Annotated in this window: 45 protein-coding genes and 1 pseudogene (1 of these 46 only partly in view); 30 read left to right on the forward strand and 16 right to left on the reverse strand. The window is 71.8% G+C overall.

Features of this window, described 5'->3' with window-relative positions; all coding sequences use genetic code 11:
* Positions 1–1,041, forward strand: partial view of an SWIM zinc finger family protein gene (locus CW359_RS29890; protein ID WP_198655435.1) — the 3' portion only. The gene continues 639 nt to the left of window position 1, outside the view; 1,041 of the gene's 1,680 nt are visible here — the last part of the coding sequence; its start codon lies beyond the left edge, outside the window; its stop codon occupies positions 1,039–1,041.
* A 48-nt stretch (positions 1,042–1,089) separates the two neighbouring features.
* Here the strand turns inward: CW359_RS29890 and CW359_RS29895 are convergent, their stop codons facing one another.
* Positions 1,090–3,030, reverse strand: coding sequence for a DUF2075 domain-containing protein (locus CW359_RS29895; RefSeq protein ID WP_232838667.1), 1,941 nt, complete (start codon positions 3,028–3,030; stop codon positions 1,090–1,092).
* Positions 3,031–3,492: 462 nt separating this feature from the next.
* On the opposite strand from CW359_RS29895, the gene CW359_RS29900 reads away from it, so the two are divergent.
* Complete coding sequence (locus CW359_RS29900; protein WP_105973304.1) at positions 3,493–4,338, forward strand: hypothetical protein; 846 nt, start codon at positions 3,493–3,495, stop codon at positions 4,336–4,338.
* A gap of 18 nt (positions 4,339–4,356) precedes the next feature.
* On the opposite strand, the gene CW359_RS29905 is transcribed toward CW359_RS29900, so the two are convergent.
* The gene (locus CW359_RS29905) at positions 4,357–4,995 is read right to left on the reverse strand and encodes a DUF6879 family protein (RefSeq protein WP_105973305.1); all 639 of its coding nucleotides are present in this window, start codon (positions 4,993–4,995) and stop codon (positions 4,357–4,359) included.
* The gene (locus tag CW359_RS29910) at positions 4,988–5,257 is read right to left on the reverse strand and encodes a hypothetical protein (protein ID WP_105973306.1); all 270 of its coding nucleotides are present in this window, start codon (positions 5,255–5,257) and stop codon (positions 4,988–4,990) included. Before CW359_RS29910 ends, CW359_RS29905 begins: the two co-directional genes overlap by 8 nt.
* A 228-nt stretch (positions 5,258–5,485) precedes the next feature.
* Between CW359_RS29910 and CW359_RS29915 the strand changes: the two genes are divergently transcribed.
* Together CW359_RS29915 and CW359_RS29920 are read left to right on the forward strand one after the other, a co-directional pair.
* Positions 5,486–5,899 (forward strand): hypothetical protein, encoded by a 414-nt coding sequence (locus CW359_RS29915; RefSeq protein WP_105973307.1) that lies wholly within the window; start codon positions 5,486–5,488, stop codon positions 5,897–5,899.
* Positions 5,896–6,831: pseudogene (locus CW359_RS29920) on the forward strand (NB-ARC domain-containing protein); the annotation flags it as partial. The gene CW359_RS29915 and the pseudogene CW359_RS29920, both read left to right, overlap by 4 nt.
* Before the next feature lie 339 nt (positions 6,832–7,170).
* Here CW359_RS29920 and CW359_RS47635 read toward each other — a convergent pair.
* Both CW359_RS47635 and CW359_RS29930 read right to left on the reverse strand, forming a co-directional pair.
* Positions 7,171–7,389: an acyl-CoA carboxylase epsilon subunit gene (locus tag CW359_RS47635; RefSeq protein WP_105973308.1), complete on the reverse strand. Its 219-nt coding sequence runs from the start codon at positions 7,387–7,389 to the stop codon at positions 7,171–7,173.
* Complete coding sequence (locus CW359_RS29930) at positions 7,386–9,014, reverse strand: acyl-CoA carboxylase subunit beta (RefSeq protein ID WP_105973309.1); 1,629 nt, start codon at positions 9,012–9,014, stop codon at positions 7,386–7,388. The genes CW359_RS47635 and CW359_RS29930 overlap by 4 nt, the downstream gene beginning before the upstream one ends.
* 96 nt (positions 9,015–9,110) lie before the next feature.
* Between CW359_RS29930 and CW359_RS29935 the strand changes: the two genes are divergently transcribed.
* A complete protein-coding gene (locus tag CW359_RS29935) occupies positions 9,111–10,142 on the forward strand; it encodes an acyltransferase domain-containing protein (protein WP_105973342.1) in 1,032 nt (343 codons plus the stop codon).
* On the opposite strand, the gene CW359_RS29940 is transcribed toward CW359_RS29935, so the two are convergent.
* The gene (locus CW359_RS29940; RefSeq protein WP_105973310.1) at positions 10,103–13,018 is read right to left on the reverse strand and encodes a multicopper oxidase family protein; all 2,916 of its coding nucleotides are present in this window, start codon (positions 13,016–13,018) and stop codon (positions 10,103–10,105) included. The two genes, CW359_RS29935 and CW359_RS29940, sit on opposite strands and share 40 nt — an antisense overlap.
* A 126-nt stretch (positions 13,019–13,144) precedes the next feature.
* Here CW359_RS29940 and fabG point away from each other — a divergent pair, with 126 nt between their 5' ends.
* The 10 genes from fabG (at position 13,145) to CW359_RS29990 (ending at position 20,448) form a co-directional block, all read left to right on the forward strand.
* Positions 13,145–13,888 carry a 3-oxoacyl-ACP reductase FabG gene (gene fabG / locus CW359_RS29945; RefSeq protein WP_105973311.1) on the forward strand — a complete coding sequence of 248 codons (744 nt, stop codon included), beginning with the start codon at positions 13,145–13,147 and terminating at the stop codon, positions 13,886–13,888.
* A gap of 10 nt (positions 13,889–13,898) precedes the next feature.
* Positions 13,899–15,410, forward strand: a complete 1,512-nt coding sequence (locus CW359_RS29950; protein WP_105973312.1) for a peptide MFS transporter — start codon at positions 13,899–13,901, stop codon at positions 15,408–15,410.
* Between the two features lie 133 nt (positions 15,411–15,543).
* Entirely contained in the window at positions 15,544–15,864 is a 321-nt protein-coding gene (locus CW359_RS29955; RefSeq protein ID WP_105973313.1) for a TcmI family type II polyketide cyclase, read from the forward strand.
* Between the two features lie 73 nt (positions 15,865–15,937).
* Positions 15,938–16,363, forward strand: coding sequence for a cupin domain-containing protein (locus tag CW359_RS29960; RefSeq protein ID WP_105973314.1), 426 nt, complete (start codon positions 15,938–15,940; stop codon positions 16,361–16,363).
* Positions 16,360–17,625, forward strand: coding sequence for a beta-ketoacyl-[acyl-carrier-protein] synthase family protein (locus CW359_RS29965; protein WP_105973315.1), 1,266 nt, complete (start codon positions 16,360–16,362; stop codon positions 17,623–17,625). The genes CW359_RS29960 and CW359_RS29965 overlap by 4 nt, the downstream gene beginning before the upstream one ends.
* Entirely contained in the window at positions 17,622–18,833 is a 1,212-nt protein-coding gene (locus CW359_RS29970) for a ketosynthase chain-length factor (RefSeq protein WP_105973316.1), read from the forward strand. Before CW359_RS29965 ends, CW359_RS29970 begins: the two co-directional genes overlap by 4 nt.
* Positions 18,834–18,940: 107 nt before the next feature.
* Entirely contained in the window at positions 18,941–19,192 is a 252-nt protein-coding gene (locus CW359_RS29975) for an acyl carrier protein (protein ID WP_105973317.1), read from the forward strand.
* Between the two features lies 1 nt (position 19,193).
* Complete coding sequence (locus CW359_RS29980) at positions 19,194–19,658, forward strand: SRPBCC family protein (RefSeq protein ID WP_105973318.1); 465 nt, start codon at positions 19,194–19,196, stop codon at positions 19,656–19,658.
* Entirely contained in the window at positions 19,655–20,017 is a 363-nt protein-coding gene (locus CW359_RS29985; protein ID WP_105973319.1) for an antibiotic biosynthesis monooxygenase family protein, read from the forward strand. The genes CW359_RS29980 and CW359_RS29985 overlap by 4 nt, the downstream gene beginning before the upstream one ends.
* Entirely contained in the window at positions 20,014–20,448 is a 435-nt protein-coding gene (locus CW359_RS29990) for an SCP2 sterol-binding domain-containing protein (RefSeq protein ID WP_105973320.1), read from the forward strand. Before CW359_RS29985 ends, CW359_RS29990 begins: the two co-directional genes overlap by 4 nt.
* Positions 20,449–20,553: 105 nt before the next feature.
* Here CW359_RS29990 and CW359_RS29995 read toward each other — a convergent pair whose 3' ends face one another.
* Together CW359_RS29995 and CW359_RS30000 are read right to left on the reverse strand one after the other, a co-directional pair.
* Positions 20,554–21,294 (reverse strand): SchA/CurD-like domain-containing protein, encoded by a 741-nt coding sequence (locus CW359_RS29995; protein ID WP_105973321.1) that lies wholly within the window; start codon positions 21,292–21,294, stop codon positions 20,554–20,556.
* 70 nt (positions 21,295–21,364) lie between these two features.
* Complete coding sequence (locus CW359_RS30000; RefSeq protein ID WP_105973322.1) at positions 21,365–21,811, reverse strand: anthrone oxygenase family protein; 447 nt, start codon at positions 21,809–21,811, stop codon at positions 21,365–21,367.
* Between the two features lie 201 nt (positions 21,812–22,012).
* Between CW359_RS30000 and CW359_RS30005 the strand changes: the two genes are divergently transcribed.
* The 5 genes from CW359_RS30005 (at position 22,013) to CW359_RS30025 (ending at position 25,005) form a co-directional block, all read left to right on the forward strand.
* Entirely contained in the window at positions 22,013–22,480 is a 468-nt protein-coding gene (locus CW359_RS30005; protein ID WP_232838668.1) for an anthrone oxygenase family protein, read from the forward strand.
* 22 nt (positions 22,481–22,502) lie between these two features.
* Entirely contained in the window at positions 22,503–23,555 is a 1,053-nt protein-coding gene (locus CW359_RS30010; protein WP_105973343.1) for a methyltransferase, read from the forward strand.
* 73 nt (positions 23,556–23,628) lie between these two features.
* Positions 23,629–24,378, forward strand: coding sequence for an SDR family NAD(P)-dependent oxidoreductase (locus tag CW359_RS30015; protein WP_105973324.1), 750 nt, complete (start codon positions 23,629–23,631; stop codon positions 24,376–24,378).
* 1 nt (position 24,379) lies between these two features.
* Positions 24,380–24,691: an antibiotic biosynthesis monooxygenase family protein gene (locus CW359_RS30020; protein ID WP_105973325.1), complete on the forward strand. Its 312-nt coding sequence runs from the start codon at positions 24,380–24,382 to the stop codon at positions 24,689–24,691.
* Positions 24,688–25,005, forward strand: coding sequence for an antibiotic biosynthesis monooxygenase family protein (locus CW359_RS30025; RefSeq protein WP_105973326.1), 318 nt, complete (start codon positions 24,688–24,690; stop codon positions 25,003–25,005). Before CW359_RS30020 ends, CW359_RS30025 begins: the two co-directional genes overlap by 4 nt.
* 172 nt (positions 25,006–25,177) lie before the next feature.
* On the opposite strand, the gene CW359_RS30030 is transcribed toward CW359_RS30025, so the two are convergent.
* The 3 genes from CW359_RS30030 to CW359_RS30040 all read right to left on the reverse strand — a co-directional run bounded on the left by CW359_RS30030 (position 25,178) and on the right by CW359_RS30040 (position 27,955).
* Positions 25,178–26,179 carry a beta-ketoacyl-ACP synthase 3 gene (locus tag CW359_RS30030; protein ID WP_105973327.1) on the reverse strand — a complete coding sequence of 334 codons (1,002 nt, stop codon included), beginning with the start codon at positions 26,177–26,179 and terminating at the stop codon, positions 25,178–25,180.
* Positions 26,176–27,243, reverse strand: coding sequence for a hypothetical protein (locus CW359_RS30035; RefSeq protein WP_198655436.1), 1,068 nt, complete (start codon positions 27,241–27,243; stop codon positions 26,176–26,178). Before CW359_RS30035 ends, CW359_RS30030 begins: the two co-directional genes overlap by 4 nt.
* Positions 27,244–27,415: 172 nt before the next feature.
* Positions 27,416–27,955, reverse strand: a complete 540-nt coding sequence (locus CW359_RS30040) for a MarR family winged helix-turn-helix transcriptional regulator (protein WP_105973328.1) — start codon at positions 27,953–27,955, stop codon at positions 27,416–27,418.
* 148 nt (positions 27,956–28,103) lie between these two features.
* Between CW359_RS30040 and CW359_RS30045 the strand changes: the two genes are divergently transcribed.
* Complete coding sequence (locus CW359_RS30045) at positions 28,104–28,535, forward strand: DUF6069 family protein (RefSeq protein ID WP_105973329.1); 432 nt, start codon at positions 28,104–28,106, stop codon at positions 28,533–28,535.
* A 110-nt stretch (positions 28,536–28,645) separates the two neighbouring features.
* Positions 28,646–30,547, forward strand: a complete 1,902-nt coding sequence (gene asnB, locus CW359_RS30050; protein ID WP_105973330.1) for an asparagine synthase (glutamine-hydrolyzing) — start codon at positions 28,646–28,648, stop codon at positions 30,545–30,547.
* An 81-nt stretch (positions 30,548–30,628) separates the two neighbouring features.
* Here the strand turns inward: asnB and CW359_RS30055 are convergent, their stop codons facing one another.
* Positions 30,629–32,434, reverse strand: coding sequence for an AfsR/SARP family transcriptional regulator (locus CW359_RS30055; protein WP_198655437.1), 1,806 nt, complete (start codon positions 32,432–32,434; stop codon positions 30,629–30,631).
* Between the two features lie 261 nt (positions 32,435–32,695).
* On the opposite strand from CW359_RS30055, the gene CW359_RS30060 reads away from it, so the two are divergent.
* Positions 32,696–34,360, forward strand: a complete 1,665-nt coding sequence (locus CW359_RS30060) for an MDR family MFS transporter (RefSeq protein WP_269805612.1) — start codon at positions 32,696–32,698, stop codon at positions 34,358–34,360.
* Between the two features lie 15 nt (positions 34,361–34,375).
* On the opposite strand, the gene CW359_RS30065 is transcribed toward CW359_RS30060, so the two are convergent.
* Both CW359_RS30065 and CW359_RS30070 read right to left on the reverse strand, forming a co-directional pair.
* Positions 34,376–34,657, reverse strand: coding sequence for a DUF6059 family protein (locus tag CW359_RS30065; RefSeq protein WP_105973332.1), 282 nt, complete (start codon positions 34,655–34,657; stop codon positions 34,376–34,378).
* A 391-nt stretch (positions 34,658–35,048) separates the two neighbouring features.
* On the reverse strand, positions 35,049–38,045 hold the full coding sequence (locus CW359_RS30070) for a helix-turn-helix transcriptional regulator (RefSeq protein ID WP_105973333.1): 2,997 nt from the start codon (positions 38,043–38,045) through the stop codon (positions 35,049–35,051).
* A 194-nt stretch (positions 38,046–38,239) separates the two neighbouring features.
* Between CW359_RS30070 and CW359_RS30075 the strand changes: the two genes are divergently transcribed.
* The 3 genes from CW359_RS30075 (at position 38,240) to CW359_RS30085 (ending at position 41,938) form a co-directional block, all read left to right on the forward strand.
* Complete coding sequence (locus CW359_RS30075) at positions 38,240–38,956, forward strand: helix-turn-helix transcriptional regulator (RefSeq protein WP_198655438.1); 717 nt, start codon at positions 38,240–38,242, stop codon at positions 38,954–38,956.
* Positions 38,957–39,191: 235 nt separating this feature from the next.
* Positions 39,192–39,881 carry a Pvc16 family protein gene (locus tag CW359_RS30080; protein WP_105973334.1) on the forward strand — a complete coding sequence of 230 codons (690 nt, stop codon included), beginning with the start codon at positions 39,192–39,194 and terminating at the stop codon, positions 39,879–39,881.
* A complete protein-coding gene (locus CW359_RS30085) occupies positions 39,878–41,938 on the forward strand; it encodes an ATP-binding protein (RefSeq protein ID WP_105973335.1) in 2,061 nt (686 codons plus the stop codon). Before CW359_RS30080 ends, CW359_RS30085 begins: the two co-directional genes overlap by 4 nt.
* Before the next feature lie 110 nt (positions 41,939–42,048).
* Here the strand turns inward: CW359_RS30085 and CW359_RS30090 are convergent, their stop codons facing one another.
* Positions 42,049–43,464 carry a ricin-type beta-trefoil lectin domain protein gene (locus CW359_RS30090; RefSeq protein ID WP_105973336.1) on the reverse strand — a complete coding sequence of 472 codons (1,416 nt, stop codon included), beginning with the start codon at positions 43,462–43,464 and terminating at the stop codon, positions 42,049–42,051.
* Between the two features lie 168 nt (positions 43,465–43,632).
* Positions 43,633–45,069: a COG1470 family protein gene (locus CW359_RS30095; protein WP_105973337.1), complete on the reverse strand. Its 1,437-nt coding sequence runs from the start codon at positions 45,067–45,069 to the stop codon at positions 43,633–43,635.
* 270 nt (positions 45,070–45,339) lie between these two features.
* Here CW359_RS30095 and CW359_RS30100 point away from each other — a divergent pair, with 270 nt between their 5' ends.
* From CW359_RS30100 to CW359_RS45990, 4 genes are all read left to right on the forward strand, one after another.
* The gene (locus CW359_RS30100) at positions 45,340–46,935 is read left to right on the forward strand and encodes a phage tail sheath subtilisin-like domain-containing protein (protein ID WP_105973338.1); all 1,596 of its coding nucleotides are present in this window, start codon (positions 45,340–45,342) and stop codon (positions 46,933–46,935) included.
* 96 nt (positions 46,936–47,031) lie between these two features.
* Positions 47,032–47,475: a phage tail protein gene (locus CW359_RS30105; RefSeq protein WP_006375239.1), complete on the forward strand. Its 444-nt coding sequence runs from the start codon at positions 47,032–47,034 to the stop codon at positions 47,473–47,475.
* Positions 47,475–47,963 (forward strand): hypothetical protein, encoded by a 489-nt coding sequence (locus CW359_RS30110; RefSeq protein WP_105973339.1) that lies wholly within the window; start codon positions 47,475–47,477, stop codon positions 47,961–47,963. The genes CW359_RS30105 and CW359_RS30110 overlap by 1 nt, the downstream gene beginning before the upstream one ends.
* Positions 47,960–48,118 carry a DUF6760 family protein gene (locus CW359_RS45990; RefSeq protein ID WP_198655439.1) on the forward strand — a complete coding sequence of 53 codons (159 nt, stop codon included), beginning with the start codon at positions 47,960–47,962 and terminating at the stop codon, positions 48,116–48,118. The genes CW359_RS30110 and CW359_RS45990 overlap by 4 nt, the downstream gene beginning before the upstream one ends.
* Positions 48,119–50,546: the final 2,428 nt, after the last annotated feature.

Genomic DNA, 50,546 nt, shown 5'->3' on the forward strand with positions numbered 1-50,546 from the left:
GCGTTGGAGAGCGTGGACGACTCCGACGGAGGGCTCGGGCAGGTCGGCGACGGCCTTGCCGACGCCCATCTCGACGCGTGCCGTGCGGCGCGTCTCGACCCGGACGAGCTCGCTCACTGGCTGGTCGGCCATGTGCTCGGCGACTTCGACGGCATCACTGACATCGATCCGCTCGACTACGAGGATGTCCTCGGCGAACGAGGGATGACCGTCCTGCGAGAGCTGGCGACCGAGGCGTGGCGGCGCAGGCGCACCGGTTGGGCCGAGAAGTCTCTCATGGAGCGGCTGGCCAAGGCTGGAGGCGACATCGAGACGGTGGTAGCCGTGCACGCGACCGACCTTGCCGCGAACGGCCACACGCACCTGGTCATCGCCCGCGACCTGGACACCGCCGGACGTGCCGGCGAGGCCCTGCACTGGGCGGAACGCGGCGTCCGGGAAGCACGGGACCTCGACACCGTCGACACAGCCCTCATCGACTATCTCCACGAGCGCTACGAGCAGGCGGCCCGGCTTCCCGACGCCGTCGTCCTGCGCCGGAACCACTTCGGCGCCCGCCGCACCCTGCTCGCGTATCAGCAACTTCGCGCCGCCGCGCGGGCCGCGGACTGCTGGCCGGCGGAACGCGAGGGAGCATTGGCCCTGCTGCACGCAGACGCGTCGGGACGGCAAGGGAGCTGGTACGGCGGCCCTGTGTTGATCGACGCCCTGCTCGACGACAAGGATGTCGAGGCAGCCTGGCAGGCCGCCGCAGAAGCCGGTGGGGCTACCCACGACCGACAGTGGCTTGCCCTCGCCGACCAGGCACGCGCAGCCCGTCCCGCCGACGCGCTCGGCGTCTACCTACGCCTGGCCGAGCCGCTCACCAAGCAGACCGGCAACGGCGTCTACGCACAGCTTGTGGGCCTCCTGCTGAGCATCCGGGACTGTCACCGACTGCTGGGCACACCAGGTGAGTTCGCCGCGTACGTCGCTACCCTGCGGGCCGCGCAGAAGCGCAAGCGGAACCTGCTGCGCCTCATGGAGGAGCACGGGCTGTGAGCGGGACAACGCCACGACTGCTCACACACAGCCCCTGCACACGGCGAACTACACGAGCGCGGGCGCCCCAACCCCAGACACCGGCTGCGTCAGCGACCGCAGTTTCTCCCGAGTCTCCGGGTCCGTCGAGTACACGATCGTGCCGATCATGCCCCGAGTCAGCAGCACCTTGTACGTGTTGCGGATGAGTCGGCTGATGTCATCGTCCGAGGTTGCCTTCGTGAAGGACGGGTCCTTCGATGCCGTCCGGTCCACGACCCAGTGGTCCGTTCGCCACACCAGGTCGGGGCCGATGATCACGCCCGACCAGTCGTACTCGAAGCCCTGCGCGGTGTAGACGCAGCCGACCTGGCCGAAGCCGGCCGGGTCAGTTGCCCAGAGAGGCGCGGGCGGTGCTCCCAGCAGGGACCGGTCGCCGTACACGTTCCAGGGGCGGGCCCACTCACCGATGACGACGTCGGTCGGTAGTGTCGCCATGTCTGGGGTGACCTTCGTGGTCCACTTCCAGCAGTAACCGGCGGACATGCGTGCGCCGTAGTCCTCCTCGCGGCGTGCGACTAGGAAGTCCTCCAACTCCTGGGGGCTTTCGGCGGTCAGCAGCTCGAACTTGCCGTCCGGTTGCCACTGGCCGGGCGTGCCGCCCTCCAGGCCGAGCAGGTCGACGACCCACTTCTCGTACGCGTCACTGCCGCCGCACCGGAACTGGCTGTCCAGCTCCACCACCGTGCATTCGAGGCCCTGTTCGGCGGCGGCCCGCTGGATCTCCTCCTTGGTTCCCATCTCGCCCGGTCGAACGACCTGGTGCTGGTCGAGGAGGAAAACCGGCACGCGGGCCGCGTCGATCAGTTCCGCCACCTGGGGGCGGCCGGTGCGGAGTTCTGCCTTGGTGTAGCGATTGGCCGAGGTCTTCCGGAGGCGGTGGGCCTCGTCGCAGATCAGTACGTCAAGGTCGTTCGGCTCCGCGTCCATGAAGCTGTTGAAGTACTTGAACAGCTGCTGGACTTCACGCTTTTTCGCCCCCGCGACCCTGCGCATCGTCTTCGTGAACGACTGCGACCCCGTCGCGTGCAGCGCGTGCACCCCGCGCCGGTACAACTCGCCCAGCAGCGACATCGCGATCACACTCTTGCCGGAGCCGGGACCGCCGGTCACCACGACCACCTGCTTGTGGTTCGACCGCTTGGCCTTGCGTACGGCCGACATCACCTGCTCGTAGGCGACCCGTTGTTCGGCGATGAGGACGAACTGCTCGCGGTCGCGGATCTCGGCCGCCGCGACCGACATCAGCTGCTTGGAAGGCCGGATCCTGCCGCCGAGCAGTACGTCCGCCGCCTCCGCGCCGGGCTTCGCGGCCAGCCGCGACCGAAGGAAGTCCAGGAAGGCGCCGCGCTGTTCACCCGTGTACATCCGGCCGTGCGTGTCCTCCGTGACTGCACGCAGACCTGCGACGCCGAACTCGGTGGCGTTGTGCAGGAACGCGACACCGGCCAACGACCTGGGCATCCGCTCCAGCGCGCCGTTGAACGACAGCAGGTACTCGCAGTAGCCCCGTACCTGCTCGATCGGGTTGAGGACGGGACGCGTGTACGCGTCGATCCGGCACAGCAGCGGCTCGTCCTCCTCCGGGTAGGCCGCGCTCCACTGCTTGAGCTCCACGACGACGTACGACGGCTCACCTGTGGTCGGGTGCACGCCTGCGAGTACGGCGTCCGCGCGCTTGCTGGTCAGGGGGAGGCTGTACTCGATGAGGACCTCGACGTCGTCCAAGCCGGCCTCGACGAGTGCGTTGACGAGCGCCGGGAGGCTCCGTTCCCAGGACCGAACCTCCGCCGGTGCGGGCCTCCGGCCGTGCTGGTGACGGAAGTTCTCGGTCAGATGCAGCGCCAGCGACCCTTCGAGGATACGGGCGGCCACGGACGCCGCGGACTCACGAAACAGCAAGAAAATGCCCCCAGGCAGCACGAAGAAGACTCGTGCGGGTGGGGGCATGTCCTGTGATGTCCGCACAGAAGGCGGATCAGGAAGCCCGTCGGGCCGCTGAGATGGTTCTCGTCATCCTAGGTCAGGGTGCGGATCACAAGGAGGGGACGGCGCCGACGGAATGCGGCTGAGGCACGCTCGGTGCGGTCGCCCAGCAAGCTGTCGAAAGAACTGCGACGGGAGTTGGGGGAGAATCCCAAGTCCGGAATCGGTCACTCCCGACGACGTGAGCAACGAGTGGCCGCACGACTGGCATTGCAGGCGGGGCCAGTTGAGCACATCCTGCCGGTCGTCGAAAGCGGAACGTGGCGGCACCGATGCAGGGCCCTCCGGTGGGCGTGTGCTCGTGGAGGGCCCTGCGCATGTCCGCCCCCGCAGCACCTTCGGCTGCACCGTCACTCATACAACGAGGCCCCAACGGAGCTGACGCAGTACGGCTCTTGGAGCGCGGAGTTGCTGTAGGTTCCTGCCATGAAACAGGGCAAAGGGATCGAGAACCCCGAGTCGCGCTTCTCCGCGGTGCTGCTGGCGGCAGCAAAGCTTCCGGGTGTGCGGATCGACAGGGAGGCGTACCTCCGAAGCGCGCTGGCTCGTCATTGCTCCGAGGACGACATCCGAAGGGCGATCGAAGAGACCCCCGCAGCGGCGGGCATCTCAGTCGAGGTTCTCGACAAGTTGGCCAACGACTCCATCCGCTACGAGACCGCCAAGGTCAGCGCCCTCTCCGCCGCTGCCGGGATACCCGGCATCCTCGCCCTTCCCGCCACCGTGCCTGCCGACCTGGCCCAGTACTTCGGCCACATGGTGCGTATCGCGCAGAAACTCGCGTACCTCTACAGCTGGCCCGATCTGTTCTCCGACGATGGTGACGATGGTCATGACGTCGATGACGCGACCATGGGGGTGCTCACGCTGTTCTTCGGCGTCATGTTCGGTACCCAGTCGGCGAACGCCGCTGTGGGGAAGGTCGCCGGGATGATGGCGGAGCAGGTCGCCAAGAAGCTGCCGCAGAAAGCGCTCACCAAGGGTGTCGTCTACCCGGTGGTGAAAAAGGTCGCGGCCTACCTCGGTGTCCAGATGACGAAGCAGTCCTTCGCGAAGAGCGTCTCGAAGGCCATCCCTGTCGTCGGGGCCGTTGTCTCAGGCGGGCTCACTTTCGCGACCTACCTTCCGATGGCCAAGAGGCTCAAGAAGCACCTCTCCGGCTTGGAGCTGACGAAACCGTCGCACCGAGCCGTGGATGACGAAGTCGTGGATGGGGAGGTCGTGGAGGACCACGAGTCCTTCGCCGTAGCAGACGCCGTAAGCGGCCCCTGAGGCATCCTGCCTCGGCGGTCACCGCGAACCGCGAGAGCCCGTCGACGCGCCGGACATCAGGGGCGGGTCCAGCGTGGCGATCTCCCGGTCGAAGAAAGTGTGGAACCCCTCGCCGCGCTCGTATAACGCATCGAATCCCGCGTTCGTTTCCCGGATCAGTGAGCGGTCGGTGTAACGGTTGGCGCCAGCCGCATTTCCGGCCTCGTCGTAAACGACCTCATACATGGCCACATCGCCGAGAATCACCACTTCCGGAACAGGGCGTCCTCGCTCGATGTTCGAAATATCGCCCGCGTCGAGGACCTTGATGTCGTCGCCCATGTCCACGCGTACCCGCAGCACGAACAACTCCCATTGCACATACGGCGTGATCGGGAATTCCACGACGCGAAGGCGGCGATGTGTGACGCCCAGTCGCGATGCCTGGCGGAGTTCCTGGGTGTAGTCCTCGCGCCGCTCGTCGGCCAGGGACAAGGCCCTCTCCCAGTCGCCCTCGGCGAAGGCCTCCCAGCTCGGGAAGCCGCGTTCCTGGAAGTGCTGGCCGCGCTCGAGCTTGTTGAGGAAGCCGACCCCGTCGGCGTAGACCCGGCTCAGGTCCGCGTGGTACGTCGGGCGGTCCAGGCGTTCGGAGGTGCCGTCGGGGAAGGAGTCAAACACTGGGGATGTCCGGTTTCGCTGCGATGAGCATGTTCCTGGGGATGACCACGAGACGTTCGTCCGACCCGATCGAGACCCCGTCGGGCAGGTTCCTGCCGAGTGACTGGGTGACGTCCCGGCCGATGACGGCGATGTCACCGTTGGCGAGTTCCCAGATGTCCGGGCAGTCGGGAGTTCCGGTTGTGATGCCGAGTTCCTGGGGTGTTTTCCCCAGGCGTTGTTTGAAACTCGTGTCCGGATCCGCTTCCCATGGCCTGACCATTTCCGTCGCCCCCTCGATCAGTCTGGATCGCCTCACTGTAGCCTGCACCTTGACTGCCTGACCATGTGTTAGCCCCGGCTTGCGGGGGTATTGGCGAGGATTGATTCCTCCTTGTCTCATGTCGCTCAAGGGTGGAATGATATTGGTCGGAAAGAAAATCATGCCAACGCCCGGCAGGCGACACTTTCCCACTCTGCTGTCGGAAAATCGGGTGAACGGGGGGCGATTGTGGAACCGGAAGTGACCTTGCTCGCGCAGAGCGCGGGGACCACCTTGGTCGCGTTGATGGCGACCGATGCCTGGCACCGCGCGCGTGACGGGATCACACAACTCTGGCGCCGGACCCAGCCCGAACGTGCCGAGACCGTCGCCGCCGAGTTGGCGGCCGGTCGCGAGGACGTGCTGGCCGCCACGGCGGCGGACGACCGGGAGACCCTGGACGAACTGCGCCTTCAGTGGCAGGGAATGGTGCGGCGGCTGCTCGTTGCCCGGCCCGCCGCCGTCGAGGAACTGCGTGTGCTGCTGGATCAGCTCGATCCCGGTGGCTCGGCTGCCGCCCGGCAGATCAGTCAGCACGCCACCGCGTCCGGTCAGGCCCGGGTCTACCAAGCGGGACGTGACCAGCACATCACAGAGCGATGACGGGTGGGACGGACGGCCACGCCGAGGACCACGGACGTGTCTACCAGTCGCGGGGTGACCAGCACATCAGCGAGCACCACCACCACTACGGCGGTGACGGGTCGGAACACGGCGGACCGGACTCGGTGCGGCGCCCGGCGGTCGGCCGGCCTCCCGCCACGCTCCGCGACCGCAGCGAGGTGATGGAACGTCTGCGGGCGAGCGTCGAGGTGGAGCGCGGCGGGCAGGTCTATGTGCTCTACGGCATGGGCGGCTCGGGCAAGACGGCGGTCGCCTGCGCCCTGTTCCAGGAGGTCGCCGGAGAGCAGGGCCGGGTGGGCCTGTGGGTCAACGCCTCCGACCGTGCGAGCCTGCGCGCCGGCATGCTCGCCGTCGCCGCCGACCGAGGGGCGAGCGACGGCGAACTGCTTGCCGCGCGGAACGGCCTCAGGCCTGCCGCCGATCTCGTCTGGACGTATCTCGACCGTTCCGCCGAACCCTGGTTGCTGGTCCTGGACAACACCGACGAGCCGGAGATCCTGAGGGACGGCAACTGGCTGCGCACCAGCCCGCGCGGCACCGTCCTGGTGACCACACGGCGAGCGGCGGCCCGGTGGTGGCCGGGCGCCGAACTGCAGCACATCGGCGTACTGCCCCGAGAGGACGCCGCGCTCGTACTGCGCGATCTCGCACCGCACAGCGGTACGACGGAGCAGGCGGCGCGGGTCGCGGACCGGCTGGGGCGGCTGCCCCTCGCCCTCACCCTGGCGGGCGGTTTCCTCTCCCACCAGGTCATCGACCCCTGGACGATGGACGCCTACGGGGATCAGCTCGACGGCGACGAACGGGTCCAGCTGATCGACCGGGGAGCCGACGCGCTGTCCGAAGCGGACCCCCGGCACCTGGTCGGTCTGACCTGGCAGCTGACCCTCGACGCGTTCGAAGCGCGCGGGCATGCCCACCACCTGTGGCGACGGCTTCGCGGCGGGCCTGCGGCAGCTCCGCGACCACGACGGTGTACAGGTGCTGGAGAACCTGCCGGACGGGCGCACGCCACGGCTCCACGAGGGGCTGCTCCGCGAGCAGTTCGCCCTCGGGTGAACTGACAGCGGTCGGGGTGCCTATGGCGTTCGTCTGAAGGCATCCCCAGCCTTCGCACGGCCGACCCGCCGAGGTCCGTTGAACAGGGCGGGTACGGACAGGGCGGGTACGGACAGGGCGGGTACGGACAGGGCGGGTACGGACAGGGTGGCTGTCGGGGCGCTCGCCGACAGGTGGGGCAGAGCGACTTCCTACCCACCCTGCCAAGCCACCCCCCACCCCCCGGACCAAGCCGGAACCGGCCCCCTCAGCGGCACGCCCGCGCGGGCCCAAGGGGCCGCCGAAGGGGGCGGCGGCCCCTTGGGCGGGGTGGGGGTGGAGGTGGTCACGGCGTGCAGGGCCAGTAGCAGTGCGGCCAGTTCCTCTGCCCCCGGCGTTCCGCGGAGCACTCGTACCGTCGCCGGAGTCACTGCGGTTGGTTTCCGTGTTTGCGGGACGGGAGGGGGGCGTGTTTGGCTCGGAGCATTGACAGGGCTCCGATCAGGCGGGAACGGGTCTCGGTCGGGTCGATCACGCTGTCGACCAGGCCGCGTTCGGCCGCGTAGTAGGGGTGCATCAGTTCCGTGCGGTACTCCTTCACCAGGCGGGCGCGCGTCGCCTCCGGGTCCGTCGCCGCGGCGATCTCTCGGCGGAAGACGATGTTCGCCGCCCCCTCCGCTCCCATCACCGCGATCTCGTTGCTCGGCCAGGCCAGTGAGACGTCCGTGCCGATGGAGCGGGAGTCCATCACGATGTACGCGCCGCCGTACGCCTTGCGCAGGATCAGCTGGACGCGGGGGACCGTGGCGTTGCAGTAGGCGTAGAGGAGTTTCGCGCCGTGGCGGATGATGCCGCCGTGTTCCTGGTCGACGCCGGGGAGGAAGCCGGGGACGTCTACCAGGGTGACGAGCGGGATGTTGAAGGCGTCGCAGGTCTGGACGAAACGGGCGGCCTTTTCCGAGGCGTGGATGTCCAGTACGCCGGCGAACGACGCGGGCTGGTTGGCCACGATGCCCACCACCTGGCCGGCCAGTCTGGCCAGCGCGCACACGACGTTGGTCGCCCAGTCCTCCTGGATCTCGAAGAAGTCGCCGTCGTCGGTGATCTCGGCGATCACCGCCCGCATGTCGTACGCCCGGCCCGGGTCCGCCGGGACCAGGTCCAACAGTGCTTCGCCGGGGCGGTCCGGTGGGTCGGACGTGGGCTGGGGCGGGGGGAGTTCGCGGTTGTTCGAGGGGAGGAGGGACAGGAGGTGGCGTACGTCCTCCAGGCACGACCTCTCGTCGTCGTACGCGAAGTGCGCCACGCCGGAGAGTGTGGCGTGGGTGTCCGCGCCGCCCAGGGTCTCGTGTGTCACCGCCTCGCCCGTGACCGCCTGGACTACGTCCGGGCCCGTGATGAACATCTGGCCGGTGCCGCGCACCATGAACACGAAGTCGGTCAGCGCGGGGGAGTAGGCGGCGCCGCCCGCGCAGGGTCCCAGGATCACGCTGATCTGCGGGATCACCCCCGAACTGCGCACGTTCCGGGTGAAGATGCCGCCGTAGCCCGCGAGGGCGGTGACCCCCTCCTGGATCCGGGCGCCCGCGCCGTCGCACAGGCCCACGATCGGGGCGCCCGCGCTCTCGGCCAGGTCCATCAGCTTGTGGATCTTCTGCGCGTGCGCCTCGCCGAGGGCACCGCCGAAGATGCGGAAGTCGTGGGCGTACGCGAACACCGTACGGCCGTCCACCAGGCCCCAGCCCGTGACGACGCCGTCCGTGTGCGGGCGCCGGTCCTCCAGGCCGAAGCCGGTGGCGCGGTGCCTGCGCAGCTCCTCGATCTCGGCGAACGTGTCCGCGTCGAAGAGGAGTTCCAGGCGTTCGCGGGCGGTCAGTTTGCCCTTGGCGTGCTGGGCCTCGGTGGCCCGTTCGCTCGGGCCGCGCCGTAGGGTCTCGGTCAGTTCGGCGAGTTCCGTGACGCGGTCGCGCAGATGGCCGCCGCCACCAGGGGCGGCCGTGTCCGCCGTGCTCCGGGGGGTCACCGGCGCCGAGGTCGTTTCGTCGACAACGCTCATGTCGTGCAGCGTGCGCCCGGGCGCTCAAGGCAGGCTCGACGGGTCGCGCGAGAGCCGGTGGAGAGCGGCTCGATCCGGGCCGTCCAGCCTGGCACCATGACTGAACCTCACCGCCGTTCCGTCGTCCTGATGTTCCCGGGGACAGGAGCGCAGCACCCGCAGATGGCGGCCGGGCTCTACGGCCACGAAGCCGTGTTCACCGACGCGGTCGACTCCGTCCTGGCCCGGCTCGGCGCGGACGGCGAGGCGGCCAGGGCCGACTGGCTTGCCGAGCGGCCCGTCGTGCCGATGGAGGCCGACAGCCGCTCCGCGCCCCTGCTGTTCGCCGTGGACTACGCGATGGGTCGGCTGGTCGAGAGCTGGGGGGTGCGGCCGGCGGCGTATCTCGGGCACAGCATGGGCGAGTTCGCCGCCGCCGTGCTCGCCGGGGTCTTCCGGCTGGACGACGCGGTCCGGCTGCTGTGGGAGCGGGTCCGGCGGCAGCGGACCACACCGGCGGGCGGGATGCTCGCGGTCGCCGCGGCCCGCGAGGAACTCACCGGATACCTGGGGTCCGGGGTCGTGGTGGGCGCGGTGAACGCGCCCCGGCACACCGTCCTCTCGGGTCCGGCGGGCCCACTGGAGGCCGTGGCGCGCGGGCTGACCGCGGACGGCAGGACCTTCCGGCGGCTCGCCACCCGCACCCCCTACCACAGCCCGGCACTGGCGCCGCTGGTCGCCGAGACCGAGGCGCTCGTACGGGAGCTGCCGCTCGCCCCGCCCCGTACGCCGCTGTATTCGGCCTACACCACCCGTCCGCTCGGCGCGCGGGAGGCGACCAGCGCCGCGTTCTGGGCCGGGCAGCCGACCGCGCCCGTGCTGTTCTGGCCGACGCTGGAGCGGGTGCTGGCGGACGGGGACCGGCTGCTCGTCGAGGCCGGGCCGGCGCAGAGTCTGGCGGTCATCGCCCGGGGGCACCGGGCCGTGCGCTCGGGCCGCAGCGCGGTCGTCGCCACGCTGCCTCCCCGGGCCCTGGGGCCCGAGGAGGATCGGCGTACGGTCGGTGCGGCGCGCGAACTGCTGTGCCGACAGGCGGGTGTGGCGGTGGGTCACTCGGGCAGGTTGCCGGTGGAACTGCCCGCCTCGTAGGGCGTGGTGACGCCGTCGTAGGCCAGGTGCAGGACCATGCCGTCGCGGGCGTGGTCCAGGTTGTGGCAGTGGTCCATCCACAGGCCGGGGTTGTCGGCGCGGAAGGCGACCTCGAACCGTTCGCCGGGCGCGATGTTCAGGGTGTCGGTCCACCAGGGACTGCCGGTCGCCTCCTGCCCGTTCCGGGACAGGACGAGCATGCGATGGCCGTGCAGGTGCATGGGGTGGTCGTCGAGGCTGCGGTTGACGAAGGAGACCCGGACCAGGTCGCCGTCGCGGACCAGCAGGGCCGGGATGTCCGGGTAGACGGCGTTGTTGACGGTCCACAGCACCATGGGGCGGCCGTCGTAGAAGCCCAGGCTGTTGCCCAGGACGAGGTGGAAGTCGCGGTCGTAGCGGGTGCCGGGGGCGAAGGGGACGGGTGTGGCAGCCGTACGGGAGCCGTAGTCCAGCGGGTCGAAGAGCGGGCCCGTGGCGGTGGGCGGCGGGTCGGCGGTGCCGGTGGGGTCGAGCAGCAGGGACGCCGTCTCCACCTGGCCCGCGCCGTAGGCGCCGTCCTCGCCGCAGCCCTCGGTGCCGTGGCTGGCGCTGGTGGCGTTGGCGTCGCCGACCACGGTCAGGTGGACGGGGCCGTCGGGCTGGCGGAACGTCACGTCGTACCGGCCGCCGCCCGCGATCCGCAGCCGGGTGCCGCGCAGTTCGGTGGGGCCCGACACGTCGTTGCCGTCGATCGCGGCGACCCGGAAGGCCGTACCGGCGAGTGAGTAGGTGCGGGGGCAGTTGTCGGCGTTCACCAGGCGCAGCCTGACCGGGGTGCCGGCCGGGACCCGCTCGCGCCGCAGCCGGGTGTCGTCGCCGAAGGCGGTGCGCAGGAGGCCCCCGATGCCGTTCTGCCCGCTGAGCGCGCCCCCGCCGCCGGGGCGCCCGCCGGTGGCAGCGCCCTTCGCGCCCTCGACGCTCCAGGCGTGGGCGACGACGGTACGGTCCACGCCCGTGGCGTCCGCGCCGGGCTCCTCCACGACCAGGGCGCCGAAGAGGCCGCGCGCGACGGCCGTGCTGGACTGCTGGTGCGCGTGGTACCAGAAGGTGCCCGCGCGGGGCGGCCGGAACCGGTACACATGCCGTTCGCCGGGACGTACGGCGTCCTGTGTCACGCCCGCCACGCCGTCCTCGGCGGCCGGGACGTCGACGCCGTGCCAGTGCAGGGTGACTCCGGCGCGGACGTCCCGGTTGACGAGGACGACCTCGACCAACTCGCCCTCGCGCACGCGGAGTTCGGGTCCGGGAAGCTGCCCGTTGAAGGCGAGGGCGGCGACCTGCTCGCCCGACGCGAGGCGCATCGTGCGGGCGGACGCGGTGAGGGTGAAGCTGCGGTCGGGGGTGCCGGTACGGGGGCCGGTGAGGGCGGTGAGATCACGCGCCGGCGCCTGTCCGGCCGCCGGGCCGCCGCCGGTGTCGTACGTGTGCGCGTGGTGGTCCTGGCCGACGCTCTCCGGCAGTCGGCTGCGCTCGGCGGCGAGGGCCCAGCCGCCCGTGACGAGGACGGCGAAGGCGGTCACCGTGGCCGTGCCGCGCACCAGCCGCCGCGCCCGCGACGGCCGCCGCCAGCCGGGCGCTCCCACCACGGCCCGCCACCGCTGCTGCCGGAGCACCAGCCCCGAGGCGGCGAGAACGAGCAGCACCAGTTCGAGGAGGAGGAGCCCGCCGTAGGGCGGGGCCGGCGGATGCAGCGTGAGCCCGCCCGCGAGCAGCGAGGCCAGGAAGCAGACGCGTACGGGCACGACGACCCGCCAGGAAGCGGCGGCGAGCCGCAGATCCGTGGGGACGCCTGGGTCTGTGGCCGCGTTGCCGTTCGCCTCGCCGGCCGGTGCCGGTACTGCCGGCCGGGGTGGTGCGGTGGTGGTGAGCTGCGGTCCCGGCGGGGTGGAGATCCCGGCGAGCCGGAGCCCTGGGGAGGTCGCCGGTGCGCCTGGGTCTGTGGCCGCGCTGCCGTTCGCGTTGCCGTCCGGTGTCGCTGGGAGGGGTGGTGCGGTGGTGGTGATGGTCTGCGGTCCCGGTGGGACGGGTGGCCTGCCTGGTTCCGTTCCGGGGCCGCCGTTCTCCCGGTGGGCGGGCGGTCCCGGCGGAGTGGAGACTGCGGCGAGCCGGAGCCCTGGGGTGGCCGCCGGTTCACCCGGGTCTGTCGCCGAGCTGCCGTTCGCCTCGCCGTCCGGAGTCGGTGTCGCCGGCCGGGGCGGTGCGGTGGCGGTGGTGGTGAGCTGCGTCCCCGGCGGAGTGGAGACCGCGGCGAGCCGGACCCCCGGAGAGGTCGCCGGTGCGCCCGTGTCCGTGGCCGTACCGGCGTTGCCGTGCCCGGCCGGAGCCGTCGGTGGCGGGTACGGCCCGGCCGTGCCGGAGTGGGTCGACGGCGTCTGGCCTGCGGCGGGCCGGATCGCGGCGCCGCCTTCGCCGGGGGTGGCCGGTGCGTGCCGGAGCAGTCGCCGGTACGTCGGCACCGTGGTGGTGGCCGGCGTCTGACGGAGCAGTCGCCGGTACGTGGGGGTGGTCGGCGTCTGCCTGAGCAGCCGCCAATACGCCGGCACCGTGAAGGCCGCGACCGCTGTGCCCGTCAGGGTGAGGGGGACGGCCGCGAACAGGACGAAGTCGGTTGCCGCCGGCCAGCCTGCCGTGGTCGCCAGGGCTACCGCCAGCGCTACCCGCAGCGCCAGTACCAGCAGGGACACGGTCAGCAGGATCAGGCCCAGGCGGGCCCGGCGGCCGAGTGAGCGGGGTGTGGGGCGGGTCGGCAGGCGGCGGGCGCCGCGGGACGCGAACGCCCAGAAGAGCGCCGTCAGTACGGCCCAGAGCAGGTTCTGTTCGAAGAGGTTCTCCACCATGCGTGCAGCGTGCCGGGTGCTCTTCGAGGCTGCCTTGAGTCCCTCCGCCGATGCTTTCGACGCCGTCGATGCCTTCGGCGGTCCGGGCAGAGCCGGTCGGTAACCCATTCACAGGAGGGTCATGTCATGACCGAGAGACGTTGCGCGTTGGTGACCGGCGGGTCGCGGGGCATCGGGCGTGCCATCGCGGTGCGGCTCGCCGGGGCGGGCTACGACATCGGGTTCTGCTCCCGTTCCGCCGACGAGGCCGCCCTGGAGACCACCCGGCTCGTCGCGGAGACCGGCGCCGCCGTCCACCACGTCGTCTGCGACGTCACGGACGCCGAGGCGGTCCGCGCCTTCGTCGACGAGGCCGAGGAGAAGCTCGGCCTGCCGCCGTACGCGGTGGTCAACTCCGCCGGGATCCTGCGGGACCGCCCGATGGCCCTGATGTCCGAGGGGGACTGGCACTCGGTGGTCGGCACCAGCCTGGACGGTGCCTTCCACCTGTGCCGCGCGGTGCTGCGCGGCCTGATCAGCCGCAGGGCGGGCGCGGTCGTCAACGTCTCGTCCGTGATCGGCGTGTTCGGCAACCCCGGGCAGACCAACTACGCCACCGCCAAGGCGGGACTGAACGGCCTCACCCGCGCCCTGGCCAAGGAGGTCGCCCCCTACGGGGTGCGGGTCAACGCCGTGGCGCCCGGCTTCATCGACACCGACATGCTCGACGGCATGACGGCCAAGGCCCGCCAGGCAGCCCTCGGCAAGGTCGCGATGGGCCGCTTCGGCACCCCCGAGGCCGTCGCCGAACTCGTCGCCTTCCTGCTCTCCGACGCCGCCGACTACATCACCGGACAGGTCGTGCGGATCGACGGCGGGATCTCCCTGTGAGAGCGACGGGATGACCACCTCACAGAACACCTCACCGAACACCTCGTCGAATATCAAGGCTCCCGCCCCGGACCCCGGCACCCGCCCCGTCCGCGCCCTGTTCCGCGAGCGCTGGTTCAGCACCCTGTTCATGACCGACATGTGGGAGCGCTTCAGCTTCTACGGCATGCAGGCCCTGCTCTTCCTCTACGCCACCGCGCCGGAGGCCGAGGGCGGGCTCGGGCTCGCGGACGGCACCGCCGGTGCCCTCTTCGGGCTCTACATCTCCGCGTCGTTCCTCGCCGCCATGCCCGGCGGCTGGCTCGGCGACCGGGTGCTCGGCACCCACCGGGCGATGCTGAGCGGGGCCCTCGTCATCGCGGCCGGGCACGCCTGTATGGCCGTACCCGCCCGCACCACCTTCTATCTGGGCCTGCTGCTGGTCGCCTGCGGCACCGGCCTGCTGAAGCCCAACCTGCCCGTGATGTTCGACCAGATGAACCCGGGGGCGGGCAGCGCCCAGCGGCAGGCGGCGTTCTCCGTCTTCTACATGAGCGTCCAGGTCAGCGCGCTCGTCGGACCGTTGGTCACCGGTGCGCTGGGCGAACGCGTCAACTGGCATCTCGGCTTCGGCGCCGCCGGCGTCGGCATGGTCTTCGGCGTCCTGCAGTACCTGCACGGGGCGCCGACCCTGCGCGGTGCCCGTACCGGCCCGTCCCGTCCGCTGCCGCCCGACGCGCTGCGCCGCCTGGTGCGCGGCGCCTGGGCGGCGCTGGCCGGGGTGGTGGTGCTGGTCACCGGGGTCGTCCTGGCCGGCGGGCTGCCGCTGCGGCCGGTGCTCGCACTGTGCGGGCTGGCCTCGCTGGTGGCGCCCGTCTGGTACTTCCGGCGGCTGCTGCGAGGGGCGGAGCTGGACGCGGCCGAGCGCGAACGCATCCGCGGCTACCGCAGGATCTTCGTGCCGTCGGTGCTGTTCTGGGCGATGTACGGCCAACTCGGCTCGGTCTTCAGCCTGTTCGCACGCGAGCACACCGACCGGGACATCGCCGGGTTCACGGTCCCGGCGAGCTGGTTCCAGTCCGCGCACCCGCTGTTCCTGCTGCTGCTCGCCCCGCTCTTCGCCTGGCTCTGGCTGCGCCTGGCGGCCGGGACGGACACGGTACGGAAGTTCGCCGCCGGGCTGCTGTGCGCGGCGGGCGGCTTCGCCGTGCTCGCGGCCGGTGCCCGGTTCGCCGGTGACGGCGGTGTCCCGGTCTCCGCGCTCTGGCTGCTGGGCGCCTTCCTGTGCATGACCTGCGGCGAACTGGTCTTCGGGCCGGTCGGGCTCAGCACCACGGCGGAGAGCGCGCCGGAGGGGCACGGCAGCCGCATGATGGGCCTCTTCTACCTGGGGGCCGCGCTGGGCGCCGGACTCGGCGGCCAGCTCTCGCACCTGGTGGGCGTGGTGCCGCTGTGGACGTACCTGGCGGCCTTCTCGACCGCCGCCGTGGTCACCGCGCTGTTCCTCTTCCGCGAGACACGCCGCAGAACGGCTCAAATCTGACGTCGAGTTGCCCTGGACGGGGCCTCAAGCAATCCCGTCCAGCATCGAAAGCGGCAGGTCCGAACCGCTCACGGACCGGCCGGAAGCCCGGGCGGCCCCACCGCCCGCGGGCGACAACCCGATAGGAGTCCCCATGGCACATCGCACGCTCATCGTCGCGCGGATGGACCACGACGACGCCGAGAAGGTCGCCGCGCTCTTCGCCGAGTCCGACGCGACCGAGCTGCCCCACATGATCGGCGTCCAGCGCCGCACCCTGTTCCGTTTCCACGGCCTCTACTTCCACCTCGTGGAGGCGGAGCAGCCCATCAACGGCGACCTCTACCGGGCCCGCACCCACCCGCTGTACGAGGACATCAACACCCGGCTCCAGGAGTTCATGACGCCGTACTCCCCGTCCTGGCGCGAGCCCAAGGACTCGATGGCCGAGTCCTTCTACACCTGGACCCCCTGAGCCCGAGACGTCCGCCGCACCCCGGCCCGCCCTCCCCGGACGACCCGGGCCCCCGTCCCCACCTGGAGCACCTATGCAGACCACCGACCTCATCAAGGTCGCCATCGACGACGTACCGCCCAACCGCAAGCGCGGCGGCGACCTGCGTGTCCTGCTCAGCCCCAAGACCTGCGGAGCGACCTCGGGGTTCATGGGCGTGGGCACCCTGGAGCCCGGCGAGTTCGTCTCCGAGCACTACCACGAGTACTCCGAGGAGTTCTTCTACGCCATCCGCGGCCGGCTGCTGCTGCGCGTCGACGGCCGGGAGCTGGTGCTGGAGCCCGGCGAGTCCTTCATGGTCCCGATCGGGGTGCGGCACCGCATCGAGAACCCCTTCGACGAGCAGGCGTTCGTCTCCTTCTTCCTCAGCCCGCTCGCCCCGCGCCCCGAACTCGGCCACGTCGACTGCGAACCGCTGCCCGGCGAGGGCACGCTGCCCGAAGTGGGGGGCGTCGAATGACCGGGCGCGCGGTGATCACCGGCATCGGGGTCGTCGCCCCCGGGCAGCCGGGCCGGGAGGCGTTCTGGGAGATGATCGTCAAGGGGAAGACCGCGACCCGGCGCATCACGCTCTTCGACCCGACCCCCTTCCGCAGCCGGATCGGCGCCGAGTGCGACTTCGACCCCGAGCTGGCCGGACTGTCGTACCAGGAGATCCGGCGCACCGACCGGGCCGGCCAGTTCGCCCTGGTCGCCGCCCGGGAGGCGATGGCCGACAGCGGACTCGACATGGACGCGGAGGACCCGCACCGGATCGGCGTGAGCGTCGGCAACGGCGTCGGCAACGCCATCTCCATGGAGCAGGAGTACCGCACCGTCAGCGACAACGGCCGCCAGTGGCTGGTCGACCAGGGCTACATGAAGCCCCACCTGTACTCGTACGTGATGTCCAGCTCGCTGGCGACCGAGGTGGCCTGGGCATCCGGCGCCGAGGGCCCGGCGACCGTCGTCAGCTCCGGCTGCTGCGCCGGGATCGACGCGGTCGGGTACGCCGTCGACCTGATCCGGGAGGGCTCGGTGGACGTGATGGTCGCCGGTGCCACCGACGCGCCCATCTACCCCGTCACCGTGTCCTGCTTCGACACCCTGCGCGCCTCCTCCACCAGCAACGACGACCCGGAGCACGCCTGCCGCCCGTTCGACCGGCGGCGCAACGGGCTGGTCCTCGGCGAGGGCTCCGCGGTGTTCGTGATCGAGGAGCTGGAGCACGCCCGCCGCCGGGGCGCCCGGATCTACTGCGAGGTCGTGGGCTACGCGGCCCGCGCGAACGGCTACCACATGACCGGCCTGAGGCCCGACGGCCGCGAGATGGGCGAGGCGATCACCGCCGCGCTCGACGAGGCCCGGATCAACCCCGACGAGATCGACTACGCCAACGCCCACGGCAGCGGCACCAAGCAGAACGACCGGCACGAGACGGCCGCGTACAAGCGCAGCCTCGGCGAGCACGCCTACCGCGTCCCCGTCAGCTCCATCAAGTCGATGGTCGGGCACTCGCTCGGCTCCATCGGCTCGATCGAGATCGCGGCCAGCGCCCTCGCCATCGACCGGGGCGCCATCCCGCCCACCGCCAACTACGAGGAACGCGACCCCGAGTGCGACCTGGACTACGTGCCGGGCACCGCGCGCGAGGCCGAACTGGACGTCGTCCTCAGCGTCGGCAGCGGCTTCGGCGGCTTCCAGAGCGCGGTCGTCCTCACCTCCCCGAGGAGGATCACGTGAGCGCCCCCGTCATCACCGGTCTTGGCGTGGTCGCGCCCAACGGCCAGGACCGCGAGGCATGGTGGCGGGCGACCCTCGACGGCACGTCGGGCCTCGGCCGGATCAGCCGCTTCGACCCGGAGCGCTACCCGGTGCGGGTCGCGGGCGAGGCCACCAAATTCGACCCGGCCGCCCACGCGCCGCAGCGCCTGGTCAGCGAGACCGACGCCATGACCCAGTACGCCTTCGCCGCGACCAACGAGGCGCTGGCCGACGCGGCCGTCGTCCCGGACGACTTCGCCGACCTGGACATGGCGGTCATCACCGCCAACTCCTCGGGCGGCGTCGAGTTCGGCCAGCGCGAGCTGCAGAAGCTGTACAGCGAGGGACCGCAGGCCGTAGGCGCGTACATGTCCATCGCCTGGTTCTACGCGGCGACCACCGGGCAGCTGTCCATCAGGCACGGCATGCGCGGCCCCTGCGGAGTGCTGTGCTCGGAGCAGGCCGGCGGTCTGGACGCCCTGGCGCAGACCCGGCGGGTCCTCGCCAAGGGCACCCGGCTGGTGCTGTCCGGCGGCACCGACGCCTCGCTGTCCCCGTACGGGCTGGTCTGCCAGCTCTCCAACGGACGGCTCAGCGAGGAGCACCGGCCCGAGCGGGCGTACGTGCCCTTCGACTCCGGCGCGAGCGGCTACGTACCGGGGGAGGGCGGTGCGATCTTCGTGGTGGAGAGCCGCGAGGACGCCCGCGCCCGCGGCGTGGAGCGGATCTACGCCGAGGTCTCCGGCTACGCCGCCACCTTCGACCCGCGCCCCGGCTCCGGCCGCCCGCCCGGCCTGCGCCGGGCCGTCGAACTCGCCCTGGCCGACGCCTCGCTGGCGCCCGAGGACGTCGACGTGGTGTTCGCCGACGGGTACGGCGTACCCGAGCTGGACCGGCAGGAGGCCGAGGCCCTCGCCGCCGTGTTCGGCCCGGAGGCGGTCCCGGTGACGGTCCCCAAGACCATGACCGGCCGGCTCTACGCGGGCGGGGCGGCACTCGACGTGGCCGCCGCCGCGCTCGCGCTGCGCGACCAGGTGATCCCGCCGTCGGTCAACGTCCGCCCCGACCCCGAGCACCGGCTCGACCTGGTCGTCGACCGGCCCCGCGAGACCCGGCTGCGCACCGCGCTGGTGCTCAGCCGCGGCTACGGCGGCTTCAACGCGGCCGTCGTGCTGCGGGCCGTCTGACCGGCCGCTCCGTTTCCCCGCTTCAACGCTTCTTCGCCTCGCCTCTTCTTCTCCCCTCTTCTTCTCTGCCGTCCATCGCATGTCACGTTTCCCATTGGAGGAACCCCATGAGTGCCAACATGACCTTCGACGACCTCAAGGCGGTCATGAGCCGGTGCACCGGTGACGTCGACGACCTCACCCCGGACAAGCTCGACGCCGCCTTCACCGACATCGGCTACGACTCGCTCGCCGTGCTGGAGATCGCCAGCCAGATCCAGCGCGAGTACAGCCTGCAGATACCGGACGAGGCCATCGAGGGCATGCAGTCGCCCCAGGCCGTCATCGACTACGTCAACGCCAGCCTCGCGGCGGTCTGACATGGCGCAGACCGACAACACCGTGGTCGTCGACGCGCCCATGGACCTGCTCTGGGCGATGACGAACGACGTCGAGACCTGGCCCGAGCTGTTCTCCGAGTACGCTGCCGCCGAGATCCTCGACCGCGACGGAGCCACCGTACGGTTCCGGCTCACCCTGCACCCGGACGAGAACGGCGCCGTCTGGAGCTGGGTCTCCGAGCGCACCCCCGACCCGGAGACCAGGACCGTACGGGCCCGGCGGATCGAGACCGGCCCCTTCGAGCACATGGACATCCACTGGACCTACACCGCGACCGACGGCGGGGTGGCGATGCGCTGGCGCCAGGAGTTCGCCGTCCGCGCCGGACTGCCGTTCGGCGACGCGGAGATGACCGAGCGGCTCAACACCAACACCCGCCGGGAGATGGCCCGGATCAAGGGGCTGGTGGAGGAGGCCGCCGCGCGGGCGGCGGTGCGCTCGTGACCGCTTCGGCGCCGACGGCGGCCGGACTCCGGGTCCTGCTGCGGATCCGGATCACCCCGGGGCAGGAGGCCGCGTTCGAGGAGCTGTGGCGCGGCCACGCCGAGACCGTACGCCGGTTCCCCGACAACCACGGCCAGCAGCTCCTGCGCGACACCGCCGAGCCCGGCAGCTACACCGTACTGACGGACTGGACGGACGAACCGTCCTTCCGGGCCTTCGAACGCAGCGACGGCCAGCAGGCCTATCTCAAGGTGCTCTGGCCGCTGCGGGAGGGCGGCGAGATGCGGCTGCTCGAACCGCTCCACGAACTGTCACCGGCCGCCCCGGCCGAGGCCCAGGGACCAAGGAGGAACCGATGAGTACGCAAGCGGAACAGGTGACCGAGCTGATCGAGCTGGTCGAGTCGGTGCCGACCAAGGAGCTGGAGGCCGTGGTGGCCGGGCGGGAGGGCGGCCTGGACGGCGCGCTGACGCTGATCTTCGAGCTGCTGGTGTCGGAGTTCAACCCGGAGAAGGCCAAGGGCCAGGGCGGCGTCTTCCAGTTCGAGATCGCCTCCGGCGAGGGCCCCAAGCTGCACTACGTGCAGGTCGACGCCGGCACCTGCCGGACCGACAAGGGCCGGCACGAGAACCCCGACATCACCATCGGGATCAAGTTCCCCGACATGCTGGCGATGGGCGTCGGCAAGCTGCCCGGCGCCAAGGCCTTCCTGACGGGCAAGCTGAAGCTGCGCGGCAGCCCGCTGATGGGCACCAAGCTCGGCGAGTGGTTCGACCACCCCGAGGACTGAGACACCCGCACCGAGCCACCCGCACCGAGCACGTCAGACACGGAAACCGCCGCCGGGACCAGCGCCCGGCGGCGGTTTCCGTTCCGTACGGGGGAAGGGCTGCCGTCAGTCGACGCCCAGCACCGACATGTGCGCGATCGACAGCATGGCCTGCTCGTGCACGAGGGCGAGATACGAGTCCGGGTGGGCGGGCCGGACGGCGTCCAGCAGATACGGCTCAAGCCATGTCTCGGCCGCCGTGCCGAAACAGCGTTCCGTCAGATAGCCCACGACGTCGTACGGGTGGCCGTCGTACTGGACGACACGGACCAGGGTGTCCTCGTGCAGGAACAGCGCGGTGCGCACGATCGTCGGATGCTCCGGCGACAGCAGCAGCGTCGCCCGGAGGTTGGCGGTGGCGCGGGTGGCGGCCAGCTCCGCGCCCGCGCCCCGGCGCAGCGGATACCGCAGCGCGACCGTGCCGGCCGCGGGCCGCTCGTCCGGGCTGTGCTGCTCAAGCACGGTCATGAAACTGTGATGGAAGTGCCGCCGGAACCCCTCGGGGGTCTCCGTGTCGCGGGGCTCGGCCAGATACGGCAGGATCGCCCGCTCGGCCTCGTGCACCCCGTTCTGCACCGACATGTGCCGGGCGATCCGGTCGGCGGACACGCCGTCGTGGTGGATCACCCGCATCAGGGTCTCCCCCTGGACGAACAGACCGGTGCCGAGCAGCATCCCGGCCGTCTCGCCGGAGGCGTCCTTGATCACGGGCGAGTCGACCCGGGTGAAGTTGTGCGGTGCGAAGACCTCCGTCAGCTCGTCCTCGTGGCCGGGACGGACGCGGTAGGTGATGGCGTTCAGTGGCATGGGGTCTCTCCTCCTCGGCGGCGCTCGCGGAGCGCCGACGGCCTTCAGGGAGTTGCGGGTTGCCGGTGTTTCAGGGGGTCGCGAGTGCCGCCACGGTGACGCTGGCCAGGGCGAGCCCGGCCAGTGCCGTACGCAGCCGGTGCCAGGCCCGCCACAGCGGACGGGGGTCCTGCCAGGGTCCGTCCGAGGCGAGCCCGGCCAGCGAGCGGTTGATCGGCACGTTGCCGAGGTGCGAGACGGCCTGTACCCCGATGAGCAGCACCGACGCGGCCGGGAACAGCACCTGGCCCGGCCCGTCGGCGAGCACGCCGAGGGCGAACCCGCTCAGGGTCACGACGTTGACGAGGATCGGCATCAGCGGGTGGTAGCCCTTGCCCAGCAGGGCGTGGGCCCGCAGGTAGTCGGCGCGGTTCATGACCGACATGGCGGGGGCCACACTGACCAGAACCGCCACGAAGATGCCCGTGACGGTTCCTGTTCCGATCAGCACGACCCCGGTCAGTACTTCCTTGAGCATCACGACTCCCGGTCCGTGGTGGATGTACCGGTCACCCTGCCCCCACCTGCTCGATTCGCTGTGGAGGGGTGCTCGACGGCGGTGCCCGCGCTCCCGCGCCCGCCCTGTCGAGCCGTCTTCGAGTCCCCTTCGACCTGGCCCTCCCACAGTCGGGGCAGCGGTCCGCCGCACAGGGGCGGCGACCGGATCGGGAGGGTGACTGTGGTGGAGCCGGTCCAGGTACTGATGCCCGCGGCGCTGCTCGCCGGCGGTCTCGCGGCCGGCGGCCTCGCGATCTCCGTGCTGGCCGCCCCGCTGTTCACCACCCTGCCCACCGGGATGTACGTCCCCGTGCACAAGGGTCTCGTCACCCGCTTCGACCCGTTCATGCCGCTGTCGCTGCTGAGCTGTCTGCTGTGCGACCTCGCCCTGACCGCCACCGGCCCCGGCACCGCCGTACGGCTGCTCGCGGCCCTCGGGGCGCTGCTGCTCGCGGCGGCCATGACGGTCTCGCTCACCAAGAACGTGCCGATCAACCGCTGGCTGTCGACGCTCGATCCCGCGCACCTGCCCGCCGACTTCGACCGCCTCGACCCGCGTGAGCGCTGGATCCGCTGGAACCGCGTCCGGGGCGCGCTCGCCGTCGCCGCGCTGCTGGCGAACGTCGGCGCCGCCGCCGTGCTCATCTGACCTAGGAGAAGGTGTGGACACCATGACCGGAGTGGTCGGCCCGGCGCTGACCGCCGCGCTGCCGCCGCACGTACGGCTGCTGCTGCTGACCGACGGCAAACGGATATCCCGGGTGCTGCACGTCGTCGCCGAGCTGGGCGTCGCCGACGAACTGGCCGACGGCCCGCTCACGGTGGCCGCGCTCGCCGAACGGACCGGCACCCACGAGGACTCGCTGGGGCGGGTGCTGCGCGTCGCCGCCGCCTTCGGGGTCTTCGCCGAACAGCCCGACGGCACCTACGCGCTCACCGACATGGCCGAGGTGCTGCGCTCCGACGTGCCGGGCAGCCAGCGGGACATGGTGCTGTACAACGGCGACGACATGCTGTGGCGGTCCTACGGCGCCCTGATGCACACCGTGCGCACCGGCGAGCCCGCCTTCGAGGCCGCGTACGGGCACGGCTTCTTCGAGCACCTGGAGCAGGACCCGCGCGCGGGGGCCCTGTTCGACCGGGCGATGACCGGGATGAGCCGGGCCACCACCCGCATGCTGCTCGACAGCTTCGACTTCGGCCGCTTCGAGCGGATCGCCGACGTCGGGGGCGGGCGCGGCTGGTTCCTCTCCGAGGTGCTCCGGCGCCACACCGGGGTGCGCGGCACGCTCGTCGACCGCCCGGCGGTGGTGGCGGAGGCGCCCAAGCTCCTCGAAGAGGCCGGGGTCGCGGACCGCGTCGAGGTGGTGCCCGGCGACTTCTTCGCCGAGCTGCCCGCCGGGCGGGACGCGTACGTGCTCAAGGCGGTGCTGCACGACTGGGACGACGAACGGGCCGCCGCGATCCTCCGCCGGATCCGCGACGCCCTCGCGGGCAACCCCGAAGGACGCCTGCTCATCTGCGAGTTCCTGGTCGGGCCCGCCAACGAGTGGGACCGCGGCAAGCTCCTCGACCTGGACATGCTCATCCGGTTCGGCGGCCGGGAACGCGGCGAGGCCCAGTGGCGGGCACTGCTCGCAGAAGCGGGCTTCGAGCTGGTGAACGAGCCGGTCGCCGGGCGCTGGGCGGTCCTGGAGTGCCGCCCCGTCCCGGCCGCCCGGTGAACAGAGGGAACACACGCCCGTACGGCAAACCCGGCGCGGCCACGGTCGCGAGAACGAGGACATGGAGAATGACATGCAGCTTCGACTGGTGGGAAAGAACGCGCTGGTCACCGGCGGTAGCCGGGGCATAGGGCGGGCCGTGGTGCTGGCACTCGCGAACGCCGGCGCCTCGGTGGTGACCTGCTACCGGCAGGAGGGCGAGGCCGTGGACAGCCTCGCCCGCGAGCTGAAGGAGATCGGCGGCGAGCACGCCCTGGTCCGGGCCGACGTCGGCACCGCCGAGGGCGTCGAGACGCTGCTCGCGACGGTCCGGGAGCGGTTCGAGACGCTGGACGTGCTGGTCAACAACGCGGGCGTGATCAGCCAGATCCCGTTCGCCCAGCTGCCGTTCGAGGAGTGGGAGCGGGTGATCAGCACCAACCTCACCGGCCCGTTCATGGTGATCAGCAAGGCCCTGCCGCTGCTGCGCGAGGGCTCGTCGGTCATCAACATCGGCTCGCGCGGCGCCATGGCGGGCATCCCGCTGCGGGGCCACTACACCGCCTCCAAGGCGGGCCTGGTCGGGCTGACCCGCACGCTGTGCAAGGAACTCGGCGGCAAGGGCATCCGGTTCAACGTCGTCGCCCCCGGCGTCATCGACACCTCCGCGCCCGACGAGCTGACCGACGAGCAGCGCGCCGCCTACGACGAGCGCTACCTGCGCATGATGGCGCTCGGCCGGTTCGGGCGCCCCGAGGAGATCGCCGGCGCCGTGCTGTTCCTGGCGAGCGAGCTGTCCACGTACGTCAACGGCGAGACCCTGCACGTCGACGGTGGTGTCTGAGGTGGCCGCGCAGCCCGGGACCTTCCGGGTGCTGCTGACCGTCGAGGTCAAGCCGGGCCTGGAGGCCGACTTCGAGAACGTGTGGGCCGAGGGCAGCAAGGAGGTCACGGCCCAGCGCGCCAACCTGGGCCACACCCTGGCGCGCAGCGCGAAGGAGGCGTCCGTCTACTACGTGGTGAGCGACTGGACCGACCGGGAGTCCTTCCTCGCCTTCGAGAGCAGCACCGAGCACGTACGGCACCGCGAGAAGCTGCACCCGTACCGCACGGGCGGGTCGCTGGCGATGATGCACCTGGTGAAGGTCGCCGGATGAGCGGGGCGCCCGGCCGGGTACGGATCCTGCTGTACCTGCGGGCCACGGCGGAGCAGGTCGCCGGGGTCGAGGAGGGGTACCACCGGATCAGCAAGGACCTGGCGGGCACGCCGGGTCTGCTCGGCAACGAGCTGCTGCGCGACCTGGCCGATCCCGGCGCGTACGCCGTGCTCAGCGAGTGGGAGAGCATGGCCGCCTTCCGGGACTGGGAGGCGGGCGCCGGCCACCGCGGGACGACCTCCCCGCTGCGCGCCTACCAGGACACCGGACGGCCCAGCCCGTTCGCCCTGTTCCAGGTGGAGGCGGCGTACTGACACCGCCCCGCTGACCGCCGCGGTCCCTGTGCCGTGAGGAGCACTGCTCCTCACGGCACAGTCGTGTGCGGTGCGGTGGGCGTAGGGGACGCAGGGGCGGCAGCACGAAGCGGGCACCCGGCCGGTACGTCGGCCGGGTGCCCGCTGCGGTCCTGCCCCGAGGGTGCGGCGCTCAGGGCAGGCGTACCACCTGGCCCGCGTAGACCAGTCCGGCGCCGAAGCCGGCCAGCAGGGCGAGGCCGCCGCTGGGGGCGCCGCCGGTGGACAGGAGTTCGTCCATGGCGAGCGGGATGGAGGCGGCGGAGGTGTTGCCGCTGGTGACGATGTCCCGCGCGATGGCGGTCCGTTCGGTCAGGCCCAGTTCCTGGACGACGAAGTCGGTGATGAGCATGTTGGCCTGGTGCGGGATGAACGCGTCGAGCTGGTCCACGGTGACGCCCGCGAGGTCGAGCATCTTCCGGGTGGCGGGGACGAGTTCGCCGGTGGCCCAGCGGAACACCTTCCAGCCCGCCATGGTGATCGCGGGGCGGCCGTCCGGGCGTACCCCGGTGCCGTCGTGCCAGGGCGAGGTCATCTTCAGGGCCGCGTTGCGCGAGCCGTCGGCGTGCCAGACCACCGGTCCGATGCCGGGCTCGTCCGAGGGGCCGACGACCACGGCGCCGGCGCCGTCGGCGAAGAGGAAGGCCGTGTCGGAGTCGGAGTGGTCGAGGATGTCCGTCATCCGCTCGGCGCCGATGACCAGGACGTGGTCGGTACGGCCCATGCGGACCAGGTCGCTGGCGAGCGCGACCGCGTGGCAGAAGCCCGCGCAGGCCGCCGAGACGTCGAAGGCGGCGGCCTTCTCGGCGTGCAGCCGGTGCGCGACCTCGACGGCGACGGCGGGCATCTGCTCCATGGAGGTGATCGTGGCGACGATGACCGTGCCGAGCTGGTCCGCGCCGATGCCGGCGGCGGCGAGCGCCTTCTCGGCGGCGGCGGTCGCCATCATGGGCAGGGTTTCCTCGGGGGAGGCGTAGCGGCGGGAGCGGATGCCCGAGCGCCGCTCTATCCAGTCGGGGTCGAGTCCGGTGCGTTCGGCGATCTCGGTGTTGGGCACGGACCGTTCGGGACGGTAGGTGCCGACGCCCAGGAGGCGGCTGTGGCGCAGGGCCTGGGTGTCCTGAATCGTGGTCATGACTGCGGGTCGTCCTTTCGAGACGCACGGGCGGACTTCGCGGGGGAGTGCCGGCGGCCCCGGTCGGTCAGGCCCCAGGGCTTGTACGTGGAGACGGCCGTCATGAAGACCAGGGAGAGGAGGGCGAGCAGGGCCGAGCCGGCCATGGTCCAGCCGACGGTGTCGAGTTCGCCGCCGCGCACGGGGGCGCCCGCGTCGACGAGTTCGTTGGCGCGCAGGATCTGCTGGTGGATGACGGAGAAGCCCAGCACCATGACGCCCATCGTCCAGAAGAACTTCACTGCGACCCAACGGCGGTGCAGCAGGCGCCACTTGGTGCCGGCGCCGACGACGATGCCGGTGATGAGGGCGAACATGCTGGTCATGCCGAGGAAGATCTCGTCGAGCATCGACATGGTGCGGTACATCGCGGCCTGGGTGTCGGCGTTGTGGGTGGTGGCGCCCGCGACGGACATCGCGAACATGCCGGTGACCAGGCCGAGCCAGCCCACGGAGATGCCCACATGGGCGGTGAGGACCGCCTTGCGCAGCCGCTGGGAGACCGTGCGGCTGTCCTCGCGCACGCTCGTCATCCACCGGTTGACGGAGGGGACGTAGAGCAGGACGAGGCCGACGACGGACGGGATCAGGCTGGCCACGGCGAGGCTCGCCTGCAGCGGGCCCACCAGCGGGCGCCCGCCGAGCTGGGCGAGGCCGAGGCCGGTGAACAGCAGGCCCAGGGCGGTGAACACCGTGAGCAGGACCCGGCCCCACTGGCGTCCGGCCCGGAGCATCTCGGCGAAGAAGCCGAACAGGGCGCAGAAGGCGATGGTCAGGGCCAGGTCGCCGGTGGTCGCCGCGCCGGCGACCCCGGTCTCGACCTGGTGGGCGATCTCGAAGACGTTGCTCGCGATCGCGGCGAGCGTCGCCACGATCACCATGGCGTAGGCCCAGCCGACGGCGGCCGGCGGGCGGGGAACGGGTACCGCGGCTGTGGCAGGGGCCGGGCGGACGACCCGTGCGGAGCCGGCCGCCCGCGGGCTCCGGCTCCGCTCTGTCCGGTCGGTCCGGTCAGTCGTACTCACCGTCGCGCCTCCTTCGGGACAAGGCGCGTCCGCCCCACGGCAGCGGGGCTCTGAGCGCCGTCGGTAGCGGGTTCGTGGCGCGCTCAGCGTCACCGGACACCCTCGAAACCCACTCGAAGCCCGGTGGACGGCTCTCTCCGTACCCCGGCGGAGGCCGGGGTCGGCCCTGGGGTCAGTCGCGGGTCTTGTCGTTGAGGGAGTCGACGAACCGGGTGAGGAGGAGGGCGAACTGGCGCTGTTCGTCCGGCTGCCAGTCCTTCAGGGCGTCGGCGTAGAAGTCCTGGCGGGTGCGGTGGGCGGCGGACACCGCCTCGCGGCCGGCCTTGGTGAGGGCCAGGCAGCTGCGGCGGCCGTCCTCCTGGGAGGCCACCCGGCGCACGAAGCCGGACCTGACCGCGTCGGCGACGATGCGGCTGGCCCGCGAGGGGTCGATGGCCAGCCGGTCCGCGATGAACCCCACCGTCACGTCCCGTTCGCTCCCGCCGCTGCCCTCGTCGACCGCGTCGATGACGGAGAGCGTGTTGAGGTCCAGCGGCTCCGCCATCCCCTGGACGACCGGCCGGGCCAGACTCCGCCGGGACTGCCGCCGGCGGATCCGGATCATCGCCAGCTCCACGGCGTTGAGCACGCCGTCCTCCACGGGCGTGCGCCGCTCCGCGCCCGGGGCGTTCGCGGGGGCCGTGTCCGTCGACAGCTCGTTTTCGCCACTCATCTCTCCGAGATTACCCGCACTGGCATATGACTGGACCGGGCATTCCTGGATGTGGGACAGTTATATGCGAAGGTCATGTATGTGCTTATGGCAATGACCTCTGTCGGAGCGACGGCCGTCGCGCCCCCGAAGCCCTGAGGAGTCACACATGTCCGCCAAGTCCACCGTCACCCGAACCGAGAGCCCCCTGCGCGTCCGAGCGCTCGCCGTCCTGGCCACCGTGGCCGCCGGCGCCGTGATCTGGCTCGTGGCCCACTCCGTACTCGACATCGACCTGCGCGTGCCGGACGGCCCCGGTTCCACCACCACGACCGCGCTCGCACTCCCCGCCGTGCTGATCGGCACCGCCGTCGTCTCCCTGCTCGGCTGGGCCCTGCTCGCCCTGCTGGAGAAGGCGGTGGCCGCCCGCTCGCGCGCGATCTGGACCGGCGTCGCACTCCTGGTGCTCGTCGTCTCCCTCTTCGCCCCGCTGTTCGGCGCGGGCCTGAGCGGCGGCAACCGGGCCACGCTCGTCCTGCTGCACCTCACGGTCGGCGCGATCCTCGTCCCGGCCTTCCGCCGAAGCTCCGCACCCGCCTGACCGGCGGAGATCCACCCGGTCAGGACGGTCCAGCGCCCCTCCAAGCGGAATCGAGCGCCCGGGCAGATCTTGGAGCCCAGGCACCAACCTGCCACGGAAGGAGAACCCCAATGTGCGGCATCGCAGGCTGGGCCGGCCGCGAGGGCGGACCGGCCGGGCGGGAACCCGGACTCGCGGCCGGTATGGCGCGGACCATGGTCTGCCGGGGCCCCGACGACTCGGGAGTCTGGGCGGACCCCCGGGCCACACTGATCCACACCCGGCTGGCGGTCATCGACGTGAGCGGTGGCCGCCAGCCCATGACCGCCGGACCCGACGGGCGTACGGACCTCGGCACGGCCGCCGCGGGGGAGGAGCCCTCCGCGGTCCTCGCCTACAACGGCGAGGTCTACAACTTCCGCGAACTGCGCGCCGAACTGGCCGGACTCGGCCACCGCTTCCTCACCCGCAGCGACACCGAGGTGGTGCTCCACGCCTACCTGGAGTGGGGCGAGCGGTGCGTCGAGCACCTGGAGGGCATGTTCGCGTTCGCCGTCTGGGACCCGCGCCGCCGCACCCTGCTGCTGGCCCGCGACCGGTTCGGCATCAAACCGCTGTACTACGCGCCCACCGCCGGCGGCCTGGTCTTCGGCTCCGAACCCAAGTCCCTGCTGGCCCACCCCGCCGTACGCCCGGTCGTCGACCTCGACGGCCTGCGGGTGCTGTTCTCCATGGCCCGCGCCCCCGGCGAGAGCGTCTACCGCGACATCCGCGACCTGCCGCCCGCCCACACCCTGACCTACGGCCCGGACGGCACCGTACGCCTGCGCCGCTACTGGCAGCTGGAGGCCCGCCCGCACGAGGACGGCCTCGACGACACCGTGCGCACCGTGCGCGAGCTGCTGGAGGACAGCGTCTCCCGCGAACTGGTCGCCGACGTCCCGCTGAGCGTGCTGCTCTCCGGCGGCCTCGACTCCAGCGCCGTCGCCGCCCTCGCGGCCCGAGCCCTGGCCGGGGAGGGCGGCGACAAGGTCCGCACCGCCACCGTCACCTACAGCGGCTACAGCGACAACTTCCAGCCCGACCTGGTGCGCAGCGCCCCCGACGCGCCGTACGCGCGAGCCGTCGCCGACCACGTCGGCGCCGACCATCTGGAGATCGAGCTGAGCACCGCCGACCTGATCGACCCGGTCGCCCGCCGTGCCGTGCTGCGCGCCCAGGACGTGCCCGCCCCCTTCGGGGACATGGACACCTCCACGTACCAGGCGTTCGCGGGCGTGCGGCGGTACTGCAAGGTCGCGCTCACCGGCGAGAGCGCCGACGAGATCTTCGGCGGCTACAGCTGGGTGCACATCCCCGACCTGGCGTACGAGCGGCAGTTCCCCTGGGTCGCCTTCGAGCAGTGGCATCCGGGCACCCGGGAGGGCCTGGGGCAGGGGCTGCTGTCCGCCGCCTTCAAGGACCGGCTCGACATGGGCACGTACTACGCGGAGCGGTACGCCGAGGCCATGGCCGGCATCCCCCGGCTGGCCGGGGAGGACCCCGAGGAGCAGCGGGCCCGCGAGGTCTGCCATCTGCACCTGACCCACTGGCTGCCCCGGCTCCTGGAGCGCAACGACCGGCTGAGCATGATCTCGGGTCTTGAGGTGCGGGTGCCGTTCTGCGACCACCGGCTGGTGCAGTACGCGTACAACGTCCCCTGGGCGATGAAGACGTTCGACGGCAGGGAGAAGAGCCTGCTGCGGGCAGCCGTGCGCGACCTGCTGCCCGAGCAGGTGCTCGAACGGCCGAAGGCGCCGTTCCCGGTCAGCCAGGACACGACGTACACCAAGGCGCTGCACGAGGAGTTCGCGGAGGTGCTGGCCGACCCCTCGTCCCCGGTGCTCGCGCTGCTCGACCTGGACCGGGCCCGCCATGTCGTCTCCCCGGAGGGCGGGGCGGAGACCCGGGACTGGCTGCACCGGATGAACGTCGAGATGGCGCTCCAGGTGAACACCTGGCTGACCGGGCTCGGGGACGACCTGGAGCTGTGACCCCGGCCCTCCCCGCCGTCCGCCCCGCATGACTCAGGGGCGCCCCTCACGGGGCGCCCCTGAGTCACCGGTGGCAGGCGGTCAGACCGCGGCGTGCGGCGCGGCCGTGCGCAGGGCCGCGCGCAGCAGGTACGGCAGGCGGTACTGGAAGAAGCGCCCGGAGGAGTCGTCGCTGACGAGGTCGACCTCCAGGAGCAGGAACTCCACCAGTTCCTCCAGGAGTTCCTCGGTGTCGTCGGGGTCCCGGCCCAGCGCGCGGGCCGCGTTCTCCACCGTCAGCACGCTCTCACCCGCCCCGGCCAGCTTGGCCAGCGCGTCGTGCAGGGACCGGGTGAGGCCCTGGCAGCGCCGGACGACGTGGTGGAAGGGGGTCGGGCGCTGGGGGGCGACGGGCGTCGGGCGGTATCTGCTCATCCAGTCGACGAGCTGCCGGGCCGACCAGTGCGGACGCAGTCCGAGCAGACCGGCCGCCTCCGTCACGGGTCCGGGCAGCCCGCCGCACAGGTCGATCATGGTGCGCAGGGACGGGGCGTCGTCCAGGAGCCGGTCGCGCCCCAGGGCCTGGAGGACGAGTTCGCCGGACTGGTCCGGGTGCAGCGGCGGTACGTCCACGGGCTTCCCGAGCTGGCCGCCGTACAGGCGTCGGTAACCGGCCACCAGCAGACCCGATCCGGAGTTGGCCGGGACCAGATCCGTGACCTGGTCGGCGGCGCCGACGTCGTCGACGACCAGCAGCACGCGGCGGGCGGCGAGCCAGGCCTGCAGCGATCTGGCCCGCCCCGGTCTGGTGGTGGGCAGCTCGGAGCGCCGGCAGCCGATCGCCTCCAGCAGTTCCCCCAGCACGTCCTCGACGGGCCGTGGTGCGGCCGGGTCGCCGAAGGACACGTACAGCCGTCCGTCGGGGAAGACGTCGCCCAGGCCGTGGGCGACGGCGACGGCGAGCGCGGTGGTGCCCGCGCCGGGCGGACCGGCGACGGCGACGCACCGGGTGCCGTCCGTGCCGCCCGGCTCGCCGAGCAGCCGGGTGATCCGGGAGATCTCGGCCGTCCGTCCTCTGAGCGGCACGTCCGGGGGCAGGACCACCAGTGTCTCGCCGGGCGGGCCCTCCGTACGGCTGCCGATCACCGTGGTCCGCTCCGCGGGCAGGTCGAGCCCGCGGTCGCCGGCCAGCACCTGCTGGTGCAGCCGCTGGAGTTCCGCGCAGGGCTCCAGGCCCAGCTCCCGGGCGAGCACCCGGCGGATGCGCTGGAAGACCTCCAGGGCGTCCGGGCGCCGGCCCGCCCGGTACAGGGACAGCATGAGCTTGGCGTGAAGTCCCTCCCGGGTCGGGTTGTCGGCGGCCAGGCCGGTGAGTTCGCTGATCAGACGGTGGTGGCGGCCGAGGAGCAGATCGGCGTCTATCCGCTCCTCCATCACCTCGTAGCGCTGTTCCTCCAGCCGCAGGGCGTCGATCCCCACGATCGGGCCGGGGGCCAGGTCACTGAGAGCGGGCCCCCGCCACACGGCGAGGGCCCGATGGAGCAGGTCGGCGGCCTCGGCCACCGCGCCGCGCTCCATGACCTCCCGTCCCCGGGCCGACAGCTCGGTGAACTCCTGTGCGTCCAGGCAGCCCTGGGGCATGGAGAGCCGGTAGCCGCCGGGGGTGGTCACCAGCGCCTGGGGCGAGTCGGCGCCGCCCGGTGACTGTGTCTCACCGAGTCCGGGCAGTTTGCGCAGTTGGTAGATGTAGGTCTGCAGGGTGGTGGCGGCACTGCACGGCGGGCGCTCTTCCCACAGCTCCTCGACGAGCTGGTGCAGGGGAACCGTGGTGTTGGCCCGCAGGGTCAGCAGAGCCAGGACTTGACGTACCTTCGGGGCGGATGGCGTGACGTGGACTCCGTCGTGCACGACTTGCAGCGTTCCGAGCAATCCGAACTGCAGCACTGGCCCTCCCGTTATTCGCATCTGACACGGCCTGATGCCCGACGTGAGCGTGCGGTTGATCCCTTGACTCTTGCTTGAGCAGCGCTCGACAGGTGAGGGCAATCCGAGGTCTGGCTCAAAACCCCCGACACCGAGCACTTCCCCCGGGTACGCTACACAAAGCATTCATGTGCCAGGAGCATTTAATTGCGAAGAGCTTAGTATGTACCTGACAAGGAGTTCCCGATGGCACAACCCGGCACGGGCCGCGTGAGCGGAGCGTCCGCCCCTGCTCAACCGCTGCCGCCACGCTTCCCTCTCCTGCTCGCCGCCCTGTTGCTGACCAGCGCGATGTCGATGCTCGACCAGTCGATCGTCGCCACCGCGGGACCCAGCCTCACCGGTGACCTGGGAGCCCTGGACCTCTACAGCTGGACGTTCACGGCGTACATGCTCACGTTCAGCGTGGCCATGCCCGTCTACGGCAAGCTCGGAGACCTTTTCGGCCGCCGCACCGTCTACCTCTCCGCCGTACTGATCTTCCTCGTGGGCTCCGCCGCCTGCGGCGCCGCCGGTTCGATGGGCCAGCTCATCGCGTTCCGGGCGCTCCAGGGGCTGGGCGGCGGCGGGCTCCAGGTGAGCGCGTTCTCCGTGCTGGGCGATCTGATGCCGCCCCGGCAGCGCGCCAAGTACCAGGGCTGGTTCGCCGGGGTCATGGTGATCGCCAACCTGGCAGGCCCCCTCGCCGGCGGCGTGCTGACCGACCAGCTGGGCTGGCGCTGGATCTTCTACGTCAACATCCCGCTCGGGCTCCTCGCACTGGCGGGCCTCGCCACCCTGCTGCCCCGCACCGCCCGCCGTACGGCACGGCCGCGCATCGACTACTCCGGTACGGCACTGCTGTGCGCCCTCATCGGATGCCTGGTCCTCGGCACCGACCGCGCCGGCCGGGACGGCTGGGGCGACCCGGGGGTCCTCGCGCTCGGCGCCGGGGCGGTACTGGTGGCCGTGCTGTGGGTCTGGCGGGAGCGGTCCGCCCCCGAACCGATCGTCCCGCTGGGCCTGTTCGCCGACCGCACCTTCACCATCTGCGTGGCCGTGGCCTTCGGCGTCAGCTTCGCGTTCTTCGGCTGCGTCAACTTCGTGCCGCTCTTCTACCAGGCCGCGCTGGGCGTCAGCGCCACCGGGACCGGGCTGCTCTTCCTCCCGGCGATGATCGGCCTGGCGGTGGCCACGGTCGTGGCGGGACAGGTGATCGCGAAGACCGGCCGCTACAAGTGGTTCCCGGTGACCAGCACGGCACTGGCGGCCGTCGCCGCCGCCGTCATGTCGCTGACCGCCCAGGACACCGGCGCCACGGCCCTGGCACTGCTGCTGGCCCTCATGGGCATCGGCGTCGGCCTGTCCTCCCAGGTCACGACACTCGTCGCACAGAGCACCGCACCCCGCGAACACATGGGCGTCAGCACGTCCACGGTGGGCCTGGCACGCAACCTGGGCACCGCCTTCGGCGCCACGGTCTTCGGCTCGATCCTCAACGCCCGCCTGTCCACAGAGGCAACGGCCCGCCTCCCCGCGGAAACGGCCGACCGAATCATCGCGGGAACCTGGGACCCCGCCCACCCGGGCTCCCTCCCCCCGGGCACGACCGAGGCGATCTCGGAGGTCTACGGCAACGCGATGTCGACGGTCTTCCTCTCGGCGGTACCGGTGCTGTTGGTCGGCCTGGTGCTGTCCTTGCTGCTGAAGGACGCGCGACTGGAGGCACGGGGGCCTGGGGGTCCGGGCGGCCCGGGCGGGCCTGGCGGCCCGGGTGGTCCCGGTGGTCCGGGTGGTCCCGGTGGTCCGGGTGGTCCGGGTGGTCCAGGCGGCTCCGGTGCCCCGGTCGGGCAGCCTGGCGCGGGTGGCTGAGCGCCCCCCCCCGCGTCAGCGGAGGTCCGTGTCCTCCCATACCTCGGCGAGGTCGTGCCACATCGCCCGCTCATGGGGTGGCAGATCCGACAGCGGGGTCGGGACCAGGCGCTCCGGATGCCCCGGCGGTGGGACGGTCGGAGGAGTGGCTGGTGGCGCGGTCGGTGGGACGGTCGGCGGGACGACGTACGGGGTGAAGCCGTAGCACTCCGGTGGGGTGAGGGCGCCGAAGCACTGGCCCACGGCGACCAGTCCCGCCGCCAGGTCGTGCCACGCCCGCCGCAGCAAGGTCCTCATCCTGTGCACGACGACTCCCTCCGCTCTGATGCCGGGGCCCGAAGCTAGCGCCCCGGCGTCGAAGGCGGCTGGAGCGGACGTCCAGCGGGGGACGAGCCGCGGACCAGCGGGCTTCGAGGGCGGGCGGGCATGATGTCACCGGGGGTCATGTCCACGGCCTGGCTGACCCCTCACCGGTGGGCCGGGCGCTGCGTCTCCCCCGTGGCGCAGCGCCCAGCCCGCCGCCTCGGTCCCGCGCCTCTCCGTGTCGCCCCACCCCGCGTCGCGCCGCCTCGGTCCCGCGCCTCTCCGTGTCGCTCCTCCCCGCGCCGCCCCGCCTCGGTCCCGCGCCTCTCCGTGTCGCTCCTCCCCGCGCCGCCCCGCCTCGGCCCCGCGCCCCCCCGCGTCGCCCCTACGAAGTACCCCCCAGAGCCGTCGTCAGTTCGCCCCGCCTCCTGATGCCCAACTTCCGGTAAGCACTGGTGAGATGGGTCTCCACAGTGCGCCGGGCCACATGCAGCAGTCCCGCGATCTCCGTATTCGTTCGCCCGTCCGCGGCCAACTCCGCGATCCGGCGCTCACTGGCCGTCAGCGCCGTCGCTGTCCGGCGGGCGCCGCCCTCTCGCAGGGCCTCGTCCGCCGCCGCGCGCAGGCGTACCGCGCCCAGGCGTTCCGCGCGTTCCGCCGCCTCCCGCAGGGACTTGCGGGCCCGGGCCCGTTCGCCGGCCGCGATCAGCTGGCGGCCCCGGGCGATCAGGGCGGGGACCAGTTCCGTCTCGACGGACGACTCCCGCAGGACCCGTACCGCCTCGTCGGCGAGGTCCAGGCCACGGCGTCCGCCCGTCGCCGTACCCAACACCCGCAGTGAACGGCCCACCAGGCGCGGGGTGTTCCACACCCGGGCCAGCCGCAGTTCCTCCTCGGCCAGCGAGAGCGCCTCCCGGGGGTGGCCCAGTGCGAGACGGCACTGGGCGGCGGCTGCCCGCCAGGGGGTGACCACCGGGCTGAGTACGTCCCGTGCCGACTGGCGGCGTCCGCACTCCAGGAAGTCCCCTAGCGCGCCGGCCACATCGCCGAGGGTGGCCCGCACCACGCCACGGGCGTACAGGAAACGGTTCAACTCCCAGGAGTCGTGCGCCTCCCGCAGGTCGAACGCGTCCGCCAGCTGCCACGCCTCGTCCATCCGGCCCGTCTCGACGAGGGCCAGCAGCACATGCGCCTCGACGTTCGTCGGCCCGCCGCCGCCCGGTCCGCCCTCGCCCTCCGCCTCGGCCCCCGTCCCGGACCTGTTCCCCCTACTACCTGTACCTGTACCTGTTTCGGTGGCCGGCTCCGGCCATGGCTCCTCCGTGGAGCTGGAACCTGTCGCCCATTCCAGTCCGAATCTGAACCCCGGCCCCGGCCCCGGCCCCGACCCCGAGCCGTCGGACGGCTCCTCTCCCCGCCACGACTCCGCCTCGCTCAGCAGCTCCGCATAGTCCCCGCGAGCCGCCGCTATGTCCGCGCGTACGTTCAGCAGGGCCGCGTGCATCGGGTGCAGCAGGGTCGGGCGCTGGCCCGTCAGGCCCCGGTCGGTCAGGCGTTCCGCCTCGTCCAGGTCGTCCGCCCACTGCGCCACCGCCGCCGCCGTGCCCAGCAGGAACGGCTCCGCCATCGGGTCGGCCGGTTCCGCAAGCAGGGCCCGTACGCGCTTCATGGCGCCCTCCGCCGAGGTCAGGCCCGCGGTCGCCTCGTACCGTACGAGGAGGGCGCGGCCGGCGGGACCCAGTGCGCCGGGGGAGTGCTCGGCGGTCTCGCGCAGCCAGCGGTACATCTCCTTGCGGATCGTCTGGTCGTGGTCGCTCAGCAGCGCCGAGGCCGTCTGGACCGTGCGGAGCAGGTCGGGATGGTTCGTCAGCTGGCCGTCCAGGTCGCGCAGCAGGGTCACCGCCGCGCGGGCCTCGCCGCGTCTGGCCAGCGCCGTGCCCAGGGCAACCGCCGCCTGGACGCGGTACTGCGGCAGACCCGGCAGCCGCATCGCCTCCGTCAGCCGGGGGATCCCCGCCGACGAACGCACCGACGCGAACTCCAGCGAGCCCAGCTCGGTCAGCACCTCGGCCCGGCGGCCGTCCGACATCGGCTCGTCCAGCGCCCGGCGCATCAGGACCACCGCGTCCTCGGTGCGTTCGTCGCGGACGGCGCCGCCCGCCGCGTCCAGCAGGGCGTCCGTCGCCCACACCTCGCCCATCGTGCCCGAGCGCAGCAGCAGCTTGGACACCGTCGCGGTCGGGATGCCGCGCCGCAGCATCGCCTCGGCCGCCGCGCCGTGCGCCGCCTGCCGGTCGGCCGTGCACCAGCCGGCGAGCACCGCGTCCCGCAGCAGCGGGTGGGCGTAGCGGGGCAGCGCCTCGCCGCCGCAGCGCAGCATGCCGAGCCGGGGCATGGCGGTCAGCCAGCCCCGTACCCGGGCCGGATCGGCACCCAGGGTCTCCACGGTCTCGGTGAAGAGGTCCACGTCGGCGCCCTCGGGCAGTTCGTCCAGCGCCGCCAGCACCCGCGCCGCCTCGGTCGTCGCCGCCCCGGCGCACTCCAGCCACCACGACACCGCCGCCGGATACGCCCCCGGGTACAGCGCCGCGGACGTCTCCGGGAGCGGTGCCGGGGCCGCGTTGGTCGCGCCCAGGTCCTCCAGGAGGGCGCGCAGGAGCAGCGGGTTGCCGGCGCTCGCCCGTACGTAGTCCGCCACCCACTTGCGCGGCGCGTCACCGATCGTCGAACGCACCAGGTCCGTCGCCGCGTCGAGGCTCAGCGGGGCGAGGGTGTGGGTGCGTACGAGGGCGGGGGAGAGGGAGTGGACCAGACCGGCGGACGGCGGGTCCACGTCGTACTGGCTGCGTTCCGTCACCAGCAGCAGTACCGGTAATCGGTCCACCCGCCGCGCCGCCTCGATCAGCCAGCCCCGCGACTCCTCGTCCGCCAGGTGTACGTCGTCCACGGCGACCAGCACCGGCCCCTCGGCCGCGTACGCGCGCAGCAGCCGCCAGAGCCGGGCGGCGGGCGAAGGGGACTCGTCCTCGGCGTCCGGGGGATCGCACAACTCCTGTATGGGGGACAGGAGTTGTTCTACGACGGGCAGGTCGGCGCCGACCGTGCCGCCCCCGGTGGAGCAGCGGACGCGCAGGACCCGCATGCCGTGTGCCTCGGCGTGCTCGGTGGCGGCCTCCAGGAGCGCGGTGCGGCCGGTGCCGGTGGCGCCGCGCAGCAGGACCAGGCGGCCCGATCCCGCACGGGCGCGCGCGGCCTCGTCGGCCACCAGCGCCAGGGCCTCCCGGCGCTCATACAGCGATGCGGACGAGGAGAACGGTGAGGACGACGAGAGCGATGGGGACGACGAGCGTGGTGAGGACGAAGAGAGCGGTGAGGACTGCATGCCTGCCTCCTGTCTTGGGTAGTCGTGTCGCTGGTGGCTACTGGCCGGTGTCGTGGTCGGGCCGGTGGCCGATCTCGTGGTGTGTCTCGTGGTCGTCCACGATTGTGCGCGCCCCATGTGCAGCAGAAGTGTTGGCTGTGCACGTCTGCCACCGACCGCTCACAGGTGGCGGCATCCGACCATGGGGGCAGTTCTTGCGCACCACACTTCGCACCACGGGCCCCGGCACCGGGGCAGGTACACGGGCCGCCGGTACGAGGCCCGCCGGCACCGGTCCCGCCGAACCAGGGCGCCGCGTACCCGTCGCCGTCCACGCGGCCGACCCGATCTCCCGGGCCGGCGCGGTCAGCCAGCTGCGGCAGCATCCGATCGTCGATCTACGCGAGGAGACCGACACCGGACCAGGCATCGTCGCCATGCTGGTCAGCGAGAGCCTCGACGAGGCCACGCTGTCGCGGCTGCGCCGGCTCGTCCGCAGCGAGGGCGCCAAAGCCGTTCTCGTGGTGGGCATGCTGCGCGAGAACGAACTCCTGGACGTCATCGAGTGCGGCGTCGGAGCCATCGTCTGGCGCCACGAGGCCACCGGGCACCGGCTGGCCCAGGCCGTGCTCGCCGCTGCCCGCGGGGACGGCGACCTGCCCTCGGACCTGCTCGGCCGGCTCATCAGCCAGGTGGGCACACTGCACCGCTCCGCGGCGGGCCAGCCCGGTGCCCCCACCTCGGGCCTCGCGCCGCGCGAGGTCGATGTCCTGCGCCTCGTCGCCGAGGGACTCGACACGGGGGAGATCGCCAGCAAGCTGTCCTACTCCGAGCGCACGGTCAAGAACGTGATGCATGGACTCACCACCCGACTGCATCTGCGCAACCGGGCGCACGCCGTGGCCTATGCCCTCCGCGAAGGCTACATCTGACCGAACGGGCAATCGAACGCGGCGCGCGGGCACCAACTGATGCCCGTCGTCCGTCCCTTGGGTGCCTGCGCGGTCGGGCACCCGGAACGGCACGATGACCATGAGGCACACATGGGACTCACATGGGACAAGTCGTGAGACGCATGTGACAGGTGCGGTACGCGGGGTCTACGCAGGGTCTACGCGGGGTCACGGCACGCGAGGTACGGCAAAGCGGGGCGGCGGGAGCGCGACAGTGATCCACGAGGTGGACGAGGTCCTCAAGGGGCTCCTCGGCGGCGGAGCCCTGGCCGGATCGGGCATCGACGTCTTCTTCGACGCCCCGACCCGCGACTGGGCCGCCCGCCGCAACGGCCCCGCGGTCAACGCCTACTTGTACGACATCCGCGAGGACGTCACCCGCCGCCAGCGCGGCACGGTCTCCGTCCGCGACGAGCACGACGTGATCGTACGGCGCCGCCAACCGCCCCGCTGGTTCCGGCTGTCGTACCTCGTCACCGCCTGGACCAAGCAGCCCCAGGACGAACACCGCCTGCTGTCCGCCGTGTTGACCAACCTGCTGCCCCGCGAACTGCTTCCCGCCACCGACCTTCCGGGCGCCCTGGGCGAGTTGGGCCTGTCCGTGCCGCTCAGCGTGTCCGGCACCCAGACGGAGTCCCGCTCCCTGGCCGAGATCTGGTCCGCCCTCGGCGGCGAACTCAAGCCGTCCCTCGACCTCGTGGTCACGGCCCCCTTCCCGGGCTTCCCCGAGTACGACGCCGGCCCCCCGGTCACGGAGGGCGCCGCGGTCCGCGTCCGCGCGATCGACGGCTCCCTGGAGGACTCCCCAGAACGCGCCCACCAGCCAAGGCACTTGGAGAACGCAAGAGTCCAACGGGCTGACCAGACGGACCGGACCGGCCGGACGGGGACCCGCACCTCGTGACGCCGTACACCCTGACGGTCGATGCCCCTGTCATCGGCCTCCTCGCCCGGCTCGCCCAACTTCGAGCCCAGGTAGCCAAGTTGGTGGACGAACGCAGCGCCGACGACCCGACGGCCGATGATCCGCTGCGCGGGCTGTACCTCTCCGAGGAGGCGATACGGCACCTGCTGCTGCACCCGGTGGCCCAGGCGCCCGGGTTCCGGCCGACGGTCGAGGGCGACGACGACCAACTCGCCCGGCTCGCCGACCGCTTCGGCCTCACGGCCCTGGACGTCCACATCCTCCTCGCCGCCCTCGCGCCCGACCTCGACCGTTCCTTCGAGCAGCTGTACGGCTACCTCAACGACGACGTCGGCCGCCGCCGGGCCACCACCGGGCTCGCCCTCGACCTGTGCGGACTCCCCGTGCACGAACCGGCGGCCAGGGCCCGCTTCCACCCCTCGGCACCGCTGACCGCCCTCGGCCTCCTGACCGTCGAGGAACCCGAACGCCCCTTCGTCAGCCGCCAGTTGCAGGTCCCCGAACGGGTCACCGCCCACCTCCTCGGCGACGACACCCTGGACGCGTCCCTCGCCGGACACGTACGCCCCCTGGCGCCGAGGGCGGCCCACTCCTCGTACGCGACGGACTTCACCGACAGACTGGCCGTACTCCTGACGGCCGAGACCCCGCCGCCCACGGTCTACCTGCGCGAACACCGCGAGGGCGACGGCCTGGCCTGCGCCACGGCGGCCGTGCACACCGCCGGGCTGACCGCACTGCACTTCTCCGGCCCGCCCGAACTACTCCCCGACCTGCTCCGAGAGGCCCGCCTCGGCGACCGGGTGCTGGTCGTGTCCCCCCTGCCGGACCAACCGGCCTCCCTGGTACGAACGTTGACCGCACCGGACGTAGCGGACGTACTGGTAATCCTGACCGGAACCCGCCCGTACGACCCCCACTGGTCCGAGGACGACCCCCTGGTACTGGACGCCCCCAGACAACGGGCCGGGCAGGTGGCCACGTGGGGCGAGGCACTGAGCCGAGACACCGAGGGCACGGGTGCCACGGGCATTTCAGGCCGGACCCCCAGCGACCCCAACCACCCCCCGCCCCCCAACTTCGACCTGGCGGCCACAGTCGCCCCGTACCGCCTGGGCGCCGACCACATCGCACGGGCGGCCCGGGCCGCCCAACGCCTCGCCCGTTTCGACGGGACCCCGCTCACCGCCGCCCATCTGCGGCTCGCCGCTCGGCAGCAGTCGGCGTCCGGGCTGGAGCGGCATGCTCGGCGGATTCGGCCCGACGTCGGCTGGGAGGACCTCGTCCTGCCCGGCAAACCCCTCGCCCAGCTGCGCGAACTCGCCCTGCGTGCCCGTCATCGCGACCAGGTGCTCGGCGACTGGCGGCTCAGTGCGGGCGGTGGCCGGGGGCGGGGTGTGCTCGGGCTCTTCGCGGGGGAGTCCGGTACCGGCAAGACGCTGTCCGCCGAGGTCGTCGCCGCCGAACTGGGCCTGGATCTCTACGTCGTTCAGCTGTCGTCGATCGTCGACAAGTACGTCGGCGAGACCGAGAAGAACCTCGAACGCATCTTCACCGAGGCCGACCGCACCGACGCCGTACTCCTCTTCGACGAGGCCGACGCCGTCTTCGGCAAGCGTTCCGAGGTCAAGGACGCGCACGACAAGTACGCCAACATGGAGAGCGCGTATCTGCTCCAGCGGCTGGAGTCCTTCGACGGGATCGCCCTGCTCACCACCAACCTGCGCGCCAACATCGACGAGGCGTTCACCCGCCGGCTCGACCTGGTGGTCGACTTCCCGTTCCCGGACGCCGGTCAGCGGCTCGCCCTGTGGCGGCACAGCCTCGCCCGGGTGCCCTGCGCCCCCGGCACCGACCCGGCACGGGTCGCCGGCGCCTTCGAACTGGCCGGCGGCTCGATCCGCAGCGCGGTCGTCACGGCCGCCTACTCCGCCGCCGGGCGGGGGGAGTCGGTCACGACGGCGGACCTGGTCGAGGGCGCGGAACGGGAGTACCGCAAGGCGGGGCGGCTGGTGCCGGGCGAGGGCTCCTGGTAGGGGTTCGGCTCGGCGGCTCGATCAACAAGTGGCTCAGCCCCTCACTTGCTAAGCCCCTCACTTGCTCAGCCACTTACCGGCTGAGCCACTCACCCTCCCACCAACCCCCCCTACTGCACCCGCCACTTCTGGTTGGCGGTCCCCGAGCAGGTCCACAACTGCAGCTTCGTCCCGTTGCCCGTGCCGTTGTCCTTGGCGTCCACGCACTTGTCGGCCTGTGGATTCACCAGGTCGCCCGCCGTGCTCAGCACGAACTGCTGGGCCGGGTTGCCGCTGCACTTGGCGAGCTGGATCGCCGCCCCGTCGTCGCGCGAACCGAACGCGACATCCATGCACATGCCGAGCGAGCGCACCGTACCGTCGGACCGGAAGTCCCACTTCTGGTTCGCCGTGCTCGCGCAGTCGAACAGCTGGAGCCCGGTGCCGTCCCGCCCCTTGCCGTCCTGCGCGTCGGTGACGTCGACGCAGCGGTTCGAGGCCTGGCCGATGATCAGGGACCCCACGACGGCGGCTGCCGTCTCCGCAGGCGGGTCCTCGGCATCCGACCCCGACCCCGACCCGGAACCTGACCCCGACCCTGAGCCGCCTCCCGAACCCGAACTCGTCCCGCCTGCACCGGAGTTGGAACCACCCACCGTCCCCGCCCCGGGCTCCACCGCCGAAGGCAGCGGTGCCGCCGACACGGTCGACTGACCCCTCGGCGCGGACGGAGCGGACGCGCCGCCCGCGCTGGGCGGCGGCAGCGTGCTGACCGAACCCGTCTCCGTCAACTCGGTCGCCTTGGTGCTGAATTGGGGCTTGTAGGAGATCCAGAGCATCACGAACGTGATGGCGAGGGCCATGGCGACACCGAGGAAGGTGGCCAGCCAGCGCGGCAGGAAACCACGCTGTACGTAGGTCCCGTCGACGTCGATCGGCACCGCACCCGACCGCTGCACGGCCAGCGTGAACGGCCGCTGCTCCTTCGAGCCGAACCAGATGATCTGGCGCGGCTTCAGCCGCGCGTCGACGAACACCGCACGCCCCGGCTCGACTTGGACGCTGCCAGGGTGGATGTCGTACGACAGGTTGTCGCCGTTGTCCCTGCCGCTGATCGAGGCGGTGAGCTTGGTGTTGCCGAGGTTGTCGACGGCCAGCTTCGGGCGTCCGCCGAAACGCCCCTTCACCGTCGGCGGGACCAGTTCTGCCCGGATCTCCGTGAAGGGGGTGATGGTGAGGTTGCCCTCTGGGACGGTGGTCGCCTCCGGGTTCGTGGTGGGTGTGATGCGGATCGCGTACGGGTTCGGGCCCGCCGTCGCGTCGGACGTGCGGGGCGGGGCGAAGGTCAGGTCGACCGTGCCCGTCGTACCCGGGTAGAGGCGCAGGGTCGGCGGTTCGACCGTCGTCCAGGGGGCGATGTCGCCGACCGGTTCGAAGCGGTACTCGTCGACGACGTCGCCGGTGTTGCGCAGCCGCAGCCGTACGGTCGTGCTGCCGCCGGGGTCGACGGTCGCCGAGGCCGGTTCAAGAGAAGTCCACAGAGTCACCTCCCGACGCTACGACGGGGGCCGGGGGACGTCAGGAAGCCGTGGGGCACGACCGTTGCCCATAAGGGACGAGCGGCCGTGCCCCAGGTTCACCACCAACCACCAACCACCAACCACCAACCACCAGCTGCCCACTGCCGACCACCAACTGCCAGCCGCCGACCGCCGTCAGACCGTGAAGCGGACCGCCTCCAACTGCTTGTGGTCCTCCACCCGGCTCCCGATGTACTTCCAGCCGCCGGGGTCGGTGCACACAATGCCCAGCCAACCGGCGTCCTGCACATGGGGGTTGCCGCAGACACTGCCGTCGTTGACCTGGATCGTGAGGCCCTGCAGGGGTTCGTCCGACTCCTTGGTGCTGCCGAGGTAGTTGTCGACGCCGTCAGCCGCACCCGTCCACTTGGTCCCCTCCCAGATCTTGTACTTGAAGGCGCCGCTGCCCCGGGTCCCCTTGGTGCCGGACACCGCGATGTTGAGGGCCTTGATCGGCAGGTTCTTGCCCACGGTGCCGGCCTCGGCGCCGTCGCACACCGGCGCCTGCCAGCCCTGGTCGGCGACGTAGGCGCGGTAGCAGATGTGCCGGCCCGTGCTGCGCGCGGCCAGTTGGGTCACCGCCGTGGCGGCGGTCACCTCCGGCGCCTTGGCCTCCTTGGTCTCCTCCGCCTTGGGCGTCGAGCCGCCCCCGCCTCCGCCGCCCCCGCCGTCACCCGCGGCCGGGGACTCCGCCGCCGGCGGCGCGCTCACCTGCGGCTGCACGGGCTCCACGGCCGGTGCCGAGGAGGACGCCACCGGAGCGGAGAGGCTGGGACTGGGCGGCGGCAGCGTACTGACGACATCCGTATTCGCCAACTCCGTGGCCTTGGTGGTGAATTGGGGCCGGTAGGAGATCCACAGCATGACGAAGGTGATGGCCAGCGCGAGGAAGACACCGAGGAAGGTGGCCAGCCAGCGCGGCAGGAAACCACGCTGTACGTAGGTCCCGTCGACGTCGATCGGCACCGCACCCGACCGCTGCACGGCCAGCGTGAACGGCCGCTCCTCCTTGCTGCCGAACCAGATGATCTGGCGGGGCTTGAGCCGCGCGTCGACGAACACCGCACGCCCCGGCTCGACTTGGACGCTGCCAGGGTGGATGTCGTACGACAGGTTGTCGCCGTTGTCGCTGCCGCTGATGGACGCGGTGAGCTTGGTGTTGCCCAGGTTGTCGACGGCGAGCTTCGGGCGCCCGCGCAGGCGTCCCTTGACGGTCGGCGGGACGAGTTCGGCCCGGATCTCCGCGAAGGGGGTGACGGTGAGGTTGCCCTCGGGGACGGTTGTCGCGTCCGGGTGCTCGGTCGGCGTGATGCGGATCGCGTACGGGTTCGGGCCCGCCGTCGCGTCCGGGGTGCGGGGCGGCGCGAAGGTCAGGTCGACCGTGCCCGTCGTACCGGGGTAGAGCCGGAGCGTCTGCGGCTCCACCGTCGTCCAGGGGGCGACGGGGCCGACCGGTTCGAAGCGGTACTCGTCCACGACGTCGCCGGTGTTGCGCAGCCGCAGCCGTACCGTCGTGCTGCCGCCGGGGTCGACGGTCGCGGAGGCGGGCTCCAGGGAAGTCCAAAGGCTCACTGGGGTGTTCACTTCCCGGTTGTGGGGCGGACCCGGCCGCGATCGGGTCCGGTCGGCCCCCCAGCCTTACAGGCGCGGGCGGGTTGCCGGGAGAGCCGCCGGGGCAGACGTACGGGCAGGGCGGACGCGGCCCGTCGGCCACAGGCAGCGCGGACTGCCCTTGTGGGCACGGAAGTTGCCCCCCACCAGGTACCGCAGGCCGTTCCGGGGTGCCGGTCGCGCGCGTGAAGGTGGGAGACGTCCTGTCTCGTACCCCGAGGAGATCAGAGCATGCCGTCCTACCTGTCGCCCGGCGTATACGTCGAGGAGGTGGCCAGCGGCTCGCGACCCATCGAGGGAGTGGGCACCTCGGTGGCGGCCTTCGTCGGACTCGCGCCGACCGGCCCGCTGAACGAGCCGACGCTGGTGACCAACTGGACGCAGTACGTCGCTGCCTTCGGTGACTTCACCGACGGCTACTACCTCGCGCACAGCGTCTACGGCTTCTTCAACAACGGCGGTTCGGCCGCGTACGTCGTCCGGGTCGGCGGTGCGCCCGGTGGCGCCGGGGGAGCGGGAGCAGGGGCAGCGCCCGCCAAGTCCCTTGAGGGTGTGGGCAGTCGGGCCGCGCTGCCGGCCGGTGAGCCGAAGCAGCTCGGCACCTTCGCGGTGACCGCCATCGCGGGCGGCTCGCTGAGCGTCGAGGTCGCCGACCCGGAGGGCGAGGGTCCCGCCGAGCGGTTCAAGCTGATCGTCAAGGACGGCGACAGGGCCGTCGAGACCTTCGACGTGACCGCCAAGAAGGGCGGTCGCAACTACGTCGTCACGCAGGTGAAGGAGCGCTCCAAGCTCATCACCGTGACGGAGTCGGCGCCCGCCGCGCAGCTCGTCCGCCCCGACAACCAGACCGTGGCGCTCGCCGCCCCGGCCGCCCCCGCCCCGGTCGTCCCGGCGGCGGCGGAGGACGAGGGCTCGCACGCTGGTCCCGCCGAGTACCTGGGCGACTCCGCCGACCGTACCGGCTTCGGCGGCCTGGAGGCCGTCGACGAGATCTCGATGGTCGCGGTGCCCGACCTGATGGCCGCCTACCAGCGCGGCGCGATCGACCTGGAGGCCGTGAAGGCGGTGCAGTTGGGCCTGATCGCCCACTGCGAGCTGATGGGCGACCGCGTCGCCGTCATCGACCCGCCGCCCGGTCTGAACGCCCGTCAGATCAGGGTCTGGCGGCAGGAGACGGCCGGTTACGACTCCAAGTACGCGGCCCTGTACTACCCCTGGATCAAGGCCTTCGACCCGGCCACCGGCCAGTCCCGGCTGATCCCGCCGAGCGGCCACATCGCCGGCATCTGGGCCCGCAACGACTCCGAGCGCGGTGTGCACAAGGCGCCCGCCAACGAGGTCGTACGCGGCGCGGTGGACCTGGAGATCCAGATCACCCGCGGCGAGCAGGACCTGCTCAACCCGATCGGCGTCAACTGCATCCGGGCCTTCCCGGGCCGCGGCATCCGCGTCTGGGGCGCCCGCACGATGTCCTCCGACCCGGCCTGGCGCTACCTCAACGTGCGGCGCTACTTCAACTACCTGGAGGAGTCGATCCTGATCGGCACCCAGTGGGTGGTCTTCGAGCCCAACGACCACCAGCTGTGGGCCCGGATCCGGCGCAACGTCTCCGCGTTCCTCGTCAACGAGTGGCGCAGCGGGGCCCTGTTCGGCCAGCGGCCCGAGGAGGCGTACTACGTCAAGTGCGACGAGGAGACCAACCCGCCGGAGTCGGTCGACCTCGGCCGGGTCGTCTGCGAGATCGGCATCGCGCCGGTCAAGCCCGCCGAGTTCGTGATCTTCCGGCTGGCCCAGTTCTCGGGCGGCAGCGGGGAGTTGGAGGAGTAGGCCCACCCGCCCACCTCCGGCCGCGCACCGGCTTCGGCCGCGTGATCGTCAAGTCCCCCCAGACATACACGGATTCGAGAGAGTTAAGAGAGCCAGATGAGTCTCCAGCCGGGTGACGCCCTCACCTCACACAATTTCGGCCTGCAGATCGACGGCGTGATGGTCGAGTACCTCGCAGAGGTCAGCGGCCTCAGCATCGAGCAGGACGTCATCGAGTACCAGCAGGTCTCCGCCCAGGGCAAGCCCGTCACCAAGAAGCTGCCGGGCGTGAAGAAGGCAGGCACCTGCACGGTCGTCCGCGGGATGACCCAGTCCTCGGCGTTCAACCAGTGGATCACCGAGTCGGTCGCCGGTCAGATGGCCACCGCCCGCAAGAACGCCACGATCATGGTCATGGACTACATGAACAACCCGGTCAAGCGTTACAACATGCGCAACGCCTGGTGCAGCAAGATCGACACCAGCACGGTCAAGGCCGGCGAGGCGTCCGCGCTGCAGGAGACGGTCACGATCACGTTCGAAGAACTGGTCATCGAGTAATGCGTCGTACGGCTCCCAGGCCGGCCGGGGCGGCACTCGCCGACCCCGGTCCGGCCTCTCTCGGGGCAGCGGCGGCACCGGCGGCCGAACAGGTGGTCGCCGCCGCCACTCCCCAACGGCTGCGCACCGAGTTCGAGTTCGAGCTGCCGCGCGGCTACGTCGACGAGACCGGCACGGTCCACCGCGACGGCGTGATGCGGCTGGCCACGGCCCGGGACGAGCTGATCCCCCTGCGGGACATGCGAGTTCAGGAGAACCCGGCGTACCTGTCGGTGGTCCTGCTGGGCCGGGTCATCACCCGGCTCGGCTCGCTGCCGCTCGTCCACGACGGCGTGGTGGAGAACATGTTCGCCTCCGACCTCGCCTTCCTCCAGGACTTCTACCGGCAGATCAACGCCGAGGGACACACCCGCGCGGGGGTGACCTGCCCGCACTGCGAGCAGCCCTTCGAGGTCGAACTCGGCGGGAGCCGCCTGGGGGAATCGTGACGTACGCGAGCGACCGGCTGTACGAGGAGATCGCGTACGTCGCCTACCACTTCCACTGGAGCATGGACGAGATCCTCGACCTCGAACACCGCGACCGGCGCCGTTACACGGACCAGATCGCGGCCCTTGTCACGCGCGCCGCGGGCGAGGGGTGAGGGCGTGGGGATCGTGGGGCGACTGAGGGCGCGTCGCCGGGACGCCGAGGCAAGTCCCGTGCCGGACAGGACAGTTGACGGCGGAAGCGAGGAAGGTACCGAGGGCACGTCCCCCGGCGCCGTGACTCGTGTTCCGTCGGCCGGGTGGTCCGCGTTGCCGCCGATGCAGCGCGCGACCGCCGTCGGCCGAACAGGGGTGGCCGACGCGGGCTTCGCCGCCCGCCTCACGACCTGGCAGAACCCCTCCTTCACCGGCACCCTCTCCCACGCCGTCCTCGACAACGCCCCGAGCGGCCTGGTGAAGGGGGCGCTCGTGGAGTCGCGGGGCCCAGGCACGGGTCTTGAACTCCCCTCATTGTCAATGCCGTTGGCGATGGCGATGGCGATGGCGATGGCGATGGCGGAGGAAGAGGTGGCGGGGGCCGGCGGGGTTGCTGTCCAACGGGCGAGGTTTCCGGGGGCGGTTGCTCGGGCTGCGGGGCCTCGGGTGGTTCCTGTGGTGGGGAGTTCGGGGTCTTCGTCCGGTCCGGTCTCCGGGGGCGGGCCGGTTGCGGCGCGCGCACCGGTTGTCGGGGCACGGTCTGTCGCGGGTTCGGCTGCGGGTTCCGGTGCGGCCGGGGGTGGCGGGGGCTCGTCCGTTGCCGTGCCGTCGTCGTCCGTGGCCGGGCGCGTGCCGCTGACCAGGGTCTCCGGTGCGCCGGTGGTGCAACGGCGGAGCTTGCCGGTGGCGAAGAGGGCGGCTGCTGCCGGGAGTTCCGGTGGCGGTGCGAGTGTGAGTGCGCCGGGAGTTGTGGAAAGCGCGGGAGCTGTGTCGGTGGCCGCGCCGGTGTCCGTGGATGGATCGGCCGCGATACCGGTGGGGGTGGGTGAGTCCTCGGTCGGGCCGGCCGTCGCCTCGGCGGGGGCGGTCACTGCTCCTGTACGGCCGGCTACGGCTTCGTCGGGATCGGGTGCCGCGTCGGTGCAGTTGGCGCCGGGCGTGCCCGCGCGGCCCGTGTCCGGGACTGAGGTGCCTGCTCCTGTGGCTGTGCAGCCTGTACAGCGGGTCGCCGATCAGGTGCGACCGGCTGCCGTCTCTTCGGAGCCGAGGTCGGGTGCGGCTGTCGTGCAGACGTCTGCTGCATCTCCGGGAGCGCCTGTCGGCGTGCCCACGGGAGGTACCTCGGTATCCCTGGTACCTCCGACGCCAACTGCCGCTGCGGTGCGGCTTGGTGCCCCGTCAGTCGGTACCGGTTCTGTGTCTCATGAGGCGCCGACTGGTGTGCCCAGCAGTGCTGCCTCGGTTTCCTCTGAGCCCCCGGTGCCTCCGGCGACCGCGCTTCCGGTGCAGCCGTCTGGAGCCAGGGTCGTCACCTCGGCAGCTCCCGCGTCTGCGGCACCCCCGGCGTCGGGCGGAGCCGTCGTACAGCGGTTCGCCGCCCCAACGGCACCAACAGGCGTGCCCGTGAAGCCGGTTGGCGTATCCAGCACCCCGGTCGTGCAGAGGGCCGCCGGTTCGGCGAGGCCGACTCCCGCCCCCGATGCCGTATCGGACGTCTCGCAGTCAGTACCAAGTCCCGTTGCTCCGGAACCGGTTGGGCGCCCTGCGGAATCGACCGCACCCCTCGTGAAGCGAGCCGCGACCCCGTCCGGCCCGGCGACAGCTCCCCTGGGGCCGGTCACCACCTCGCCGCTCCGGCAGCCGACGTCCGCAGTCACCACCCAAGCCGCCAACTCGACTCCTCCGGTGCGTACTTCCGCAACCCCCAGCACCCCGCGCGACCCCGCGCCGGTCGTAGCCCAAAGCACCCGGCCGACCTCCGCCCAGGTGCCGCAGCACACCAACACGCCCCGCCCATCGAACACTTCACCCGCCGCACCTGTACCGCTGCCGCCCGTCGAGAGCAAACCCCTGGCCGGACTCGCCGCCCCGATCCAGCGAACGTCCGCCGCGGAAACCCGGAGTGCGCCCCAGCCCACACCCACGCCCACGCCCGCCACCCCGGCACCGCCCGCACCCCGTCGCCGTACCTCCCTGGGCGCCCCGCTTTCCGCCCCGCCCGCGGACGCGGCACCCCTGGTAGCACGCACCCGCCCAACACCCCCCGGCGTCACCGGAACGCCCGTCCAGCGAGTCACCGCCCCCTCGGCGGCACGACCACCCCACCCGACGACGCCCCCCAACACCCCCGCACCCCCCGCCCAGCGCGCCGTCACCACCGCTCCGGCACCGGCAATCTCCGTACCGATCAAGCAACTTGAAGCGCCCGCCAGTAACAAGTCGCGCCCCCAGACCGACGCCCCCGCACCGCAGGCACCGCAGGCACCGCAGGCACCGCAGGCACCGCAGGCACCGCAGGCACCGCAGGCACTGGAGGTACCTAAAGTCCCCCAGTCACCGCAGGCACTTCAGCAACCCAAGGCCCCCCAGCCGCCGCAGGCACCGCAG

Origin of the sequence: Streptomyces geranii (genome assembly GCF_002954775.1) — a bacterium.
Taxonomy (GTDB): Bacteria; Actinomycetota; Actinomycetes; order Streptomycetales; family Streptomycetaceae; genus Streptomyces; species Streptomyces geranii.

What these genes read in the sequence shown, in the direction of transcription:
- CW359_RS29950 (WP_105973312.1), top strand. Translation starts at nt 13,899, where the DNA reads ATGACCACCTCACAGAACACCTCACCGAACACCTCGTCGAATATCAAG.
- CW359_RS30030 (WP_105973327.1), bottom strand. Translation starts at nt 26,179, where the DNA reads ATGACCACGATTCAGGACACCCAGGCCCTGCGCCACAGCCGCCTCCTG.
- CW359_RS29895 (WP_232838667.1), bottom strand. Translation starts at nt 3,030, where the DNA reads ATGCCCCCACCCGCACGAGTCTTCTTCGTGCTGCCTGGGGGCATTTTC.
- CW359_RS30025 (WP_105973326.1), top strand. Translation starts at nt 24,688, where the DNA reads ATGAGCGGGGCGCCCGGCCGGGTACGGATCCTGCTGTACCTGCGGGCC.
- CW359_RS30070 (WP_105973333.1), bottom strand. Translation starts at nt 38,045, where the DNA reads ATGCAGTCCTCACCGCTCTCTTCGTCCTCACCACGCTCGTCGTCCCCA.
- CW359_RS29995 (WP_105973321.1), bottom strand. Translation starts at nt 21,294, where the DNA reads ATGCCACTGAACGCCATCACCTACCGCGTCCGTCCCGGCCACGAGGAC.
- CW359_RS30060 (WP_269805612.1), top strand. Translation starts at nt 32,696, where the DNA reads ATGGCACAACCCGGCACGGGCCGCGTGAGCGGAGCGTCCGCCCCTGCT.
- asnB (WP_105973330.1), top strand. Translation starts at nt 28,646, where the DNA reads ATGTGCGGCATCGCAGGCTGGGCCGGCCGCGAGGGCGGACCGGCCGGG.
- CW359_RS29910 (WP_105973306.1), bottom strand. Translation starts at nt 5,257, where the DNA reads ATGGTCAGGCCATGGGAAGCGGATCCGGACACGAGTTTCAAACAACGC.
- CW359_RS30110 (WP_105973339.1), top strand. Translation starts at nt 47,475, where the DNA reads ATGCGTCGTACGGCTCCCAGGCCGGCCGGGGCGGCACTCGCCGACCCC.
- CW359_RS30100 (WP_105973338.1), top strand. Translation starts at nt 45,340, where the DNA reads ATGCCGTCCTACCTGTCGCCCGGCGTATACGTCGAGGAGGTGGCCAGC.
- CW359_RS29990 (WP_105973320.1), top strand. Translation starts at nt 20,014, where the DNA reads ATGAGTACGCAAGCGGAACAGGTGACCGAGCTGATCGAGCTGGTCGAG.
- CW359_RS30065 (WP_105973332.1), bottom strand. Translation starts at nt 34,657, where the DNA reads ATGAGGACCTTGCTGCGGCGGGCGTGGCACGACCTGGCGGCGGGACTG.
- fabG (WP_105973311.1), top strand. Translation starts at nt 13,145, where the DNA reads ATGACCGAGAGACGTTGCGCGTTGGTGACCGGCGGGTCGCGGGGCATC.
- CW359_RS29975 (WP_105973317.1), top strand. Translation starts at nt 18,941, where the DNA reads ATGAGTGCCAACATGACCTTCGACGACCTCAAGGCGGTCATGAGCCGG.
- CW359_RS29960 (WP_105973314.1), top strand. Translation starts at nt 15,938, where the DNA reads ATGCAGACCACCGACCTCATCAAGGTCGCCATCGACGACGTACCGCCC.
- CW359_RS29980 (WP_105973318.1), top strand. Translation starts at nt 19,194, where the DNA reads ATGGCGCAGACCGACAACACCGTGGTCGTCGACGCGCCCATGGACCTG.
- CW359_RS29955 (WP_105973313.1), top strand. Translation starts at nt 15,544, where the DNA reads ATGGCACATCGCACGCTCATCGTCGCGCGGATGGACCACGACGACGCC.
- CW359_RS30000 (WP_105973322.1), bottom strand. Translation starts at nt 21,811, where the DNA reads ATGCTCAAGGAAGTACTGACCGGGGTCGTGCTGATCGGAACAGGAACC.
- CW359_RS30015 (WP_105973324.1), top strand. Translation starts at nt 23,629, where the DNA reads ATGCAGCTTCGACTGGTGGGAAAGAACGCGCTGGTCACCGGCGGTAGC.
- CW359_RS29930 (WP_105973309.1), bottom strand. Translation starts at nt 9,014, where the DNA reads ATGAGCGTTGTCGACGAAACGACCTCGGCGCCGGTGACCCCCCGGAGC.
- CW359_RS29940 (WP_105973310.1), bottom strand. Translation starts at nt 13,018, where the DNA reads ATGGTGGAGAACCTCTTCGAACAGAACCTGCTCTGGGCCGTACTGACG.
- CW359_RS30010 (WP_105973343.1), top strand. Translation starts at nt 22,503, where the DNA reads ATGACCGGAGTGGTCGGCCCGGCGCTGACCGCCGCGCTGCCGCCGCAC.
- CW359_RS30045 (WP_105973329.1), top strand. Translation starts at nt 28,104, where the DNA reads ATGTCCGCCAAGTCCACCGTCACCCGAACCGAGAGCCCCCTGCGCGTC.
- CW359_RS29935 (WP_105973342.1), top strand. Translation starts at nt 9,111, where the DNA reads ATGACTGAACCTCACCGCCGTTCCGTCGTCCTGATGTTCCCGGGGACA.
- CW359_RS29900 (WP_105973304.1), top strand. Translation starts at nt 3,493, where the DNA reads ATGAAACAGGGCAAAGGGATCGAGAACCCCGAGTCGCGCTTCTCCGCG.
- CW359_RS29965 (WP_105973315.1), top strand. Translation starts at nt 16,360, where the DNA reads ATGACCGGGCGCGCGGTGATCACCGGCATCGGGGTCGTCGCCCCCGGG.
- CW359_RS30040 (WP_105973328.1), bottom strand. Translation starts at nt 27,955, where the DNA reads ATGAGTGGCGAAAACGAGCTGTCGACGGACACGGCCCCCGCGAACGCC.
- CW359_RS30105 (WP_006375239.1), top strand. Translation starts at nt 47,032, where the DNA reads ATGAGTCTCCAGCCGGGTGACGCCCTCACCTCACACAATTTCGGCCTG.